This window comes from Geodermatophilus amargosae, assembly GCF_900116515.1.
In the GTDB taxonomy this organism is placed as follows: domain Bacteria; phylum Actinomycetota; class Actinomycetes; order Mycobacteriales; family Geodermatophilaceae; genus Geodermatophilus; species Geodermatophilus amargosae.
Genome location: NZ_FPBA01000001.1, coordinates 453393 through 509779, shown reverse-complemented (window position 1 = coordinate 509779; position 56387 = coordinate 453393). Strand labels below are relative to the sequence as shown.

Sequence of the window (56387 nt, the reverse complement as noted above, 5' to 3'; positions counted from 1 at the left end):
TCCACGCCGCCGGCCGGCTCGAGCAGCGGGAAGTACAGCGGGAAGACGCCCCACAAGCCGTACGCGGACAGCCCCGCCGCCGTCCCCAGCCGCCGCTCGTCCACGGCGGGCACCGTACGCCGGGGGCTCAGGCCTGGATGTAGTCCACCAGGTGCGCGCGCTCCTCCTCGAGCTCGTCGAGGCGGGCCTTGACGACGTCGCCGATCGAGACGATCCCGAGCAGCCGGCCGTCCTCGACGACGGGGACGTGCCGGACGCGGTGGTCGGTCATCGTGCGGGCGAGGTCGTGCACCGAGGCACCGGGCACGCAGGTGCGCACGTCGACGGTCATCAGCGCCGACACCGGCCCGTCGAGGACGCCCGGCCCGGACGCGTGCAGGGCGCGGACGACGTCGCGCTCGGACACGATGCCGTCGACCGCATCGCCGCCCGCGGAGACGACCAGTGCGCCGACGCCGCGCTCGGCGAGCACGGCCAGGGCGTCACGGACCGATCGGTCGGGCGCGATGGTGGCCACGTCGGGGCCCTTGTGGCGGAGCAGCTGGGCGATCTGCACGGACGCCCTCCCTCTCTCGGCGGCTGGAGTCTCCACCCGCCGGCGCTCCCGGACAACCGGCTCCGTCCCCGTCTTCCGGGACCGGCGCCGGACTGGACACGGGGGCCTACCGTCGAGGTGTGCGCACCCAGCACGCCGCACCCGCGACGTCCCGCCCCACGCCCCTGCAGTGGCTCCGCTACGCCTTCGGCGGCGGGCTGCCCCGGGCCCTCGCGCCGTGGGTGCTGTCGGACACCACGCGGGCCGGCTGGGTGCGCCGGCACGTCGTGCGGTCGCTGGTGCAGCTCTCCCCGCTGGTCGTGATCTGCCTGGTCGCCGTCCCCGTGGGGATGGGCTACCGGCTGACCGCGGCGTTCGGGGGCCTGATGGTGGGGCTCATGTACTCGCTGGCGTTCATGGTGGAGACCACCGAGCACCGGGTCGCCAAGGCCGGTTACCCCGCGGGCACCGCGGCGCGGGTGCGCGAGGAGCGCGCCGAGCGCACGCGGGAGGCCCGCGCCGAGCACCGCCACCCCTACCGCGTGGGCGGTTCCGGCAGCTTCGACTAGAGCGGGGGTCACCGCACCAGCCGCACGAGGACGGGGACGGCGGCGTCCCGGAACGCCGGCTCCACCCGCCCCTCCTGCCCGAGCAGCTCGAGCAGACCGGCGGCCCGGTTCCCCAGGTCGTAGACCGGCAGCGCCGGCATGCCGCGCAGCGCCTCGAGGACGTCGTCGGCGGCGGGGCCCACGGCCTCCGGGTCCGCCTCGGCCCGCTCCAGGAGGCCGGCCAGGTCCTCCAGGGGCGCCGGGTCGGCCAGCTCGCGCAGCGTGGGGAGCACCGCCTGCGCCGCGGCGTCGGTCAGCCGGCCCTGCGCCGCGGCGGCGGTCACGGTCTCCAGGAGGGCCGCGGCCTCGGCGGCCGTCCGGTCACCGGGCACCTGGTGGTCGAGCCCCCACAGCCCGTCGAAGAGCGCCGCTCCGTCCGGACCCGCGGCGAGCGGGTCCAGGTCGAGCGCGGCCACCAGGTCGACGAGCCGGTCGGGCCGGACGACGTCGCCGAGGACCTGCCCGACCTGCCGCGCGACCGCGGGAGCCAGGTCGCCGGCCCGGGACGCCTCGTCGACGGCCGCGGCCGTGGCCAGGGCGGCCGAGCGCTGCCCGGGTCCGTCCAGCGACTCGATGCGCCGGAGGTCCTCGACCAGACCACCGGCTCCCGGTCCCACGGCGGCGGGGTCACGCGCCACCAGCTCGGCGAGGGCGGGGATCGTGGCGCTGAGCTGCTCCGCCGGGGTCCCCTCAGGAGGCGGTGGCAGGGTCGCGCCGACGGTGGCCGGTGCGCTCGAGCCCGGCGGCTCCGCGACGCCGCTGCCGGACGGGTCGGCACCGCCCCGGACCGTCACGAGGACCACGGCGAGCAGGACGGCCGCCGCCAGGCCGGCGAGGACCAGCGCGCGCCGGCGGTACCGCACGGGGGCGCGGTGGCTGGTGTGCAGCGGGACACGGGCGGCGCCGTGGCGGGCGGGCGCCGCCGGAGGGACCGGCGGGGGTGGGGCGACGACGGGGTCGGGAGCCACCACGGGCAGCACGGCGGTGCGGGTGACGAGGTCCGGGACGACGGCGTGCAGCGGCTGACCGGCCGGCGCGGTCCCGGCGGCCCGCGACGTGGCGACCGCGCCCAGCGCCTGCTCCAGCTCCCGCGCCCCGATGCGCCGCGCGGGGTCCGGCTCGAGCATCCGGGCGAGCACCGGCTGCAGGTCGCCGGCGCGGGCGGAGGGGACGTGCCCGCCCCGCACGACGGCGGCCAGCGTCCCCCGGGCGTCGTCGCCCTGGTAGGGCGGTCGGCCCTCCACCGCGGTGGAGAGCGTCGCGCCCAGCGACCAGGTGTCCGCGGCGGGGCCGGGCGCCTCGCCGCGGGCGACCTCCGGGGCGCAGTAGCCCGGCGAGGCGACCACGAGTCCCGCGCCGGTCAGGACGGCGTCCCCGGCCCGGTGAACGACCCCGAAGCCGGTGAGCAGCGTGCGGCCCGGCGAGCCGTCCGACGGCGTGCTGAGCAGCACGCTGCCGGGCGTGACGTCCCGGTGCAGGAGACCCCGCTCGTGGGCCGCCTCGAGGACGCCGAGCACGGCGAGCCCGACCAGCGCGGCCCGCTGCGGCGACAGGGGTCCCTCGCGCGCCAGCACCTCGGACAGCCGCGCGCCCGGGACGTCGGGCTGGACGACGGAGGTGACCGCCCCGTCGTCCACCACGTCGAGGACGGCCAGGCAGCCGGGGTGGTCGAGCTCCGCCACGGCTCGGACCTCCTGCAGGCAGCGTTGACGGCCGGCGGCGCGCGCGGCCTCGGGCCAGTCGTCCGGGAGGCGGACCTCCCGCAGGGTCACCCTCCGCCCGAGGACGACGTCCTCCGCGCGCCGGACGACGCCCGTCCCACCGGCGCTCACCTGTTCACCCGGCTGGTAGCGCCCGGCGATGAGCTGCCCGTCGTCCGCTGCTGGGACCATCCGGCACCGGTACCCGGTCCGACCAGCGGGTACGCGGCCGACGCGGGCGCCGCTGCGTCACCGCGCGCTGACAGCGAGCACCCGCGCGGGTGTGGAGCCGACGGGGGGACTCGAACCCCCAACCGCCCGATTACAAGTCGGGTGCGCTACCAGTTGCGCCACGCCGGCGGGACGGCACCACGATAGGGGTCGACTGGGGGGCCCTCCCTGCCGATGCTGACGGCGTGGCACCGATCGACGACCCGGCCGGGCTCCTGCCGCTCGATCGGACCCAGCTGGACGCACTGCGCGAGCACCTCGACGCCGTGATCGCGGCAGGGGGCTGCGACCGGACCCACCGCGCCACCGACGCGTGGGCCGCCGGGCACGGCATCGCCCTCGACCGCCTGCACGAGTGCCTCGAGGAGTTCGGCGGTTTCTGCGACTGCGAGGTCGTGATGAACGTCGACCCCGGCGCCGTCTTCGAGGAGGCGACACCCGAGGCGACCCGGGTGGCGGCCCAAGAGGCGGCTCAGGTGGCGGCTCAGGCGGCGTCGGGCCCCGCGGCCGCCGGCCCCTCGGCCAGGTAGCCGGCCGGGTCGCTGCCCGGCAGCGGCCCCTCGGCCAGCCAGCGGGCGAAGCCGGCCGGGTCGCGGCGCTCGAGCTCGTCCAGGGTGTCCTGGCGGCGCCGGACGATCGACTGCCGTGCCGCCGGGTCCAGCCGGCCGGCGAGGGCCGCCGTCGTGCCCAGCCACTCGCGGCCCAGCGCCGCGGTGGTCAGGGTCGACACCGGGGGCAGGAACGTCACCGTGTTGCCGGGCTCGCCCGGGCGGACGCCGGCCACCGGCCGCTGCGGCCCCGGCGCGGTGAGCCGGCCGCCGGCCGGGAGGTCGTCGGGTCCCACCGGCCGCGCCGGGGAGCCGGCGCGCAGCAGCCACAGACCCAGCGCGCCGACGGCGAGGACCGCACCGGCCAGCGCGGTCAGCGCGGCCCCGCCCAGCACCGCGGTGCCCGACAGGAACAGCAGTACGCCGACGGTGGCCGCGCCGGTGCGCCAGGCCGCCTCCAGCGGCGTGCGGCGCGCCTGCCCACCGGCCTCGGCCAGGGACTCGCGGGCCACGCCGCCGGCCAGGCAGGCGGTGACCACCGCGGCGAGGCCCACGGCGAGCAGTCCGGGAGGTCGCAGGGCCAGGCCACCGATCCCGGCCACCGCGATCGCGGTCACGCCGGCGAGGCCGACGAGCAGGCGGGCGGGCAGACCGCGGGTGGACACGAGCAGCCTCCAGGAGAGCAGGCCGGGCAGGAGGGCCCGTCCGCTCCGGGGGAGCGACCGGGCTCCCCCTATACCCAGCCACCGTCCGATCGCACACGGTGGTCGGCGTGTCGCCGGCCGCCGCGCGGCGGACGGCAGGATCGGCGGCCGTGGGTGCCTCCGTCGTCGAGCTCGGCCCGCGGCTGGCCGTCGTCCTGGTGCTGCTCACGGGCCTGGCGGCGGCCGGCGGGCGGCTGTCCGGGCTGGGCCAGGAGCGGCCGGTGGTCGTCGCGGCGCTGCGGGCCACCGCGCAGCTGGCGGCGGTGTCGGCGGTGCTGCTGGCCGTCGTCCGCTCGCTGTGGCTGTCGGCGGCGTTCGTGCTGCTGATGGTCACCGTCGCGGCGGTCACGGCGGCCGGGCGGGTGAGCGGCCTGCCGCTGCGGGCGCCCGGCGCGCCCCGCCGGGTCGCCGCGGCGGCCCTCGCGGTCGCCGGCGGCGCGCTGCCCGTGGTGCTGCTGGTCCTGGCCAGCGGGACGGTGCCGCTGCGCGGGGAGGCGGTCGTCCCGGTCGCCGGCATCCTCGTCGGCGGCGCGATGACGGCGACGTCGCTGGCCGGGCGGCGGCTGCGCGAGGAGCTGACCACCCGCCGCGGCGAGGTGGAGGGGGCGCTGGCACTGGGCCTGCTTCCCCGCGACGCCGTCCTCGAGGTCGCCCGGCCGTCGGCGGCCACCGCGCTCCTCCCGCCGCTGGACCAGACCCGCACGGTGGGCCTGGTGACCCTGCCCGGCGCCTACGTCGGCGTGCTGCTCGGCGGCGGGAGCCCGCTGGCCGCCGGCGCCGCCCAGCTGCTGGTCCTGCTCGGCCTGCTCGCCGTCGAGGTCGCGGCGATCTGGCTGGTCACCGAGTTGGTCGCCCGCGGGCAGGTGCTGTGCGGGCTCCCCCGCTGACGCCTCCAGACGACTCACAGGCGCTCCCCAGGGCCCGGCCAGTCGCCGCGCCGAAGGTGGTCCCCAGAGCGGCGGACGACCGCCCAGGAGGAGGACCAGGACAGTGAACGGACACCCGTACCCGGACCCGGCGCGGCAGCCGAGCGCTGCGACCCCGGGCTGGACCCCGCCGCCCGGCGACTCCTGGTACCCGCCGGCCGGAACCGCGACGGCGATCCTGCCGCCGATGGCGCCTCCCCCGGTGCCGGCGCCGGAGAGGCGGCGCGCCGGGCGGCTGCGGATCGGCGTCGCCGGGCTGTTGGCCGGTGCCCTCGTCGGCGGCGGCACGGGAGCCGGCGTCGTCGCCCTCACCGACGGCGGCGGCACCAGCGGCGGCACGACCCCCTCGGCGCAGTCGGTGGTCATCCGGGACCCCGAGAACGCGACCGCGGTGACCGCCGCCGCCGCGAAGGCCGCGCCGAGCGTCGTCACCGTGTACGTCACCAGCGGCTCGGGCTCGGGCAGCGGTTCGGGCGTGGTGCTCTCCGACGACGGCTACGTGCTCACGAACGACCACGTCGTCACGCTGGACAGCAGCACCGACGGCGCGACCGTCCAGGTGCGCACCTCCGACGGCACGCTCTACGACGCCACCGTCGTCGGCACCGACCCGACGTCGGACCTGGCCGTCATCCGGCTCCAGGGCGCCAGTGGGCTGACCCCGGCCACCTTCGCCGACTCCGACGACGTGCAGGTCGGCGACCTCGCCGTGGCGATCGGCGCGCCGCTGGGCCTGTCCGACACCGTCACCGACGGGATCATCAGCGCGACCGACCGGGCGGTGGCCACCGGCTCGACCCAGGACGACGCCACGGTGATCGACGCCCTGCAGACGGACGCGGCCATCAACCCCGGCAACTCCGGCGGTGCGCTGGTCGACGCGGCCGGCGAGGTCGTCGGCATCAACACCGCGATCGCCTCCGTGGCCTCCGGGGCGCCCGGCTCGTCGTCGCAGAGCGGCAACATCGGCGTCGGGTTCGCCATCCCGAGCAACACCGCGAAGCGGATCGCCGACGAGATCGTGCAGACCGGGTCGGCCACCCACGCCGTCCTCGGGGTGAACGCCCAGACCGCCGGCGCCGACGGCTCCAGCGAGGTCGGCACGGGCGCGCAGGTCGTCCAGGTGCAGCCGGGCGGCGCGGCCGAGGACGCCGGGCTGCAGGCCGGCGACGTGGTGACCGCGGTCGGCGACCGGGCGGTCACGAGCTCCACCGAGCTCACCGCCGCGATCCGCGGCTCCGCCCCCGGCGACACGGTCCGGCTCACCGTCGAGCGCGGCGGGCAGACGACCACGGTCGAGGTCACCCTCGGCAGCAGTGCGGGCTGATCCCCTCCGGCCCGGGACGGCACCCTCCCCCGCCTCTAGGCTGGGGAGGGTGTCGTCGTCCGTGAGTGCCCCACTGGCCTCCTCGCTCGACGACCCGGAGCGCGCCGCGGGCCTGCGGCGGATGAAGCGGCTGGCCACCAGCCTCTTCCTGGTCGCCGCGGCCGTCTTCCTCGTCTGCGTGCTGCTCGGCGAGGAGACCGGCCCCTGGGTCGGCTACGTGCGGGCCACCGCCGAGGCCTCCATGGTCGGCGCGCTGGCCGACTGGTTCGCCGTCACCGCGCTGTTCCGGCACCCGATGCGGATACCCATCCCGCACACGGCGATCATCCCGCGCAAGAAGGACCAGATCGGCGCCAGCCTCGGCGCGTTCGTCGAGGAGAACTTCCTGACCCGGGCCGTGGTCGAGGACAAGCTGGCCACCATGGACGTCCCCCGCCGGCTGGGCGACTTCCTGGCCGCGCCCGGCCGCGCCGAGCGGCTGGCCGCCGACGCCTCCGCCGCGCTGGCCGGCCTCACCGACCTGCTGCGCGACGACGACGTGCAGGAGGCGGTGTCGGGCCTGGTCGACCGCAAGCTGCACGAGACGCCGGCCGCACCGGTCCTCGCCCGGGTGCTGGAGCTGGTGGTCGACGGCGACCGGCACCAGGAGGTGCTCTCGGCGGCGCTGCGCTACCTCGCCCGCTTCCTCGAGGAGAACCGGATCGTCTTCCGCGCCCAGCTCGGGGACGCCTCGCCGTCCTGGGTGCCCGACTGGGTCGACGACCGGGTGTTCGACCGCATCTTCGCCGCGCTGCAGGGCTTCCTCGAGGAGGTCGGCGCCGAGCGGGACCACGAGCTGCGCCGGGTCTACGACGCCCGGCTGCGCGAGTACGTGCACCAGCTGCGGACCGACCCCGACACCGCGGCGCGGGTCGAGGCGTTCAAGAAGGAGCTGCTCGAGCACCCGGCGGTGCGCACCTGGTCCTCGTCGCTGTGGACCAACGCGAAGACCGCGTTCCTCACCGCCGCCGCCGACCCCGACTCCCGCCTGCGGGCGCGGATGGCCGGGCTGGTCCACGACGGCGCCCGGCTGCTGCAGACCGACCCCCGGGTGCGCGAGCGGGTGCAGCGGCAGTCGGTGCGGGTGGCCGGCTACCTGGTCGAGCGCTTCGCCGGCGACGTCGCCGAGGTCGTCGGCGCCACCGTGGCGCGCTGGGACACCGAGGAGACCAGCCGGCGCATCGAGCTGCAGGTCGGCCGCGACCTGCAGTTCATCCGCATCAACGGCACCGTCGTCGGCGGCCTGGCCGGGCTGGTCATCTACACCGTCGCCCAGCTGCTCGGCTGAGTCGCAGCTCCTCCTCCCGCCGAGATCGGCGGTCTCGTACGCGAACCGGCCCGGAGCCGTACGAGATCGCCGATCTCGTCCGGCCGGGGGATCAGCCGCGCGCCTGGGCCGTGGCGTAGAGGGCGATGCTCGCGGCGACGCTGACGTTGAGGGACTCGGTGTCGCGGGCGATCGGGATGCGCACGACGACGTCGCAGCGCTCGCGCACCAGCCGCGAGAGCCCCGCGCCCTCCGCGCCGACGACGAGGGCCACCGGGTCGGCCAGGCCGTCGTAGTCGGCCAGGTCCATGTCGCCGTCGCCGGCCAGGCCCACCGTCTGCAGCCCGGCGTCCTGGTAGGAGGCGAGCGCGCGGGCGAGGTTGACCGCGCGGGCCACCGGCAGCCGGGCGGCCGCGCCGGCGCTGGTGCGCCAGGCCGAGGCGGTCATGCCGACCGAGCGACGCTGCGGCACGACGACGCCGTGCGCGGCGAACGCGGCTGCCGAGCGCACCACCGCGCCGAGGTTGCGCGGGTCGGTGACGCCGTCCATGGCCACCACCAGCGGCGGGCGGCCGGAATCGCGGGCGACGTCGAGCAGGTCGTCGGGGTGGGCGTACTCGTAGGGCGGGACCTGCAGGCCGATGCCCTGGTGCAGCGCCCCGCCGGACATGCGGTCGAACTCGGCCCTGCCGACCTCCAGCAGCGGCAGCCCCCGGTCGCCGGCGAGCTGGACGGCCTCGGCGATCCGCTCGTCGGTGGTCGCGCGGCTGTCCCCGGTGACGACGTACAGCGCGGTCGCCGGGATGCGCGCACGCAGCGCCTCGACGACGGGGTTGCGGCCGAGGAGCAGCTCCGGCGTCTCCTCGGCGCGCTGGCGGCTGCGGTCGCGGTCGGTCCGGCGGCGGGCGTCGGCCTGCGCCTTGCGCTGCGCCGGGTGGCCCTTGCGCATCTCCGCCGGCGGCGTGGCCCCCCGGCCGGCCAGGGACCGGCGGTTCTTGCCGCCCGTCCCGGCGGTGGCGGTCTTCTTGCCGGCACCGCTCGTGCGGCCGCGGCGCTGGCTGTTGCCGGCCATCAGCGGGTCAGCTCCCATCGGGGTCCCTGCGGGGTGTCCTCGACCTGTACGCCGAGGGCGGTGAGCTGGTCGCGCAGCGCGTCGGCCGCCGCGTAGTCCTTGCGGGCGCGGGCGGCCTGCCGCTGCTCGAGCGCGAGCCGCACGAGGCCGTCGGTCACCCCGGCGAGCCGGTCGTCGGTGCTGCCGCCGGCCGCCCAGTGCGGGTCGAGCGGGTCCAGTCCGAGCACGCCGAGCATGCCGCGCACCGCGCCGAGGGCCTCGGTCAGCGCGGCGTCGTCGCCGTCGGCCAGGGCGGTGTTCCCGGCCCGGACCGCGTCGTGCACGACCGCGACGGCGGCCGGCGTGCCCAGGTCGTCGTCCATCGCCTCGCGGAAGGCCGCCGGCAGGCTGGTCGGGGTGTCCCGGCCGGCCCGCTCGGCGGCGCGCTGCACGAACGACTCGATCCGCCGGTAGGCGGCACCGGCCTCGGCCAGCGCGGCGTCGGTGAACTCGACGGTCGACCGGTAGTGCGGCGCCACGAGGTAGTAGCGGAGCTCGACCGGCCGCACCCGCCGGACCACCTCGTCGACCAGCGCGGTGTTGCCCAGCGACTTGCTCATCTTCTCGCCGCCGAGGGTCACCCAGCCGTTGTGCATCCAGTACCGGGCGAACGGGTCGCCGGCGGCCCGCGACTGGGCCTGCTCGTTCTCGTGGTGCGGGAAGCGCAGGTCCAGCCCGCCGCCGTGGATGTCGAACGTCGGCCCGAGGTACCGCCCGGCCATCGCCGAGCACTCCAGGTGCCAGCCGGGCCGGCCGCGCCCCCAGGGCGTGGGCCAGCTGGCGGTGTCCGGCTCGCCGGGCTTGACCGCCTTCCACAGGGCGAAGTCGCGGGGGTCGCGCTTGCGGTCGTCGGTGTCGGTGTCGGCGGCGGGCTCGAGGTCCTCCACCTTCTGGCGGGTCAGCGCGCCGTACTCCGGGAAGGAGCGGACGTCGAAGTAGACGTCGCCGTCCACCGCGTAGGCGTGCCCGCGCTCGACGAGCCGCTCCACGAGCGCCACCATGTCCGGGACGTGCCCGGTGGCGCGCGGCTCGTAGGTGGGCGGCAGGACGCCGAGGACGTCGTAGGCGCGGGTGCAGGCCAGCTCGTTGGTGTACGCCCACGCCCACCACGGCACGCCGTGCTCGTCGGCCTTGGCGAGGATCTTGTCGTCGATGTCGGTGACGTTGCGGACGTAGGTGACCTCGAGGCCGCCCTCGGTCAGCCACCGGCGCAGCACGTCGAAGGCGACGGCGGCGCGCACGTGCCCGACGTGCGGGGGGCCCTGCACGGTGAGCCCGCACACGTACACGGAGGCCTGCCCGGGACGCAGGGGCGTGAAGTCCCGGACCGCGCGCGCGGCCGTGTCGTGGAGGCGGAGGGTCACTGCGCGGAGTCTACGGAGCGCACCGTCAGCCCGGCGCGGAGTCCACGGACCCCTCCCGGACGACCAGGGCCGTCGCCAACGCCGCCCGACCCTCGCCGCGGCCGACCAGCCCCAGGCCGTCGGTGGTGGTGGCCGTGACGCTGACCGGGGCGCCCAGGGCGGCCGACAGCGCCGCCTCCGCCTCGGCCCGCCGCGGGCCGAGCTTCGGGGTGGGCGCCACGAGCTGCACGGCCGCGTTGCCGACCCGCCACCCGGCGGCGGCCAGGGTCTCCCGGACGTGCTCCAGGACGGCGATCCCACGGGCACCGGCCCAGCGCGGGTCGTCGGTACCGAGCAGCCCGCCGATGTCCCCGAGACCGGCGGCCGACAGCACCGCGTCGGTGAGCGCGTGGGCGACGACGTCGCCGTCGGAGTGCCCGGCGCACCCGTCGGCGCCGGGCCAGGACAGGCCGGCCAGCCAGCAGTCCCGGCCGGTCTCGACCGGGTGCACGTCGACGCCGAGGCCGACGCGGGGCAGGTCGGTCACGACGACCCGAGGGGCACGGCGGCCAGCACCTCGGCGATGCGCAGGTCGTGCGCGACGGTCACCTTCGCGGCGCGCTCGTCGCCGGCCACGGTGGCCACCGGGATGCCGTCGGCGCGCACGACGGCGGCGTCGTCGGTGAGCTCGGCGGCGTCGTCGAGGGCGGCGTAGGCGGCCACCAGGACGGCGCGGTGGAAGCCCTGCGGCGTCTGCACGCGGCGCAGCGGCCCGCGGGGTACGGCCTCGGTGACGGTGCCGGCCGCGTCGACGACGACGGTGGTGTCGACGACCGGCAGCACCGGGACGACGGCGGGGGCACCGGCCGCCAGCGCGGCCAGGACACGCGCCACGACGTCGGGCGGCGTCAGCGGGCGGGCGGCGTCGTGCACGAGGACGGCGTCGGCGGCGGTGCCGGCCGCGGCCAGGCCGGCGCGGACCGAGGCGGTGCGGGTGGCGCCGCCGTCGACGAGCCGGACGCCGCCGGGCAGGACCGCGGCGAAGGCCTCCCGCTCGGCGGCCGGAACGACGACGACGACCTCGCCGACCCCGCCGGCGAGCAGGGTGTCGACCGCCCAGGCGACCAGCGGGCGGCCGGCGAGCTCGACCAGCGCCTTCGGCCGATCGGCCCCCAGACGCGAACCACTCCCGGCCGCTGCGACGATGCCGACAGCGGACACGGGAGTGGTCCGGTGGTACGAGGGTGCGGAGCTCAGCTGGCGAGGACCTCGTCGAGCAGGACCTCGGCCTTGTCCTCGTTGGTGCCCTCGGCGAGCGCGAGCTCGCTCACCAGGATCTGGCGGGCCTTCGACAGCATCCGCTTCTCGCCGGCGGACAGGCCGCGGTCCTTGTCGCGGCGCCACAGGTCGCGGACGACCTCGGCCACCTTGTTCACGTCACCCGAGGCCAGCTTCTCGAGGTTGGCCTTGTAGCGGCGCGACCAGTTGGTCGGCTCCTCGGTGTGCGGGGCCCGCAGGACCTCGAACACGCGGTTGAGCCCGTCCTGCCCGACGACGTCGCGGACCCCGACGATCTCTGCGTTGTCGGCCGGCACGCGCACGGTCAGGTCGCCCTGGGCGACCTTCAGCACGAGGTAGGCCCTCTCTTCACCCTTGATGACCCGCGTCTCGATCGCCTCGATCAGAGCGGCACCGTGGTGCGGGTAGACGACGGTCTCGCCGACAGTGAAGCCCATGTGTGTTAGACCCCTTTCGCTGCCCCAAGGTTAGCACGGCAGACTGACGGCCGGAACGGCAGGCCGATGGATATCCGCAGGTCAGAGGCCTGATGAACTCTCGGGGAGGGGTTGACAGGGCGTGGTCGGTGTGCGTGCGCGGGCCTCCCGGAGGCCGTCGGTCCGGGCGCTCGTCCTGGCCACGCACGCGCCGCCGGCGGTCGCGGTCACCCTCGTCGCCACCCTGCTGGCGGTGACCGCGCAGGTGTCGCCGGGGCGCGTGGTCCTCGTGGGGCTGGCCGTCCTCGCAGGTCAGGCGTCCATCGGGTGGAGCAACGACTGGCTCGACGCCGACCGCGACCGCGCCGTCGCGCGGGCCGACAAGCCGGTCGTGCAGGGCGCCGTCGACCCCGCGGTGCTGCGCTCGGCGGCCCTCGCCTCGGCCGCGGCAGCCGTCGTCCTGTCGCTGCTGCTCGGGTGGGTGCCCGGTCTGCTGCTGCTGGTCCTGGTGGCCAGCGGGTGGGCCTACAACGCGGGGCTCAAGCGCACGGCGGCCTCGGGGCTGCCCTACGTCACCGGGTTCGGCGCGCTGCCGGCCGGGGTGGTGGCCGCGGCGCCCGGTGTGCCGGCCGCGCCGTGGTGGCTGCCGGCCGCCGGCGCGGCGCTGGGAGCCGCGGCACACCTGGCCAACGTCGCCCCCGACATCGCCGACGACCTCGCCACCGGGGTGCGCGGGCTGCCGCACCGGCTGGGCCCGCGCGTCTCGGCGGCCGTGGGGGCGGTGCTGCTCGGGACGGCGTCGCTGGTGCTCGTGCTCGGCCCGGCCGGCCAGCCCGCGTGGTGGGGCTGGGCCGGGCTGGTGCTGGCGGTGCCCGCGGTGGCGATCGCCGCCCTGGCGGGGACGGCCCGCTTCCGCCGGCTGGCGTTCCCGGCGGTGATGCTGCTGACCGTCCTCGACGTGGTGCTGCTGCTGGCCGGCGGGGCCGCGCTCACCTGAGCGCAGCCCCGCCGCGGGTCACTTCCGGCCGTTGCCGTTGCCGTTGCCGCCGCCGTTGCCCTGGCCGCCGTTCCCGTTCCCGTGGCCGTTGCCCTGACCGCCGTTGCCGCCGGTGCTGCTCGTGGCGGCCGGCGCGGGGGCCGGCTCCTCGACGACGGGCTCCTCGACGACCGGCGCCGGCGTCGCGGGCTCCTCGACCACCGGCTCCTCGGCCGGGGGCTCCTCGACCACCGGAGGCGTGACGCCCTGGCGGGTCACCTGACGGGCCTCGTTGCGCGCGTGCGCCATGGCACTGACCTGCTGACCGATCCCGGAGCCGGTCGTCTCGGCCGCCCGCTTGAGGGCGTGCACGAGGTGACCGAAGGGCTGCCCCTCGTCGAGGCCGGCGAGCGGGTCCTCCTCGCTGCCGTCCCCGTCCCCGTCCTCGTCCTCGGTCCCGGTGGCCTCGTCGCCGGTGTCCGTGCCGTCGTCGCCGGTGCCGGTGCCGTTGCCGGTGCCTGTGCCGGTCTCGGTGCCGGTCCCGGTGTCCGTGCCGGTGTCGGTCTCGGTGTCCGTGTCGATGTTGGTCTCGGTGTCGGTCCCGGTGCCGGTGCCGGTCTCGGTGCCGGTGCCGGTGTCGGTGCCGTCGACGGCGACGCTGTCGCTGCTCTCGGCGATCGAGGGGGTGTCGTCGGGCAGGACGACGGCGGTGGCGCCGGCCGTCAGCGCGACGGCGACGGCGCCGGTCGCGGCGGCGGCCTTGGCGGCGATGCCGGCGGCGGCGAGCTTGGCGGTCAGGGTGCTGAGGAGCATGCGGGGTCTCTTCCGTGAGGCCCGGGCGGGGTGCCCGGTCGTCCGCGTGGACGGTTCCGACTGGTCGGTGAGCGGACCGGTCGCCAGGAGCTCGGCCAGGGCCGCGTTCGGCCGTCCCGGCGCGGAGGCGGAGGACCGGACCGCGTCGGCGAACGCGGCCAGGTACTGCTCACCCCCGGGCACGGGGCGGCCGGCGAGGCAGGCCTCGAGGGCCTCCTCGGCGGACCGGGCATCGGCTGGCGTGGTCATCTCGCCCCCGTCATCGCCGGGCGGGCCCGCAGGGGTGCGCGGCCCGTCGTCGTCTCCCCCGTCGGGGTGGTCCCCGCGGGCTCCAGTTGCTCGCGCAACCGGTGCAGCCCGCGCCGCTGCAGCGCCTTGATCGAGCCCACCGAGCGGCTCATCACGCCCGCCACCTGCTCCACGGTGAGGTCGGCCAGCACACGCAGCAGCAGGACCGAGCGCTGGTCCTCCGGCAGCCCGGCACACAGCCGGTGCACCGCCTCGGCGCCCAGCCGGGTCAGGACGTCGTCCTCCACGTCGCCGCCGGCGACCTCGGGGAGCATCTCCCCGCCGCCGTCGGCCAGCTGGGGCCGCCGGCTGCGCCGCCGCAGGTCGTCGACCAGCCGCCGGTGGGCGATGGTGAACACCCACGACCGCAGCCCCGCCTCGTCGCCGGTGAACCCGGGCAGCCCGCGGAAGACCGCGAGGAACGTCTCGCTGGCCAGGTCGTCGGGGTCCGGGGCGCCGTGCAGGCGCAGGTACCCGGTGATCACCGGGGACAGGTCCCGGTAGAGCACCTCGAAGGCCCACGCGGCACCCGCCCGGGCCGCCGCGAGGACGTCGTCGAACGCCGGTCCCACCGCCATCCGCACCTCCCGTGCCGTCCCCCGTGCGGGAGAGGCATCGGCAGGTGGAGGGCCGGACTGGACCGGCGCCACCCGTCAGGGTGCCGACGTGCCCCGGGCGGCCTCCTGCTCGACGACCAGCGGCAGGTCCTTCAGCCGGTCCAGGCCCTGCAGCGGACGGCGCATGCGCTGGTTGCCGGCCAGCCGCTCGCGGTTGCGCTCGAGGAAGGCCCAGTAGCCGGCGGTGTACGGGCAGGCGTCGTCGCCGAGCCGCCGCTTCGGGTCGTAGGGGCACCCGCCGCAGTAGTCGCTCATCCGGTCGATGTAGGCGCCACCGGCGGCGTAGGGCTTGGTCGCCAGCGCCCCGCCGTCGGCGTGCTGGCTCATCCCGACGACGTTGGCGACCATCACCCAGTCGTAGCCGTCGACGAACGTGCGGTGGAACCAGTCGGTCATCGCCAGCGGGTCGATGCCGCGCTGCAGCGCGTAGTTGCCGAGCACCATCAGCCGCGGGATGTGGTGCACCCAGCCGTCACGGCGCAGGTCGTCCAGGACGTCGGACAGGCACGCGGCGTCGACGGCGGACCCGTCGAGCTCGGCCATCCACCCCGGCACCGGCTCGGTGGCGCGGAGGAAGTTGGCGTGCCGGAAGTCCCGGCCCAGGTGCCAGTACATGTGCCAGATGTAGTCGCGCCAGCCCATGACCTGCCGGACGAAGCCCTCGACGCTGTTGAGCGGCAGCGGCTCCCCGTCCGCGGCGGCCGCGCGGGCGGTGTCCTCGGCGGCGTGCACGACCTCCAGCGGGTCGAGCAGGCCGAGGTTGATCGCCGGCGACAGCAGCGAGTGCGCCAGCCAGCGCTCGCCGGCGAGCATCGCGTCCTCGTGCGGGCCGAAGGCGCCCAGCCGCGAGCGCAGGAAGTCGTGCAGCCGGGTGATCGCCTCCTCGCGGGTGACCGGGAACAGCCGGCGGCCGTCGTCGCCGACGAAGGAGACCTCGCCGTCGGCCTCCCAGCGGTCGAGGTCGGCGCGCACCTGCTCGTCGATCTCGTCCTCGGTCGGCCACCAGGGCTCCGGCGCCGGGGACCGGCCGTCCGCCGGCGCGGGCTCGCGGTTCTCGTGGTCGAGGTTCCACGTGCCGCCCAGCGGCTCCGCGCCGTCCATGAGGACGCCGAGGCGCCGGCGGGCGTCGCGGTAGAAGTCCTCCATCAGCAGCCGGCGCCGCCCGCGTCCCTCCGCCCAGCGCGCGAACTCGCCCTGGCTGCTGACGAACCCGCGCGCGGCGAGCACCTGCAGCCCGGGACGGCGCAGCACGTAGTCGCGGCTGCTCCAGGTGGTGGGCGCGCACACGCTCACCGGCTCGTCGTAGCGGTCCAGCGCCTCGGCGTAGGTGGTGACCTGGTGCAGGTGCGCCTGGTCGCCGAGCTCCGCGGCGCGGTGGCGCAGCGCGGAGAGCACCAGGTGCGCCTTCTGCCGGTGGAACCGCCGCCGCGCGAACACCGCCTTGGACTCGATGAGCAGGACGGGCTGGTCCGGCGCGTCGAGGAAGTGCGGGCCCAGCTGGTCGGCGAAGGTCCAGCGGCGGGTGGCCGGGGACCGCTCGGGGAAGTCGGCCAGGGCAGGGTCGCGCTCCGCGGCGCCGCCACCGGGTCCGGGGCGCACCATCGGCCTCACCTCCCGGCGGACATCGTGGGGGGACCGTTAGGCTCGGCGCGACTCGGGCCATCGAAGACACGGTGGCCGGCACGTGCTCGCTGGAGGTCGACCGCTGTGAACCGCGCGCTGCGCGCCGCCGTGACTGGTGCCCTCGTCCTCAGCCCGGTCGCGCTCGGCGCGTGCAGTGGCGGACAGGTCACCCAGACCGGCACCCAGGACCGCGACAAGGTCGGCCCCCAGGCGCAGGTGGAGGACATCCTGCTGCGCCAGGTGCTGCTCGCCTACCCCGAGGGCGGCCGGTACGAGGAAGGTGACGACGCCGAGCTGATCATCTCGATCATCAACGCCTCGAACGCCGACGACACCCTCACCGGCATCGAGGGCGAGGGCTTCGACGGCGTGCTGGTCGCGGCGACCGGCCCCACCCCCTCGCCGTCGTCACCGGCGGGCGACCAGCCCACGGCCACCCCGACGCCGGGCACCACCGGCGCCACCCCGGGGTCCTCCCCCTCCGCGCCCGCCGCGCCGAGCGCGACCCCCTCGGCGAGCAGCACGCTCTCGCTCGACCTCCCCGCCGACACCGCGCTCTACATCGGGCGCGAGGACGGCGCCACGATCACGCTGCAGGACCTCGGCGAGGAGCTGACGCCCGGCCAGACGCTGACCGTCACGTTCTCCTTCGAGCAGGCCGGCGAGATCACCACGCAGGTGCTGGTGGCCGGCCCGGAGGAGGCCATCGAGCGCCCGGAGCCCTTCAACTTCGAGGAGGGCACCGAGCAGGAGAACCCGGAGAGCGAGGAGGACACCGAGGCGGAGTGACGCCTCGTCAGCCTCCTGCACCTCCCCGTCCGCGCCTCCCCCGGGAGTGTCGGTGGCCGCACCTACCGTGGCGGCGTGCCCCCCTCCGGAGTGAAGTCCGCCCGTCCCGCCCACCGCTGCACCGAGTGCGGCTACGCGTCGGCGAAGTGGATGGGCAAGTGCCCGGAGTGCCAGGCCTGGGGCACCCTGCAGGAGGTCAGCGCCCCGGCGCCGGCCCTGCGCGCGGTCGCCGCGGGCCCGGTCACCGCGCCGGCCCGCCCGATCGCCCAGGTCGAGCTCGCCGGCGCCCGTGCGGTCCCCACCGGGATCGCCGAGTTCGACCGCGTCCTCGGCGGCGGCCTGGTCCCCGGCGCCGTCGTGCTGGTGGCCGGCGAGCCCGGGGTGGGCAAGTCCACGCTGCTGCTCGAGGTCGCCCACCGGGTCGCGGCGGCCAACGGACCCACGCTCGTGGTCTCCGGCGAGGAGTCCGCCGCGCAGGTCCGGCTGCGCGCCGAGCGGATCGACGCGCTGCACCCCCGGCTGTACCTGGCCGCCGAGACCGAGCTGTCGGCCGTCCTCGCCCACGTCGAGCAGGTCGCCCCCTCGCTGCTGGTCCTCGACAGCGTGCAGACCGTCCGCTCCCCCGCCGTCGACGGCACCGACGGCGGCGCCAGCCAGGTCCGCGCGGTCGCCACGGCGCTGGCCGCCGTCGCCAAGTCCCGCGGGATGACCACGATCCTGGTCGGGCACGTCACCAAGGACGGCGCCATCGCCGGCCCCCGGGCCCTGGAGCACCTGGTCGACGTCGTGGTGTCCTTCGACGGCGAGCGGCACTCCACGCTGCGCCTGGTGCGGGCCACCAAGAACCGCTTCGGCCCGGCCGACGAGATCGGCTGCTTCGAGATCGGTGACGGCGGCGTGGTCGGGGTCCCGGACCCGTCGCACCTGTTCGTGTCCCGCCGCACCGCCTCGGTGCCCGGCAGTTGCGTCACCGTGACCATGGAGGGCAGCCGGCCGCTGCTCGCCGAGGTGCAGGCGCTGGTGGCCACGAGCGCCGGCGGCGGTTCCCCGCGCCGGGCGGTCAGCGGGCTGGACTCGCAGCGGGTCGCGATGGTGAACGCCGTCGTCGAGCGACGGGGTGGTGTCCGCCTGGCCGACGCCGACGTCTTCGCCGCCTCGGTCGGCGGCGTGAAGATCGCCGAGCCCGCGGCCGACCTCGCGCTGGCGCTGGCCATCGCCTCGGCGTCCAAGGACACCCCGCTGCCCGAGGGCATGATCGCGCTCGGCGAGGTCGGGCTGTCCGGCGAGATCCGCCGGGTCGGCGGCACCGGCCGGCGGCTCGCCGAGGCGGCCCGCCAGGGCTACCGGCTCGCGTTGGTGCCACCCGACGCCGGCCAGGCGCCGCAGGGCATGCGGCTCATGGAGGTCCCCGACCTGGGCGCCGCGCTCGCCGGGCTCTTCCCCGGGTGAGCGCGGTCCCCGCGTCTGCCACCCCCCGCTCGCGACCGGCGGGCCCGCGTGCCACGTAGACTCAGCCGCCGTACCACGACGACGTCAGGAGCGCCCGTGCCCCCCGCTGTGGACTCCGAGGTCGCCCTGCGCGAACTCCTCGGCCGCATCGCCCCGGGGACCGCGCTGCGCGACGGCCTGGAGCGCATCCTGGCCGGCCGCACCGGCGCGCTGATCGTGCTCGGCTACGACCGGGTCGTGGAGTCCATCTGCACCGGCGGCTTCGCCCTCGACGTCGCACTGTCGGCGACGCGGCTGCGCGAGCTGGCCAAGATGGACGGCGCGGTCATCCTGTCCTCCGACGGGCTGCGCATCGTGCGGGCCGGCGTGCACCTGATGCCCGACCCGACCGTGCCCACCGAGGAGTCGGGCACCCGGCACCGGACCGCCGAGCGGGTGGCCGTGCAGAGCGGCTTCCCGGTCATCTCGGTCAGCCAGTCGATGCACATCATCAGCGTCTACGTCGCCGGACGGCGCTACACCCTCGAGCACCCGACGACGATCCTCGCCCGCGCCAACCAGGCCCTGGCGGCGCTGGAGCGCTACAAGCTGCGCCTCGACGAGGTCGCCAGCACCCTGTCGGCGCTGGAGATCGAGGACCTCGTCACCGTCCGCGACGCGATGAGCGTCAGCCAGCGGCTGGAGATGGTGCGTCGCATCGCCGACGAGATCGAGGGCTTCGTCGTCGAGCTGGGCACCGACGGCCGGCTGCTGGCGCTGCAGCTCGACGAGATGCTCGCCGGCGTCGAGGAGGACCGTGCGCTGCTGGTGCGCGACTACCTGCCCGCCGCGGGCACCCGCCGGCCACGCACCATCGAGGACGTGCTCACCGACCTGCGCACGCTGTCGGCCACCGAGCTGCTCGACCTGTCCGCCGTCTCCCGGTGCTACGGCCTGCCCACGTCGGCCGACGCGCTGGACTCCCCCGTCAGCCCGCGCGGCTACCGGCTGCTGGCCCGGGTGCCGCGCCTGCCGGCCGCGATCATCGACCGCCTGGTCGACCACTTCGGCGGCCTGCAGAAGCTGCTGGCGGCCACCATCGAGGACCTGCTCGCCGTCGAGGGCGTGGGTGAGGCCCGGGCCCGGGGCATCCGCGAGGGCCTGTCCCGGCTGGCCGAGACCTCGATCCTCGACCGCTACAGCTGAAGCAAGGACCCCGTCCTCCTCGTCCCCCACGAGCTCGGGACGGGGCCGGTCAGGTCACCTGGAGCACGGCGTCGGGGCTGGTCTTCGCATCCAGCCGGGCGCGCACCACGTACTGACCCGGCGCCACCGCCACCCGCGGCGCGGTGCAGCTCGGCTCGCTGGTCAGGCCGCTCCACGTCAGCGGGAACACCACCTGCTCGCCGGGCGCCAGCGTGCGCGTGTCGGCGCTCGTCTCGGGCTGGCAGTCGTTGCTCCCCCACACCCGCGTGCCCGCCGCGTCGAGCAGCACCATCTCCTGCAGCTGGGCGTCCAGCACCCGCGTGCACGGCACCGCCGCGGTGTTCGTGACGACCAGCTCGAGCGTCGGCGAGGACCCCGCGGCGACGGTGCCGGGCGTGCGGACCTCCAGCGCGACGACGTCGTCGGAACAGGGCGCACCGGCCTCCTGGACCGGGGCGGCCGGGGGCACGGGCTCGGCCGGTGCCGCGGTGGGCGGCGGCGTGGGGGTCTGGACGCCGGCCAGCGACGGGACCACCCGGTCCAGCGCGGGCGGCTCCGCGGCGGACGACGACGACGCGGCCTCGGAGGTCCCGGCGGCCGACGCGGTCCCCTCCGAGCCGGTCAGCAGCGCCACCCCGAGCCAGCTGCCGCCCCCGAGGACGGCCACCAGCAGCACGAGCACGAGCAGCCGCCGTCTCCAGTAGACGGCGGCCGGCAGGGGCCCGACCGGGTGCAGCACGAAGGCGACCGTAGTCGGCACCGCCAGGCCGTCCCGAGGGGGCACGCCGTGGTCCGGGCCGGGCACACTGGTCCCCCGTGAGCAGCACGGCCGGACTGGGGGACGCCCTCGTCGACTGGTACGACACCGCCGCCCGCAACCTGCCCTGGCGCCGGCCAGGCGTGGACCCGTGGGCGGTGCTCGTCAGCGAGGTGATGCTGCAGCAGACCCCGGTGGCCCGGGTCGAGCCGGTGTGGGCCGCCTGGATGGCCCGCTGGCCGACGCCGGCCGACCTGGCCGCGGCCTCACCGGCGGAGGTCATCCGCATGTGGGGGAAGCTCGGCTATCCGCGCCGGGCCCTGCGGCTGCGCGAGACCGCCGTCGCGCTCACCGAGCGGCACGGCGGCGCCGTCCCGGCCGACGTGGCGGCCCTGGAGGCGCTGCCGGGCATCGGCACCTACACCGCCCGGGCGGTCGCCTGCTTCGGCCACGGGACGCCCCAGCCGGTGGTGGACACCAACGTGCGGCGGGTGGTGGCCCGGCTGGTGCACGGCCGCGCCGAGGCCGGGACCGCGCGCCCCTCCGACCTCACCGACGTCGCGGCGCTGGCGCCGGCCGGCCGGGAGCGGGCGTGCCGGTTCTCGGTGGCGGCGATGGAGCTCGGCGCCCTGGTCTGCGTGGCCCGCACGCCGCGCTGCGCCGTCTGCCCGGTGCGGGACCGCTGCGCCTGGCGGCTGGCCGGGTCACCGGCGCACGACGGTCCGGCCCGCCGGGTGCAGCGCTTCACCGGGACCGACCGCCAGGTGCGGGGGCGGCTGCTGGACGTCCTGCGGGCCGCTGAGGGGCCGGTGGCGGCGTCCTCGCTCGACGAGGCCTGGGACGACGCCGCGCAGCGCTCGCGGTGCCTGGACTCGCTGCTGGCCGACGGGCTGGTCGAGCAGACCCCCGACGGCCGCTTCGCACTCCCCGCTTGAACGCCCTCCGCCTGGACGCTCCCCGCCGGACGCCTTCCGCCCGGACGCGACAGGGGCCGCCTCCCTCGCGGGAGACGGCCCCTGTCGGGTCCTGCTAGGGGATCACTCGCCCTTGGTGAGCGAGGTGCGCCCGTCGCCGTCCTCGTCGTCGCCGACGGCCAGGGCCACCGGCGGCGTGTCGGGCAGGTCGATCGGCTTGGGCTCGCCGCGGAAGGTGAACTTCGCGGTGGGGCCCTCGCCCTCGACGTCGACCACGATGATCTGACCGGCGGTCAGCTCGCCGTAGAGGATCTTCTCCGACAGCGCGTCCTCGATCTCGCGCTGGATGGTCCGGCGCAGCGGCCGGGCGCCCAGCACCGGGTCGAACCCGCGGTGGGCCAGGAGCTTCTTGGCCTCCGTCGTGATCTCCAGCGACATGTCCTTGTTCGCCAACTGGCCCTCGACGCGGGCCACCATGAGGTCGACGATCTCGATGATCTCGTCCTCGGTCAGCTGGTGGAACACGACGATGTCGTCGATGCGGTTGAGGAACTCCGGCCGGAAGTGCTGCTTGAGCTCCTCGTTGACCTTGAGCTTCATCCGCTCGTAGTTCGACTGGGTGTCGTTGCCGACCTGGAAGCCCAGACCCACGGCCTTGGAGATGTCCCGCGTACCGAGGTTGGTCGTGAGGATCAGGATCGTGTTCTTGAAGTCCACGATCCGGCCCTGACCGTCGGTGAGCCGGCCGTCCTCCAGCACCTGCAGGAGCGTGTTGAACACGTCCGCGTGCGCCTTCTCGATCTCGTCGAAGAGGACCACCGAGAACGGCTTGCGCCGCACCTTCTCGGTCAGCTGGCCACCCTCGTCGTAGCCGACGTAGCCGGGAGGGGCACCGACGAGCCGCGACACGGTGAACCGGTCGTGGAACTCGCCCATGTCGATCTGGATGAGGGCGTCGTCCTCTCCGAACAGGAACTGCGCGAGCGCCTTGGCCAGCTCGGTCTTACCGACACCCGAGGGGCCGGCGAAGATGAACGAGCCACCGGGGCGACGCGGGTCCTTGAGGCCCGCGCGGGTGCGCCGGATCGCCTGGCTGACGCTCTTGATGGCCTCTTCCTGGCCGATGATCCGCTTGTGGAGCTCGTCCTCCATGCGGAGCAGACGGGTCGTCTCCTCCTCGGTGAGCTTGAAGACGGGGATGCCGGTCCAGTTGGCCAGCACCTCGGCGATCTGCTCGTCGTCGACCTCGGCGACGACGTCCATGTCGCCGGCCTTCCACGCCTTCTCCCGCTCGGCCTTCTCGGCCAGGAGGGTCTTCTCCTTGTCGCGCAGCGACGCGGCCTTCTCGAAGTCCTGGGCGTCGATCGCCGACTCCTTCTCGCGGCGGATGCCGGCGATCCGCTCGTCGAACTCGCGCAGGTCCGGGGGCGCGGTCATCCGCTTGATCCGCATCCGGGCACCGGCCTCGTCGATCAGGTCGATCGCCTTGTCCGGCAGGAAGCGGTCGGAGATGTAGCGGTCGGCCAGCGTCGCGGCGGCGACGAGGGCGCCGTCGGTGATGCTGATCCGGTGGTGGGCCTCGTAGCGGTCACGCAGGCCCTTGAGGATCTCGATCGTGTGGGTGAGCGTCGGCTCGCCCACCTGGATCGGCTGGAAGCGCCGCTCGAGGGCAGCGTCCTTCTCCAGGTGCTTGCGGTACTCGTCGAGCGTGGTCGCACCGATGGTCTGCAGCTCACCGCGGGCCAGCATCGGCTTGAGGATGCTGGCGGCGTCGATCGCGCCCTCGGCGGCACCGGCACCGACGAGGGTGTGGATCTCGTCGATGAACAGGATGATGTCGCCGCGGGTGCGGATCTCCTTGAGCACCTTCTTGAGGCGCTCCTCGAAGTCACCGCGGTAGCGCGACCCGGCGACGAGGGCGCCGAGGTCGAGGGTGTAGAGCTGCTTGTCCTTCAGCGTCTCGGGGACCTCGCCCTTGACGATCGCCTGGGCCAGGCCCTCGACGACGGCGGTCTTGCCGACGCCGGGCTCGCCGATGAGGACGGGGTTGTTCTTGGTCCGCCGCGAGAGGACCTGCATGACCCGCTCGATCTCCTTGGCCCGCCCGATGACCGGGTCGAGCTTGGAGTCGCGCGCGGCCTGGGTCAGGTTGCGGCCGAACTGGTCGAGTACGAGCGAGGTCGACGGCGTGCCCTCCGAGGGCCCGCCGGCCGCGGCCGGCTCCTTGCCCTGGTAGCCGGAGAGCAGCTGGATGACCTGCTGGCGGACACGGTTGAGGTCGGCCCCGAGCTTCACGAGGACCTGGGCGGCGACGCCCTCGCCCTCGCGGATCAGGCCGAGCAGGATGTGCTCGGTGCCGATGTAGTTGTGGCCGAGCTGCAGCGCCTCGCGCAGCGACAGCTCGAGCACCTTCTTCGCCCGCGGCGTGAAGGGGATGTGCCCGGACGGGGCCTGCTGGCCCTGACCGATGATCTCCTCGACCTGCTGGCGGACACCCTCGAGCGAGATGCCGAGGGACTCGAGGGCCTTGGCAGCGACGCCCTCACCCTCGTGGATCAGGCCCAGGAGGATGTGCTCGGTGCCGATGTAGTTGTGGTTGAGCATCCTGGCCTCTTCCTGCGCCAGGACGACCACCCGTCGGGCTCGGTCGGTGAACCGTTCGAACATCTGCTGCTTCTCCTCTGACCGGCTGGTCCGGCACTGCCCTCCCCGTTCGTGGGGAGGAGCACCCGACGTCCGTCGGCGCGCTGGGGCACCGGTCATTCCACTGTAGTCACGGACCACGCCGTCCCGTCGGCTGCGACCGGCGGGGCGGTGGGTGGCTGTCCCGTCCAACCGATGGTGGACGAGTGGTGTTCCGATCCGGTTACGCCGACAGCGGACGCCGACGGCCCGGCACCCACCGGGTGCCGGGCCGTCGGCGACGTCCTGGAACGGCCCCGCTGCAGGGTCCCGCCGCGAGCGTGCGAGCGATGGGGGGCAGCGGGCTCCTGCTCCTAGTGGGCGGCCTCGTAGGCGTCGACGACGCTGGCCGGGATGCGCCCGCGGTCGCTGACGTTGTGGCCGTTCTTGCGGGCCCAGTCGCGGATCGCGCCGGCCTGCTCGCGGTCCATCCGCCCGCCGCCGCCGGTGGCACGGGACTTGCCGGCACCGGAGGCCCGGCCTCCGCCGCGGCCGACCTTGCGGGCGGCCTGCACGTAACGGGAGAAGGCGTCGCGCAGTTCCTTCGCGTTCTTGTCGGACAGGTCGATCTCGTAGCTGGTCCCGTCGAGCGAGAAACTCACCGTCTCGTCGGCGGGGAGGTCCTCGTCGAGGTCGTCACTCAGGATCACCTGGACCTTGCGCGCCATTCTTTCCTCACTCCTCCTCGGCCCCCGTGGCCGGATGAACAATGCCGCCTATGTGGACGACGCGCCCATTCCACCACACAATCGGCGCACCAGGTCAAATCAGTGGCGGCGGGTCGCCCTTTCCGGGGAATCGGCGACATCGGCACGGGGTGTTTCAGGAAATGGGGCGCACTAAAGGGAACAGGATCGTCTCTCTGATGCCGAGACCGGTCAGCGTCATCATCAGCCGGTCGATGCCCATGCCGACGCCGCCGCTGGGCGGCATCCCGTACTCGAGCGCCTCGAGGAAGTCCTCGTCGAGGACCATCGCCTCGGGGTCGCCGGCCGCGGCCAGCAGCGCCTGCTGGGTGAACCGCTCGCGCTGCACCACCGGGTCGACCAGTTCGGAGTACCCGGTGCCGCGCTCCAGGCCCCCGATGTAGAGGTCCCACTTCTCCGCCAGGCCCGGCGTGGACCGGTGCGCGCGGGTCAGCGGCGAGGTGTCGACGGGGTAGTCGACGACGAACGTCGGCGCCTGCAGGGTGTCCTGCACCAGCGCCTCGAACAGCTCCTCGACGACCTTGCCGGGCAGCCACGCCGGGTCGACGCCGACGTCGTGGCGCCCGGCCAGCTCCCGCAGCCGCTCGACCGGCGTCCCGGGGGTGACCTCCTCGCCGACGGCGTCGGAGACCAGCGTGTACAGCGGCACCTGCGGCCACTCCCCCGACAGGTCGACCTCGGTGCCGTCGTGGTGGCGGGCGACGTGGTCGCCGAACAGCGCCGCGCAGCACTCCTGGATCAGTTCCCGGGTGGTGCGCGCCACACCCTGGTAGTCCGACCAGGCCTCGTAGAACTCGAGCATCGCGAACTCCGGCGAGTGCGAGCTGTCGGCGCCCTCGTTGCGGAAGTTGCGGTTGATCTCGAAGACCTTCTCCAGCCCGCCGACGATGCACCGCTTGAGGAACAGCTCGGGCGCGATGCGCAGGTACAGGTCGAGGTCGAAGGCGTTCACGTGCGTGCGGAACGGCCGGGCCGCGGCGCCGCCGTGCACGGTCTGCAGCATCGGCGTCTCGACCTCGAGGAAGCCGCGGCCGGTGAGCCCGGCGCGCAGCGCCGCCGTCACCTGGGCCCGCTGGCGCACCGTGCGGCGCGCCTCGTCGCGGACGATGAGGTCGACGTAGCGCCGGCGGACCCGCAGCTCCTCGCTCATCGGCTTGTGCGCCACCGGCAGCGGCCGCAGCGCCTTGGCCGCCATCTGCCAGGAGTCGGCGAACACCGACAGCTCGCCGCGGCGGGAGGTGCCCACCTCGCCCGTGACGAGGACGTGGTCGCCGAGGTCGACGTCGGCCTTCCACGCGGCCAGGGCCTCCTCGCCCACCCGGTCGCGGGAGAGCATGACCTGCAGCTCGGCGTCGCCTTCGCGCAGCGTGGCGAAGCAGAGCTTCCCGGTGTTGCGGCTGAAGATCACCCGGCCGGTGACGCCGACCTTCCCGCCGGTCATGGTGTCCGGCGGCAGGTCGGGGTGGGCGGCGCGGACGTCGGCCAGCGCGGTGGTGCGCTCCAGCGTGACCGGATAGGGGTCGACGCCGGTCTCGCGCAGGCGGTCGAGCTTGGCACGGCGGACCCGGAGCTGTTCGGGGAGCTCGTCGTCCGGGGGGCCCGGGGGTTCGTCGGTCACGGCGCCCGAGCCTACGGCCGTGGGCCGCACCACCCCCGACGCGCTACCGGCGGCCGGCGGCCTGCTGCCGCTCGAAGGCCAGCCGCAGGCCGTGCACCGTCAGGTCCGGCTCGCGCTCGCCGATGGTCCGGCAGCTGCCGGCGACCAGGGGCGCCAGTCCCCCGGTGGCGACGACGACCGGCGGGTCGCCGAACTGCGCCACGAGCTCGCCGGCGATCCGGCCGACCAGCCCGTCGACCAGGCCGGCGAAGCCGAGCACCACCCCCGACTGCAGCGCGGCGACGGTGTTCTTGCCGATGGCCTGCGACGGCACGGTGAGCTCCACCGAGCGCAGCTGCGCCGCGCGGGTGGCCAGGGCCTCCAGGCTGACCTCGACGCCGGGGGCCAGCGCCCCGCCGAGGAACTGGCCGTCCGGGCCGACGGCGTCGACGTTGGTGGAGGTGCCGAAGTCGACGACGACGACCGGGCGACCGCTGCCGTCGGGGGCGCGGCCGAACAACTCGTGGGCGGCCAGCGCGGTGACCACGCGGTCGGCGCCGACCTCGCGCGGGTTGTCCACGTGCAGCGGGACGCCGGTGCGCACGCCGGGGCCGATGAGCACGACCGGCACCTCGAGGGAGTCCAGCAGCCGGCGCAGCGCCGGGAGCAGCGCCGGCACGGTGGAGCAGGCGGCGACGCCGGTGACCTCGGTGTCGCGCAGCAGCCCCCGCCAGAGCATCCGCAGCTCGTCGGAGGTGGCCCGCGGGTGCGTCGTCACCCGCCAGCTCCCGACGCGGCGGGCGCCGTCGAAGGTGGCCAGCACCGTCTGGCTGTTGCCGACGTCGACGGTGAGCAGCACCGGCCTCAGCCCCGCAGGTCGAGCGCGAGGTCGAGGATGGGCGAGGAGTGCGTGAGCGCGCCGACGGAGAGGAAGTCCACGCCGGTGGAGGCGACCGCGCGGGCGACGGCGAGGGTCAGCCCGCCGGTGGCCTCCAGCTCCGCGCGGCCGCCGACCAGCGCCACCACCTCGCGCAGCTGCGCGGGCGCCATGTTGTCCAGCAGCAGGAAGTCCGCGCCGGCCTCGACCGCCTCCAGCGCCTGCGCGGGGGTGTCGGCCTCCACCTGGACCGGCACCCGCGGCGCCCGCTCGCGCACGGCGGCGACGGCGGCGGCCACCGAGCCCGCGGCGGCGACGTGGTTGTCCTTCACCATCGCGACGTCGTAGAGGCCCATCCGCTTGTTCGACCCGCCGCCGCAGCGCACGGCGTACTTCTCCAGCGGCCGCAGGCCCGGGGTGGTCTTGCGGGTGTCCAGGACGGCGGCGCCGGTGCCCTCGACGGCGTCGACCCAGGCGCGGGTGGCGGTGGCGATGCCGCTGGCCCGGCTGGCGATGTTCAGCGCGCTGCGCTCGGCGGCCAGCAGCGCCCGCACCGGCCCGCGCACGGTGAGCAGCACGTCGCCGCGGCGCACCCGGTCGCCGTCGGCCGCGCCCGCGGTGAGCGTGGCGCCGGGGGCCAGCCGGGTGAACACGCGGGCGGCCACGGGCAGGCCGGCGACGACGCCGTCGGCGCGGGCGACGAGGTCGGCGGTGCCGTACTGCGCCGGTGGCACGGTGGCGGCGCTGGTGACGTCGAGCGCGACGGCGAGGTCCGGAGCGCTGGGCAGCACCGCGCCGCCGGCGAGGTCCTCGGCCAGCGTGCGCTCGACCAGGTCCTCGACCCAGGCCTCCGACAGCCCGGTGCCCTCCAGCGACCGCGGGTCCCGGTCCACCGCGTTCCCGCTCACCACGGCGGCACCGCCGGCGTGCCCACCGGGCGCCGGGTCAGGCACAGCGCGCCGTCGGCGTCGAGCCGGACGTCGAGGTGCACCCGCCAGTCGGCCTCGGTGTCGGGGTGGTCCTCGCGCCAGTGGCAGCCGCGGGTCTCCCGGCGGGCGGTGGCGGCGGCGGCGAGGGCACTGGCGACGGTGAGCAGGTCGGTGGCCTCCCAGCTCGGCACGCCCGGCGCGGCGCCGGGACCGTCGGCCAGCCCGGCGGCGAGCCCGCCCAGCTGCGCGGTGGCCTCGGCCAGGCCCGCGCCCGACCGCAGCGCGGCCACCCGGCCGGACATGGTCTCGGTGACCGCGCGCCGCCCGGCCGGGTCGAGCAGCCCGGACGTCCCGGCGACGGCCGCGCGGGCCGGCATCGCCGGGGGCAGGGAGCGGGCCAGCTCGTCGCCGATGCGCGCGGCGAACACCAGGCCCTCGAGCAGCGAGTTCGACGCCAGCCGGTTGGCGCCGTGCACGCCGGTGCACGCCACCTCGCCGCAGGCGTACAGGCCGGGGACGGTGGTCCGCCCGGCGAGGTCGGTGACCAGACCGCCGGAGGCGTAGTGCGCGGCGGGCGTGACCGGCACCAGGTCGGTGACCGGGTCGACCCCGGCCGCCCGGCAGCGGGCCACGATGGTCGGGAAGCGCTGCGCGAGGCCGGGCACGGAGCGGGCGTCGAGCCAGACGTGGTCCACGCCGTCGCGCAGCTGCACGCGGGTGATCGCCTTGGCGACGACGTCGCGCGGCGCGAGCTCGGCCAGCGGGTGGACGCCGACCATGAACCGCTCCCCTGCGCCGTCGCGGAGCACCGCGCCCTCGCCGCGCAGCGCCTCGCTGACCAGCGGCTGCTGCCCGCGGGCGTCCGGGCCGAGGTAGAGCGACGTCGGGTGGAACTGGACGAACTCCAGGTCGGTGGCGACCGCGCCGGCGCGCAGGCCGAGGGCCACGCCGTCGCCGGTGGACACCGACGGGTTCGTCGTCGCGGCGTAGACCTGCCCCATCCCGCCGGTGGCCAGGACGACGGCGCGGGCGCGGACCGCGCCGACGCCGTCCTCGGTGCCCTCGCCCAGGACGTGCAGGGTGACGCCCGCCGCGCGGCCGGCGTCGTCGGCGAGCAGGTCGAGCACCATGGCGTGCTCGACGAGCGTGATGCCGGGGGCGCTGCGGACGGCGGCGTGCAGCGCGCGCTGCACCTCCGAGCCGGTGGCGTCACCGCCGGCGTGCACGATCCGGTCGGCCGAGTGCCCGCCCTCGCGGGTGAGCAGCAGCCGGCCCGACGGGTCGCGGTCGAAGGCCGCGCCCCAGTCGATGAGCTGGTGCAGCCGCGACGGCCCCTCGGTCACCAGCGCGGAGACGGCGTCGGGCTCGCACAGCCCGACGCCGGCGACCTCGGTGTCGCGGGCGTGCGCCTCCGGGGTGTCGGCGGGGTCGAGCACGGCGGCGATGCCGCCCTGCGCCCAGCGGGTCGAACCGTCGTCGACCCGGACCTTGGTGACGACGGCGACCGACAGGCCCGCCGCCCGCGCGTGCAGCGCGACGCACAGGCCCGCGACGCCGGAGCCGACGACGCAGACGTCGGCCGACAGCTCCCACCCGGGCGCCGGGGCGGCCAGCCGGGTGGGCAGGCCGACGACGGGCGCCAGCGTCGTCACCGGACGGGGACGCCGAGGTCGCTGCGCCGGTGGTCCGCTGCGCCGGGCACCGGCGCGGAGGGGTCCCCGCCGAGCTCGACGACGCGGTTGGCGCCGTCGACGTGCACGACCTTCGGGATGTGGGACTTGGCCTCGGTCTCGTCCATCAGGCCGTAGCTGATCAGGATGACCAGGTCGCCGGGGTGCACCAGGTGCGCGGCCGCGCCGTTGATGCCGATGACGCCGCTGCCCCGCTCGCCGGGGATGACGTAGGTCTCCAGCCGGGCGCCGTTGGTGATGTCGACGATGGCCACCTGCTCGCCGGGGATGAGGTCGGCGGCGTCGAGCAGGTCCTCGTCGACCGTCACCGAGCCCACGTAGTGCAGGTCGGCCTGCGTCACGGTCGCCCGGTGGATCTTGGACTTGAGCATCGTGCGCATCATCGGGGCTCTCCCAGGGTGACGGGGACGTTGTCGAGGAGTCGGGTGCTGCCGGCTCGGGCGGCCAGCAGGAGCCGGGCCGGGCCGGCCGCCGGCGCCGGGCCCAGGTCGGGGTCGGTGAGCTCGAGGTAGTCGGGCACCAGCTCGGGCGCGCCGGCCAGCACCTCGCGGGCGGCGGCGAGGACGGCGTCGGCGCCGTGCGGGCCGGCGTCGGCGCCGGCACGCAGCGCCCTGTTCAACGTCACGGCGCGGGTCCGCTCTTCCGGCGCCAGGTAGCGGTTGCGGCTGGACAGGGCCATGCCGTCGTCCTCGCGGACGGTGGGCACGCCGACGACCTCCACCGGCAGGGCCAGCTCGCGGACCATCGCCCGGACGAGCGTGAGCTGCTGGTAGTCCTTCTCGCCGAAGAGGGCGAGGTCGGGCCGGGCCAGGCCGAACAGCTTGGCGACGACGGTCAGCACGCCGGCGAAGTGGCCCGGGCGCACCGCTCCCTCGAGGACGTTGCCGAGCGGGCCGGGGTCGACGGTGACGCCGAGCGCGCCGGGCTGGTAGACCTCGTCGACCGGCGGGTGGAAGACGACGTCGGCGCCCTCCTCGGTGAGCGCGGCGAGGTCGGCGTCCCAGGTGCGCGGATAGCGGTCGAGGTCCTCGCCGGCGCCGAACTGGGTCGGGTTGACGAAGACCGACACGACGACGCTGCCGGCGCGCTCGCGGGCGGCGCGGACCAGCGCGCGGTGCCCCTCGTGCAGGGCGCCCATGGTGGGGACCAGCGCGACCGGGCCGGGCAGCCCGGCGACCAGGTCCCGCAGCGCGGCGGCCGTCTCCGCGACCGCCGGGGTGGCGGGGCGGGTGGACGACAGGGCGCCGGTGCTCGTGGTCACCGGGAGCCCGCCGGGTCGGCGGCCTCGTAGAGCAGGTCGAGCAGTGGTGCGCCCTCGTGCCGCTTGAGCCGCCCGGCGGCAAGCGCACGCTCGGTGGTCCGCTGCGCCATGGCGACGTAGGCGGCCACCGACTCCGGCGCCCGGTCGGTGAGCGTCTCGAGGTGGTCGGCCACCGTGCCGACGTCGCCGCGGCTCACCGGGCCGGTCAGCCCGCGGTCGCCGCGGCGCAGGCCGTTGTCCAGCGCGGCGGTGAGCAGCGGGGTGAGCACCCGGGCCGGGGCGTCGACGCCGGCCTCGCGCAGCAGGTCGGCGGCCTCGGCGACGAGGGTGACCAGGTGGTTGGCGCCGGTGACGAGCGCGGCGTGGTAGAGCCGCCGGTCGGCCTCGGCGACGAAGAACGGCTCGCCGCCCATCTCCAGGACCAGGGTCTCGGCGACGGGGCGGTGCTCGGGGCGGCTGGTGACGCCGAACGGTGCGCCGGTGAGCCGGTCGGCGTCCTCGGGGGCGCCGGTGAAGGTCATGGCCGGGTGCAGGGCCAGCGGGAGGACGCCGGCCTGCTCCGCGGGAGCGAGCGCGGCCAGGCCGTGCGCGCCGGAGGTGTGGAAGGCGAGCTGGCCGGCCCGCCAGGAGCCGGTCTCCGCGAGACCCGTGACCAGGCCGGGCAGCGTGTCGTCGGGGACGGCCAGCACCACGAGGTCGGAGGCGGCGACCACCTCGTCGGCGGGCAGGAGCGGGGTGCCGGGCAGCAGCCGGGCGGCGCGCTCGGCGGAGGCCGTGGAGACGCCGGAGGCGGCGACCACGTCGTGGCCGGCGGCGGCGAGGGCGGCGCCGAGGACGGCGCCGACGCGGCCGGCGCCGACGACTCCGATCCGGAGGCGGGCGGGGGCGCTGGCGACGGGCGGGAGCCCGGCAGCGCGGGGGGTCCTGCGGGCAGCAGGCATCGGGACGCTCCTCGTTCCAGTCCCTGACGGGTACCGGACTCGGTGGGTCGGGCCGTCGGCGCTGGCGGCCCAGGTGGTGCTCGGTCGTGCCGGGTGGTGCCGTGCTGCTGGGTGGTGCCGTGCTGCTGGGTGGTGCCGTGCCGCTGTGGTGCCGTGCCGCTGTGGTGTCGTGCTGCTCGGTGGTGCGGGGTTCCGGCGGGCCGTCCGCTGCGACCGGGTGTGTCACGCGGGCGACGTGCCGATGGCGAGTGTGTGACCGTCTGCGGTCCCGTGCAACGCAGCGGCACTGTGGGCTGCCTCACGTGCCCACCCGGAGGGGGTCGGTGACGGCTGCGCGGCCCGCCCTACCGTGTGCGACGGCACCGGCGCCGAGGCCGGCCGACACCGACAGGAGCGCGACGTGGGCACGTTCGAGGGACGCACCGCACTGGTCACCGGCGGCAGCCGCGGCATCGGGCTGGCCATCGCCCGCAGCCTGGTCGACCGGGGGGCGCGCGTGGTGCTCACCGCCCGCAAGCCGGAGGCGCTCGAGGAGGCCGTGACCGCGCTGGGCGGACCCGAGGTCGCCGTCGGCGTGCCGGGCAACGCCGGGGACGCCGCGCACCGGGCCGAGGCGGTGCGCACCGCGATCGAGCGCTTCGGGCGGCTCGACCACCTCGTGGGCAACGTCGGGATCAACCCGGTCTACGGCCCGATGGTCGACCTCGAGCTCGACGCCTTCCGCAAGATCCTCGACACCAACGTCGTCGGCACGCTCGGGCTGGTGCAGGAGGCCTGGCGGGCGTGGATGGCCGAGCACGGCGGCTCGGTGCTCGTCGTCGCGTCGGTGGCCGGGGTCAAGGCCTCGCCGAACATCGCCGGCTACGGCGTGAGCAAAGCCGCGCTGATCAACCTGGTCACCCAGCTGGCCGTCGAGCTCGGCCCGAAGGTGACGGTCAACGCCGTCGCGCCGGCCGTCGTCAAGACCCGCTTCGCCGGCGCGCTCTACGAGGGCCGCGAGCAGGAGGCCGCCCGCGCCTACCCCGCCGGGCGACTCGGCGAGCCCGAGGACGTCGGCGAGGCCGCGGCCTACCTGCTCGGCGCCGGCTGGGTCACCGGCCAGACCCTGGTGCTCGACGGCGGCGCGCTCTCCCGCGGCCCCGCCTGAGCCCTACTCGCGGTAGCGCCGCCGGCGCCCGCCGGGGGTGACCCCGCTCTCGGCGAGGATCGCCGCCAGCCGCGCGGCACCGGCCTCGTACTCGGCCGGCGGGACGGGCGTCGCGTACCCGCCGTGTGCCGCGGCGGCGGCGTGCACGGAGGGCCGCTCGACGGTCAGCTGCTCGGCCGGTGCCGGCGGGTCGGTGCGCCGGCGCCGCGGGGCGCCCGCGTCCACGGGGACCGGCGGTGGGGTCAGCACGCGGGCGACCGGCTCGGGCTCCGGGGTCACGACCGGGACGGCGACGGTCGCCGGAGCCACCGTCGCAGACGCCACCGCTGCCGGGGCCTCGGGGGTCCGGGGCCAGCCGCCGAGCTCGCGGGTGACGTCGGCGTGCCATGCCGCCGCCGTCGCCGGCTCCAGCGGCTCGCGGCCGCTGCGCACGGACTGGGTCCGCATGACCACGCGCTCGACGTGCATCTCGCCCGCGTGGTGCAGCTCGCCGGCGTGCCGCTCGGTCAGCTCGGCGCGCAGCCGGCCGACGTCGGCGCGCAGGCCGGCCATCTCGGCGACGTCGGCGCGCAGGCCGGCCAGCTCGGCGAGGTCGGCCCGCAGCGCACCGATCGCGGCCACCTCGGTGCGCAGCGCGTCGAGGCCGGTCAGGTCCCCGCGCAGCCCGGCCAGCTCGCTGCGCAGGCCGTCGAGCTCGCGGCGCATCGCGGCCTCCGCCTCGCCTCGGACCTGCAGCTCCAGCTCCAGCTCGGCCTGCCGGTGCACCGCCGTCTCGCGCTCGAGCTCGGCCTCGTGGGCGCGGCGCAGCTCCGCCTCGACCGCCGCGACGTCGGGCCCCTCGGGCACGACGGGCTCGGGACGCCGTCCGGCGGCGAAGGCGGCACCCAGGCAGGCCCACGCCACGGCGACCACGGCCACGCGCAGCACCTGTGGGTCGTCGGACAGGAAGACGACGGCGGTGGCCGCGACGGCAGCACCACACCCGACCAGCAGCCCGGCGACACGCATCCGTCCCCCCGTCCGCATGGTCGTCAGCGTAACGGTGAGCGAGCCCCCGACTCCGGCACGGAATCGCCGTGTGCCGGAGTCGGAGGCTCGATCGGTCGTGCTGCAGGTGGGGTCAGCCCTGGGCGAGGGCGCCGTCGGAGCTGAAGACCAGGCCCATCGAGACCTCGCCCTGCGTGATGGCGGCCTTGGTGGCCGGGCCGCCGGCGTCGAACTCACGGAACTCGGCGAACGTCAGGCCGTAGGTCTCCTCCAGGCCCGGCTGGCAGAACGGCCGGGTCGGGCACTCGGCCGGCCCGCCCAGGACCAGCGACCCGTCGCCGCACGCGTCGGCGAGCTCCGAGAGCGTGGTCACGCCGAGCTGGTCGGCGAACTCCTGCGTCACGGCGAAGGCGTTCTGGTCGGCGGCCTCCGACGGCGCGCCGAAGGTCAGCCCGACCTGATCGGCCAGCGGCTGCAGCGCGTCGCGGGTGGCCTGCGCGTCCCCGCTGGCGATCGGCGTCGGGTTGGCGCCGTTGACCTGCGCGTTGAGCGCCTCGGTCACGGTGGCCAGGTACTCCGGGAAGACCTGCAGGTCGGTGCCGGAGATGAGGGCCGGCAGGTAGAGGTCGCGGTTGCCGACCTCGCGCACGGTGGCGTCGAAGCCCGCCGCCTGCAGGACCCCGGCGTAGATGTTGCCCAGGATCGTCGACTCGGTGAAGTTGCCCGCGCCGACGACGATCGGGCCGCTGCCCTGCTCCAGGCCGTCGGTGACGCCGCTCTCCTCGACCCACGCGGCCGCGACGTCCTCGGCGCTCTGCCGCTCCAGGTCGACGGCGGCGTTCATGTCGATGAGCTGGTCGGTGGTCAGCGCGGCCGAGACCGCGTCGAGGGCCGGGACCAGCGCCGGGTTGGCCGCGGCGGTGGCCGCCGTGATGGCCGGCACGATGTTGTCGGCGTTCTGCAGCTCCTGGTCGTCCTCGAGGACGACGAGCTGGTCGCCGGGCACGGGGGCGCAGGCGTCGCCGCTGGCGGCCGAGCCGCTGGTGCCGGTGGAGCCGCCGGTGCCCGAGGAGCCGGACTCGCCGCAGGCGGCGGTCAGCAGGAGGCCGGTGAGCAGGAGAGGAGCGAGGGCGCGCTGCGTGCGCATGGTGGTCCGCCTTCTGTGTCCCGTGCGGCGTGCGGCCGCGACGCGTGTCTGGCGGGGATCACCCGCGCGGCACATGCAACCCCCGGGGCCGCGACCCGGGCAATCGCCGCACGGATGTGTTGCGCGGTCGTTACACGGTCGCGCTCAGGCGGGGACCCAGCTCACAGCGGGACGCCGCTGGCCGTGGGTTCCGGAACGGCTGCGGCCTTCGGCGTCGTCCTGACCTGCAGGAACGGCAGCCGCCGCGGGCCCGGGGTCACCGCCCAGGACAGCGTCGCGAGCACCAGTTCGGTGAGCAGCGCCAGGCCCGCCACGAGGATGGCGCCGGCGATCATCACGCCGTAGTCCTGCTGGCCGAAACCGAGGTTGATCAGCCGGCCCAGTCCTCCCCCGCCGACCAGCGCGGCCAGGCCCGCCGTCGCCACCACCTGCACCGCCGCGGTGCGGATGCCGGTGGTCACCAGCGGGAGGGCCAGCGGCAGCTCCACGCGGCCGAGGACCTGGGCGCGGCTCATGCCCATCCCGCGCGCCGCCTCGCGGACCTCGGCGTCGACCCCGCGGAAGCCGACGAAGGTGTTGGTCAGGATCGGCGGGATCGCGAACACCGCCAGCGCGATCGTCGTCGCGCGGTTGCCGAAGCCGATCGGGCTGACGGCGAACAGGGTGAGCAGCGCCAGCGTCGGGACGGCCCGGCTCACGTTGGACAGGACGACGACCAGGCCTGCGCCGCGGCGGGCCGTGCCGAGGGCGACGCCGATCGGCAGCGCCACGACCATCGCCGCCAGGACCGCGACGGCGGAGATGCCGATGTGCTCCAGCGCCAGGTCGGCGATGCCGTTGGGCCGGCTCCAGTTGAACGGGTCGTTGAGGTAGGTGATCGCCCGCGAGAAGTCGTTCACGACCGCACCGCCCGCGCCCAGGGCGTCAGCGCCCGCTCCGCGCCGGCCAGCAGGACGTCGGCCAGCAGCGCGAGCAGCACGCAGCCGACCGCGCCGGTGACGATCTCGGCGCGGTAGAAGTTCGCGGCGAACCCGCCGGTGATCAGCTGTCCCAGCCCGCCGTGGCCGACCAGGACGCCGACCGTCGTCAGCGCCACCGTGGACACCGTGGCGATCCTCAGCCCGGCCATGAACGCCGGCAGCGCGAGCGGCAGGTCCACCCGCCAGAACGTCTGGGCGGCCGAGAGCCCCATCCCCCGCGCCGCCTCGCGGACGTCGGCGGGGACGCCCTGCAGGCCGGCGAGGAAGTTCCGCACGAGGATCACCAGCGAGTAGGCGACCAGGCCGATGAGCACGGTGTTCGACGACAGCCCCGTGAACGGCACGAGCAGCGCGAACAGCGCCAGCGACGGGATCGTGTAGACGATCGTGGACAGGCCCAGGACCGGCGCCGACAGGTAGCGGCTGCGCCGCGCGAGCAGCGCCAACGGCAGTGCGATGACCGCGCCGATGACCACCGCGAGCACGGTCAGGCGCACGTGCTCGCCGGTGTAGGTCAGGATGGAGTCCCAGTTGTCGGTCACGTAGGACGGGTCGAACCACGGGTTCGGGGCCTCGTCCACCGCGAGCAGCCCCACCGCGGGGTCGCTCACCGCGTCCAGGGAAGGGCGCGCACCCAGGGAGGTCACCCGGTGGACGCTACTGCCGCGAGCGCTCCGGACGGCGGCACGGGTGCTGCCCAGGAGATCCGGCTCGAGGGGGTCAGCAAGACCTACGCCGACGGGACGGTCGGCGTCGAGCGGCTGGACCTGACCTTCGCCGCCGGCGAGTTGTCGGTCCTCGTCGGCCCCTCGGGCTGCGGCAAGACCACGACGATGAAGATGATCAACCGGGTCATCGAGCCGACGACGGGGCGGATCCTGCTCGACGGTGAGGACGTCACCCGCGTCGACCCCGACCGGCTGCGCCGCCGCATCGGCTACGTCATCCAGAACGTCGGCCTGTTCCCCCACCTGACCGTCCGGGACAACGTGGCCACGGTGCCGCGGCTGCTGGGCTGGGACAAGCGGCGCACCCGCGCCCGCGTGGACGAGCTGCTGTCCACCGTGGGCCTCGACCCCGCCGTCCACGGCACGCGCTACCCGGCCCAGCTCTCCGGCGGCCAGCGGCAGCGGGCCGGAGTGGCCCGGGCACTGGCCGCCGACCCCGCCGTCCTGCTGATGGACGAGCCGTTCTCCGCCGTCGACCCGGTGGTCCGCGAGCGGCTGCAGGCGGAGTTCCTGCGGCTGCAGGAGGCGGTGCGCAAGACCATCGTCTTCGTCACCCACGACATCGAGGAGGCCGTGCGGCTCGGTGACCGGATCGCGGTGATGAGCACCGGCGGCCGGGTCGAGCAGTTCGCGCCGCCCGCCGAGCTGCTCGGCCGGCCGGCCGGCCCCTTCGTGGCCGACTTCGTCGGTGCCGACCGCGGTCTCAAGCGCCTGGCGGTCACCGGCATCGGCGCCGACGACCTCGAGCGCCCCCCGGTGGTGCACGTGGCCGACGGCCTGGCCGACGCCCGGGCCTCCCTGCAGGTCACCGGCGCCCGGTGGGCGGTCGTCCTCGACGACGACGACCGGCTGCACGGCTGGCTGTCGGCCGACCGGGCCGCGGGCGCGGGCACGGTGGGCTCGGCGGCGCGGCGGATGGAGGCCTGGGTGCCGGCCGGCGCGACGCTCAAGACCGCGTTCTCCACGATGCTGCAGCACGAGGCCGGCTGGGTGGCGGTCCTCGACGGCGACGTCTTCCTCGGGGTGCTGACGCCGGAGTCGCTGCACGCCGCGCTGCGCCGCTCGGTCGACGGCACGGTCCCCGAGACCGCCGGCGCCGCCGTCCCGGTGAGGGGTTAGGCCCGGACGCCGTCCCCGGGTCGCCCGTCGTCGCGTTCCTCCGGGGGCACGCGGCACACCGACTCGAGCCACAGCGCGGCCGCGGTCAGCGCCGCGGCACACAGCACGCCGACGACGGCGGTCACCGTGTCGCTGCCGGCCACCTGCAGCCGGGACACGGCCGGCCCGACGTGCAGCAGCACCCCGGCCCAGATGCCGACGAAGGCCGCGCCCACGAAGGCGCTGGCCTGGGCGAGCACCGCCAGCCGGGCCACCAGCATCGGCTCCACCGGGCGCACCAGCGGCGTGCCCGCGTCGGCGGTCCGCGCCGTCTCCCCGCCGCGGGCCGAGCGCCGGGCGGCCCGCTCGGCGGTCAGGCGGGCGCGCAGCGTGCGGGCGCCGAGCGCCTCGGCGACGGCCAGCACCGCGAGCGGCAGCGGCAGCCACCAGCGCAGCGGCGGCAGGCTGCCGTAGGTGGCGCGGACGAGCAGCCAGGCGGCCAGCGCCAGCCCGGCGGCGACGACGACCAGGTCGCGGCGGTTCACCGGCCTCAATGCAGGTGCTCCCACTTCACGACCGCGGCGACGTCGTCGGCCGGCAGTGCGGCGACCAGGTCGGCGACCCGCCCGTGCCCGGGCAGCACGGCGGTGGGGTCCAGCGACAGCCACGGGACCAGCACGAACGCCCGCTCGTGCGCGCGCGGGTGCGGCAGCGTGAGGGCCGGGTCGTCGGAGACCACCGGCGTCCCGTCGTCGGCGGTCACGGTGACCACGTCGACGTCGAGGGTGCGCGCGCCCCACCGCACCTCGCGGGTGCGGCCGGCGGCCTGCTCGAGCTCCTGTGCGCGGGCCAGCCAGCCGGCGGCGTCGCGGTCGCCGCGGACGAACACCACCGCGTTCAGGTACGGCGGCTGCTCGACCGGTCCCCACGGCGGCGTCTCGTACAGCGTCGAGCGGGCGACGAGACCGTCGGCCTTGAGCGCCTCCACCGCCGTGCGCAGCGCGCGGGCGCGGTCGCCGAGGTTGGCGCCCAGGGACAGCACCGCGCGGGTCACGCGCGCTCTCGCCGGATGGTGACGGTGACGTCGTCGAAGGGCACGCCGAGGTCGGCCTGCGGCTTGTGCACGGTGATCTCGGCGGCCTGGACCAGCGGATCGGCGAGGCAGACGTCGGCCAGGCGCTGACACAGCGTCTCGAGCAGGTCGACCGGGTCGCCGGCGAGGACGGCGTGCAGCCGCTGGGCCAGCTCGGCGTAGTTGACCGTCCTGGTCAGGTCGTCCCCGGCCGCGGCGGGCGCGGTGTCGAGCTCCAGAACGGCGTCGACGGAGAAGGTCTGCCCGTTCTCCCGCTCGAAGCCGTAGACGCCGTGGTGGGCGTGCGCGGTCAGGCCGCGGACGGCGATCCGGTCGGGGGTGGGGCGGTCAGTCACGGCGGGCCTCCTCGCGGGCGCGGTGCACGGCGGCCACCGTGCGGACCGCGTCGGCCGAGCCCGCGGCGTCGTGCACCCGCACGCCCCAGGCGCCGGCCTCCGCGGCCAGGACGGTCGTGGCCAGGCTGGCGGCGTCCCGCTCCGGCGCCGGGCGCAGCGCACCGTCGGGACCGGCGAGCAGGCGGCCGAGGAAGGACTTGCGGGAGGCGCCGACCAGGACCGGCAGGCCGAGGGACACCACGTGGGGCAGCGCGGCCAGCAGCGCCCAGTTGTGCGCCGCCTGCTTGGCGAAGCCGAGGCCGGGGTCGAGGACCAGCTGGGCGGCGTCCACGCCGGCCGACAGCGCGGCGTCGACCCGGGCGGACAGCTCCGCGCAGACCTCCGCGACGACGTCGCCGTAGACGGCCTCGGCGTACATCTCCCGGCTGTGGCCGCGCCAGTGCATGAGCACCCACGGGACGCCGGCGTCGGCGACCAGCGTGGCCATCCCGTCGTCGGCCAGGCCGCCGCTGATGTCGTTGACCAGCACCGCGCCGGCCTCCAGCGCCGCCTCGGCGACCTCGGTGCGGGTCGTGTCGACGCTGACCCGGACGCCGGCGGCGGTCAGCTCGCGGACGACGGGGACGACGCGGCGGCGCTCCTCGGCGGCGTCGACGCGGTCGGCACCGGGGCGGGTGGACTCGCCGCCGACGTCGACGTAGTCGGCGCCCGCCGCGGCCATCGCCAGCCCGTGCGCGACCGCGGAGGCCGTGTCGGCGAAGCAGCCGCCGTCGGAGAAGGAGTCAGGCGTGACGTTGAGGACGCCCATGACCACGCACCGGCCCGGGTGCAGCAGCTCGGCGCGGTGCCCGCTCACCGGCCCAGGACGAGGCTCATCGCCTCGGCGCGGGTGGCGGCGTTGTCGCGGAAGATGCCGCGGACCGCCGAGGTGACCGTCGTCGACCCGGGCTTGCGGATGCCGCGCATGCCCATGCACAGGTGCTCGGCCTCCACGACGACGATCACGCCGCGGGGCTTGAGGTTCTCGTCGAGGGCGTCGGCGATCTGCCGGGTCATGCGCTCCTGCACCTGCGGCCGGCGCGCGTAGACGTCGACCAGGCGGGCGAGCTTGGACAGCCCGGTGACCCGGCCGTCCTCGGCGGGGATGTAGCCGACGTGCGCGGCGCCGTGGAAGGGCACCAGGTGGTGCTCGCAGGTCGAGTACATCGGGATGTCCTTGACCAGGACCAGCTCGTCGTGGTCCTCGTCGAAGACGGTCGCGAGCACCTCGGCCGGGTCCTGCCAGAGGCCGGCGAAGGTCTCGGCGTAGGCCCGGGCGACCCGGGTGGGCGTGTCGCGCAGCCCGGGCCGGTCCGGGTCCTCCCCCACCGCGAGCAGCAGTTCCCGGACCGCGGCCGCGGCCCGCGCGGTGTCGACGTGCGAGGGATCCGCGCGGACCTCGTCCTCGGGGACCAGGCTCATCTCTGGGCAGGGGCGCCGACGTCACCGACCGGGTTGTTGCCGCCCTTGACCAGGCCGTTGCCGTTGCCGACGCCGTGCTGCCCGACGGCGGTCGCGCCGTGCCCGTTGCCGTTGGACTGCGCGGCGAGCTCGGTGGGCGTGAGCACCGGCGGCTGGTCCGACGGCGTCCGCTTGCCGAAGCCGTTGTAGGGCGCCAGGGCCGGCCGCTTGGTGACCGGCGCGCAGATGCGGGCCATGTCCTCGCGGGAGAGGGTCTCGCGCTCCATCAGCTCGAGCACGAGCTGGTCGAGCACCGCCCGGTACTCCACCAGGATCTCCCAGGCCTCGTCGTGCGCGGCCTCGATGAGCGCGCGGACCTCGGCGTCGATGTCGGCGGCGACGGCCTCGGAGTAGTCCGGCCGCGAGCCCATGTCCCGGCCGAGGAACGGCTCGGAGTCGGTGCTGCCGTACTTGACCGCACCCAGCTTGGCGCTCATGCCGTACTGAGTGACCATCGCGCGGGCCATCGACGTGGCCTTCTCGATGTCGTTGCCGGCACCCGTCGTCGGCTCGTGGAAGACCAGCTCCTCGGCCGCGCGCCCGCCGAGGGCGTAGGCCAGGGTGTCGATCATCTCCGAGCGGGTCTGGGTGTACTTGTCCTCGGTCGGCAGGACGAGCGTGTGCCCGAGCGAGCGGCCGCGCGGCAGGATCGTCACCTTGTGCACGGGGTCGAGGTTGGGCAGCGCGTGCGCCACCAGGGCGTGGCCGCCCTCGTGGTAGGCGGTGACCTTCTTCTCCTTCTCGCTCATCGCCCGCGTCTTGCGCTCGGGACCGGCGATGACGCGGTCGATCGCCTCCTCGAGCGTGGCGTCGTCGATGACCGAGCCGCCGTGGCGGGCGGTGAGCAGCGCGCCCTCGTTGAGGACGTTCGCCAGGTCCGCGCCGGTGAAGCCGGGGGTGCGGCGGGCGACGGTCTCGAGGTCGACGTCGGGAGCGAGCGGCTTGCCCTTGGCGTGCACCTGGAGGATCTGCTTGCGGCCCAGCAGGTCGGGCCGGTCGACGGCGATCTGCCGGTCGAAGCGGCCCGGGCGCAGCAGCGCGGGGTCGAGGATGTCCGGCCGGTTGGTGGCGGCGATCATGATGACGCCGCCCTTGACGTCGAAGCCGTCCATCTCGACGAGCATCTGGTTGAGCGTCTGCTCGCGCTCGTCGTGGCCGCCGCCCATGCCGGCGCCGCGGTGCCGGCCGACGGCGTCGATCTCGTCGACGAAGATGATCGCCGGGGCGTTGGTCTTGGCCTGCTCGAAAAGGTCGCGGACCCGGCTGGCACCGACGCCGACGAACATCTCGACGAAGTCCGAGCCGGAGATGGAGAAGAACGGCACGCCGGCCTCACCGGCCACCGCGCGGGCGAGCAGGGTCTTGCCGGTCCCGGGCGGGCCGAACAGCAGCACGCCCTTGGGGATCTTCGCGCCCACGGCCTGGAACTTGACCGGGTTGGCCAGGAAGTCCTTGATCTCCTGCAGTTCCTCGATGGCCTCGTCCGCGCCGGCGACGTCGGCGAACGTCGTCTTCGGCGTGTCCTTGGTGATCTGCTTGGCCTTGGACTTGCCGAAGGCCATGACGCCGCGGCCGCCGCCCTGCATGGAGTTGAACAGCCAGAACAGCAGCAGCAGGAGGATCAGGAAGGGCAGGAAGCTGATCAGGATGCTGACGAGGACGTTGTCCTGCGTGACGTTCGTCGTGAAGTCGACGCCCTCACCGGTGGTCTGCCCGTCGCCGTCGATGCCCGAGACCAGCGAGAAGACGTCGTCGGAGGCCCCGATCGGGTACGACGCGGTGATCTGCTCGTTGCCGTCGACGGCATCGCGCAGGTCGAGGTCGAGGGTCTGTTCCTTGTCGTTGATCGTGACCGTCTCGACGTTGCCGGCCTGGATCTGCTGCAGGGCGACCGACGTCTTGACCTGCTCGTAGCTGGAGCCGCCACCGAGGAAGGAGGACAGACCGAGGGCCACCAGGACGACGAGGACGACCCAGAACCACACGGAGCGGAAGATCTTCTTGCGTTCCATACACCGATGCCGGGCGGCCGGAGGGCTCCGGCCTGGCCCGTCGACCCTCCTGATCGTCCGGGTGACGCTCCGCGCGACCCGGGAGGGCACCCTGGCGCTCGGTCCAGCGTCGTTGCGGTCGACGGTACACCGGGGAAGCTGGCGATCCCCTGTGATCGCGCTGCCCGGGGACCGGCCGCTCCCCCGTCCGGAGGACCCGCCTACGTCGAGTAGACCTGGGGCTTGAGCGTCCCGATGTAGGGCAGGTCGCGGTAGCGCTCGGCGTAGTCCAGGCCGTAGCCGACGACGAACTCGTTGGGGATGTCGAAGCCGACGTAGCGCACCGGGACCTCGACCTTGATCGCGTCGGGCTTGCGCAGCAGGGCGCAGACCTCCAGCGAGGCCGGGCGGCGGCTGCCGAGGTTCTTGAGCAGCCAGGACAGCGTCAGGCCCGAGTCGATGATGTCCTCGAGCACCAGCACGTCCATGCCGGAGATGTCGCGGTCGAGGTCCTTGAGGATGCGCACGACCCCCGAGGAGCTGGTCGAGCTGCCGTAGGAGGAGACGGCCATGAACTCCATCTGGGTGGGCAGCCGCAGCGCCCGGGCGAAGTCGCTCATGAACAGCACCGCGCCCTTGAGGACGCCGACGAGCAGGACCTCGCGGCCCTCGTAGTCCCGCGCGATCCGGTCGGCGAGCTCGGTGATCTTGCCCTGGATCTGCTGCTCGGACAGGAGCACGTGGTCGATGTCGGGGCCGTAGCCGTGGTCGGGCCCCAGTCCAGCAGGGGTCGACGCGGTCTCGCTCACGGATGCTGCTCCTCCGGATCGGGGGCGACTCCGGCCCTCCCGCCCGAGGAGCCGGCGGGCCGCAGCACCAGCCTGCCAGACGCCCGGAGCGCCTCCGCACCGCCCGGCAGGGCGACCGGTCCCTGCCCGTGCCACCCGGTCACCAGCGCGTCGACGGCGCCCAGGTGCACCGCCTGGAGGTCGCCCACCCCCGCACCGCGCAGCCACCCGCGCAGCACCCGGCGGCGCAGCGCGGCCGGCAGGTCCGCGACGCCCGCCGCCGGCAACCCGTCCGCAGCCGGCAGCCCGGCCGGGCCGGCCAGCCGGGCGAGGTGTTCCCCGGCCAGGGCGTCGAGGGCGTCGAGGTCCTCGCGCAGCAGGTCCGCCGTCCGGGCGAGGGCGGGGGCGACACCGCCGCCGAGGACGTCCTCCAGCAGCGGCAGGACCTCGGCGCGCAGCCGGGCGCGGCGGTAGGCCGGGTCGGTGTTCCACGGGTCGTCCCACACCGGCAGGCCCTGGGCGGCGCAGGCGGCGCGGGTGGTCTCGCGCCGGACGCCGAGCAGCGGCCGCCAGAACGGCGGGCGCTCGGCCACCATCCCGGCCACCGACCGCGGGCCGGACCCGCGGCCGAGGCCCAGCAGCACGGTCTCGGCCTGGTCGTCGAGGGTGTGGCCGAGGGCGACCCGCGCCCCGGCCCCGCCGGCGCACCGGGTCAGTGCGTCGTACCGGGCGGTGCGGGCCGCGGCCTCGGGGCCACCCGCGGTGCCGACGGCGACGGGGACGACGAGCACCGGGTCCAGGCCGAGGCCGCGCAGAAGGCCGACGGTGTCCCGTGCCCGCTGCGAGGAGCCGGGCTGCAGGCCGTGGTCCACGGTCACCGCCCCGGCCGGCACCCCGGCGCGCGGGGCCTCGAACGCGACGGCGGCGGCCAGCGCGAGGGAGTCCGCTCCCCCGCTGACCGCCACCAGCACCGGCTGCGACGACGCCCGCAGGCCCGGCCGGACGGCGCTGCGGACGGCCGCGACCGCCGGCGGCGGGCCGCTCACCGCAGCCGGGGCGTCAGGCGGTGACGGCCGGGCGGCCGTGCACCCGCTCGACCCAGCGGGCCGGCTCGGTGAGCTCCTCGACCAGCGGCAGGTTCTCCGGGCCCGCCCACACCCGGTTGAACCCCTCCATGCCGACCAGGTCGACGACGCCACCCACGAAGGTCCGCCCGTCGGCGTACTGCTTCATCTTCTGCTCCAGGCCGAGCAGCCGGCGCAGCACGCGGTCGAGCGGGCCGCGGCCCTTGCGCCGCTGGGCGAAGCGCTTGCGCAGGGTGCGCACCGAGGGCACGACGTCGGGGCCCACGCCGTCCATCACGAACTCGGCGTGCCCCTCGACCAGGCTCATCACGGCGGTGACCCGGTCGAGGACGGCGCGCTGCTCGGGGTCGCGGACCAGGGCCATGAGGCCAGCCGAGGCGCCGTCGTCGTCGGTGCCGCGGACGGCGTCGGCGAGGCCGCGCATCAGGTCGGACATGCGGTCGCGCAGCGCGTCGGGGCTGAGGTCGGTGGCCTCGACGAACTCGGAGATCTGCGCCTCGAGGTGGTCGCGCAGCCACGGGAAGGCGGTGAACTGCAGCTGGTGGGTGACCTCGTGCAGGCAGACCCACATGCGGAAGTCGGTCGGGTCGACGCCCAGGCGCCGCTCGGCGTCGACGATGTTCGGCGCCACCAGGAGCAGCCGGCCGCCGGTGCCGAACACCTCGTACTGGCCGAGCACCCGGGAGGAGAGGAACGCGAGCAGGCCGCCGGCCTGCACGCCGGTGGCGCGCGAGCCGATGGCGGTGGCCAGCGGCCCGGGCGGGTTCTCCGACCGCTCGAGGAGCGCACCGGCCAGCGGGTCGAGCAGCGCGGCCATGCCGGTGGTGTTGGCGTCGATCCAGCCGGGCCGGTCGACGACGGCGACCTCCGGGACCGGCCCGCCCTCGACCGGGTGCAGCCCGGTCAGCCCCTCGACGTGGGCGACGGCGGCCGCGGCGGCCGCGTGCAGCTCGGAGACGACCGCGGTGGCCTCCTCGCGGGTGGTCGCCGGACCTGCCCCGGCCAGCTTGCGGGCGGTCCGCCCGGCGAGCTGCCAGTCGACGAGTGCGCTGCTGCTCATCACCTCACGGTACGCGGGCGACCTCTGCGCCACCCCCGGTCAGCGGCATCCGCAGCCGGCCAGCGCGGCGGCCACGGCGTCGAGCGCGGCCTCCTCCGGCCCGCCCCCGCCGGTGGTCCCGTTGGCCACCAGCGCGTAGGCCAGCAGCCGGCCGTCGGCGGTCACCACGGTGCCGGCCAGGGCGTGCACGCCGAGCAGGGTGCCGGTCTTGCCGCGGACGGCGCCGGGTGCGGTGGCGGGGTCGGCGTCGCCGCGGTCGGCCAGGGTGCCGTCGTAGCCGGCCACCGCCAGGCCCGAGACGACGGCCGAGGCACCGGCGAGGGAGCCGTCGGCGGCGCCCGCGAGGACGTCGGCCAGGACGGCGGGGGTCACGAGGTCCAGCCGGGACAGCCCGCTGCCGTCGTGCAGGTCGACCTCGGAGGTGTCGACGCCGGCGTCGGCGAGCGCCCCGGTGACCGCCTGCGCTCCCCCGTCGAAGGTCGCCGGGAGGCCGCGGGCCAGGGCCACGTGGCGGGCCAGGGAGTCGGCCAGCAGGTTGTCCGACTGCGACAGCGCCTGCTCGACCAGGCGCGCGATCGGCGCCGAGGAGACGCTGCCCAGCGTCGTGGCGCCGTCGGGGGCCTCGCCCAGCTCGACGGTCGCGCCGGGGACGCCGAGCGCGGCGGCCAGCGCCCGTCCGGCGTCGGTGCCCGGTGCGCCGCTGCGGGCGTTCTCCCCGGGGGTCACCCGCGCGCCGTCCACCGCGGCGGCGGTGACCGGGGCGGCGTAGCTCGACGGCGCGTCCTCGGGTCCCCAGCCGTCCGCGGTGAGCGGCCCCTCGAACAGCGTGGTGTCGACGACGACCCGGCCGACCGTGGTCCCCGGCGGTAGCGCGGCCTGCACCTGGGCGGCGAGGTCGGCCACGGTCGCCGCGCCCGGGTAGGTGAGCGAGGGGCTCGTCGTCGAGAGGGTGGGGTCCCCGCCGCCGACCAGCACGACCTCGTCCGGCGTGGCCCCGGCGACGACCGTCGTCTCCAGCGTGTCGTCGGGGTCGAGGGCGGTGAGCGCGGCGACGGAGGTCAGCAGCTTGGCCGTCGAGGCCGGCGTCACGGGCTCGTCGGCGCCCTGGTCGAACAGGGTGTCCCCGGCGGCGACGTCGACCACCTCGGCGCTCACGCCCCCGGCGAGCGCGGGCGTCGCCAGCAGCGGGGCGAGCGCGGCCGCGACGGCACCGGGGTCGGGTGCGGGGGCGTCGGAGGACAGCGCGGCGAGCACGGGTGCCGGCTCGCCGACGCCGGGGAGCTCCGCGGTGGGCCCGGCCGCCGCGCCGCCCGTGGCGTCGTCGTCGCGGCCGAGGAACAGCACCGCGCCGACGACCAGCGCGGCAACCACGAGGAGGGCCACGAGGCTCAGCAGGAGGCGCCGGCGCAGCCGCCCGTAGCTCGGCGTGACGGTCGTCGACCCACTCGGCTCGATGGTGCCCACCCCCCGGAAGAGACCCCCGGGGCGGACCTGCGCCGGTGGGCCTGATACCGGTGGGCCACACTACGTGCCGTGCAGTTCGACGTGACGGTAGAGATCCCCAAGGGCCAGCGGAACAAGTACGAGCTGGACCACGCCACCGGGCGCATCCGGCTCGACCGGATGCTGTTCACCTCGACCCGGTACCCGGCCGACTACGGGTACATCGAGAACACCCTGGGTCAGGACGGTGACCCGCTCGACGCCCTCGTGCTCCTCGAGGAGCCGACCTTCCCCGGGTGCCTGATCACCTGCCGGGCCATCGGCATGTTCCGGATGACCGACGAGGCGGGTGGCGACGACAAGGTCCTCACCGTCCCGGCCACCGACCCCCGCATGGCCCACCTCCAGGACATCACCGACGTCTCGGAGTTCGACCGGCTGGAGATCCAGCACTTCTTCGAGACCTACAAGGACCTGGAGCCGGGCAAGTCGGTCGAGGGTGCCAACTGGGTCGGCCGCGCCGAGGCGCAGGCCGAGATCGAGGCCTCCATCAAGCGGGCCCAGGAGGCCGGCGGCCACTGACGGCCCCCTCCCCCCGACCCTCCTGAGCGCACGACGGACGACGGACGGCGGTGCACCCCACCCGGGGTCGCACCGCCGTCGTCGTCTCAGGACCGGACGTCGTGCAGGACGACTCAGCGACCCCTGTCGTGCAGGACGACGGTCAGGAACCCCTGTCGTGCAGGACGACGGTCAGGAACCCCAGCTCGCCGCGGTAGCCCTCCAGCCACTGGCGGCGGTGCGTGCGGGCGGCCTCCAGGGCGGCCTCCCGTTCGGCTCCGGCCGCCTCGGTGAGCGCCCACTCCGTCAGCGCGCCGGTCCAGCACCACTCGTACTCGTCCCACTCGGCGAGCGTGGACAGGTGCGCGTAGCCGGGCTCGAAGCCGCAGCCCTGCACCTCGGCCAGCAGCCCGGGCAGGTCGGGCAGCTCGCCGGGCTCGGCGCCGAGGCCGGCCAGCGCCGCCTCACCGGGGCCGGACTCCCAGAAGCCGTCGCCGAAGAGCACCCGGCCGCCGGGGCGCAGGGAGCGGCGGACGGCGTCGAGGGTCCCGGCCGGACCGCCGAAGACGTGCGTGGCGCCGATGCACACGACGGCGTCGAAGGGGCCGCCCTGCCAGGTCGCGGCGTCGTCCTGCACGAACTCCACGCGGCCCGTCACGCCGCGCATGGCGGCCCGGTCCCGCGCGGCGTCCAGCGCGGGCGCCGAGGTGTCCACGCCGACGCCCACCAGCTCGGGCCGCGCGGCCAGCAGCGGGAGCAGCCACGCGCCCGAGCCGCAGCCGAGGTCGAGCACCCGCCCCCGCGCGAGCGGGGCGAGCCGCTCCAGGAGCCGCGCGAGGGCGTCGTCGGAGACCGGGGCGGCGACCGGGTGCCAGCGGTGCGCGACCGCGCTGACCAGGGCCCGGTCCAGGGTGCTGTCCACCCGCGCAGTCTGGCGCAGCGGCTCAGGTGCGGGCGTCAGATGAGGCCGCGTGACCGCAGGTCGCGCAGTTCGGCGAAGACCCGCCGCCGGATGGCGTCCTCGCGCTTCTCCCCGAGCCCGACGAAGCGGAGGGACAACTCGCTGTGGTGGTCCTCCCGCGCGTGCCGACGGATGACCTCGGCCTTGACCGCGAGGCGGTCGCCGTGGAGGTCCACGACGACGGGGAGGACGGCACCGACCTCGATCTCCGGCTTCGCCACGCCTGGCCTGCCGGTCAGCAGGCAGCGGGTGCCGCCCTCGCTGAGGTCGACGGTGGTCCCGACCAGCACCCGGTCCCCCAGGGCCACCTCGATCGACACCGACATCGGGGCGCGGACGGCGCTGCGCCGCTGGCCGCGCGACGCGGGCCCGACGACCTTCAGCCGCCACGTCGGCGAGTCGCCGGCGACCACCTCGACCAGCTGCGCGGGTAGGGACCGCAGCTCCTCGGGCCCCCGCCAGATCAGCTCGACGTGCTCGCCGGTGTCCAGCCGCACGCGGCGCTTCTGGGCGTCCTCGCCGACGCTGACCACCAGCTCCGAGCCCGACACCTCCTCGACGAAGCTGATCAGCACGTCGGAACGGCTGCTCGCCTTGATGTCGAGCACCGCCCTCTCCTCGGGGTGGTCCACTCCAGGCGTCGCCATCATCGCCCTCCCTGTCCGCGTGTCCGGGTACACCGGGATGGACATCGGCACGGACCTGCGGGAAGTGGAGTCGGAAGACGCGGAAGGCGGTGACGCCGCCGCCCTCAGGCTCCGACGTAGGCCGCCAGGTGCTCGCCGGTGAGGGTCGAGCGGGCGGCGACGAGGTCGGCGGGTGTGCCCTCGAAGACGACCCGGCCGCCGTCGTGCCCCGCACCGGGACCGAGGTCGATGATCCAGTCCGCGTGCGCCATGACCGCCTGGTGGTGCTCGATGACGATCATCGACCTGCCGGAGTCCACCAGCCGATCGAGCAGGCCGAGCAGGTTCTCGACGTCGGCGAGGTGCAGGCCGGTGGTCGGTTCGTCGAGGACGTAGACCTCGCCGCTCTCGCCCATCTGCGTGGCGAGCTTGAGCCGCTGCCGCTCCCCGCCGGACAGCGTGGTGAGCGGCTGGCCGAGGCTCAGGTAGCCCAGCCCGACGTCGGCGAGGCGGGACAGGATCTTGTGGGCGGCCGGGATGCGCGCCTCGCCGTCGCCGAAGAACTCCTGGGCCTGCGTCACCGACATGGCGAGCACCTCGCTGATGTCCTTGCCGTTGTCGCCGCCGCCGAGCCGGTACTCCAGCACCGCCGCCTGGAAGCGCTTGCCCTCGCACTCCTCGCAGGGCGACTCGACGGTCGCCATGACCCCCAGGTCGGTGAAGATGACGCCGGCGCCGTTGCAGGTGGGGCAGGCACCCTCGGAGTTGGAGCTGAACAGCGCCGGCTTCACGCCGTTGGCCTTCGCGAACGCCTTGCGGATCGGCTCGAGCAGGCCGGTGTAGGTGGCCGGGTTGCTGCGACGCGAGCCCCGGATCGCGCCCTGGTCGATCAGGACCACGCCGTCCCGGCCGGCGACCGAGCCGTTGACCAGCGAGCTCTTGCCGGAGCCGGCGACGCCGGTGAGCACGCAGAGCACTCCCAGCGGGATGTCGACGTCGACGTCCCGGAGGTTGTGCGTCGACGCGCCGCGGACCTCCAGCGCACCGGACGACGGACGCACCGAGTCCTTGACGCCCGCCCGGTCGTCGAGGTGCCGGCCGGTGGTGGTGCCGCTGGCGCGCAGCCCCTCCACGGTGCCCTCGAACACCACCTCCCCACCGCCCGTGCCGGCGCCGGGGCCGAGGTCGACGACGTGGTCGGCGATCGCGATCATCTCCGGCTTGTGCTCCACCACGAGCACGGTGTTGCCCTTGTCCCGCAGCTGGAGCAGCAGGCCGTTCATCCGCTGGATGTCGTGGGGGTGCAGCCCGATCGAGGGCTCGTCGAAGACGTAGGTGACGTCGGTGAGCGACGAGCCGAGGTGGCGGATCATCTTGGTGCGCTGCGCCTCGCCACCCGACAGGGTCCCCGCCGGCCGGTCGAGGGAGAGGTAGCCCAGCCCGATCTCCGCGAAGGAGTCGAGGAGGTGCCGCAGGCCGGCGAGGAGCGGGGCGACGGACGGCTCGTCGAGCGCGCGGACCCAGGCGGCCAGGTCGCTGATCTGCATCGTGCAGAGGTCGGCGATGTTCTTGCCCTGGATCCTCGACGACCTGGCCTCCGGGCTGAGCCGGGTGCCGTCGCACGCGGGGCAGGGCTGGAAGGTGATCGCGCGCTCCACGAAGGCGCGGATGTGGGGCTGCATCGCGTCGACGTCCTTGGAGAGCATCGACTTCTGGATCTTGGGGATGAGGCCCTCGTAGGTGAGGTTGATGCCCTCGACCTTGATCTTGGTCGGCTCCTTGTAGAGGAGGTCGTGCATCTCCCTCTTCGTGTACTCCGCGATCGGCTTGTCCATGTCGAAGCCGGCGCCGCTGAAGATCCGGCCGTACCAGCCGTCCATGCTGTAGCCGGGGACCGTCAGTGCGCCCTCGCCCAGCGACTTGGTCTCGTCGTACAGCGCCGTGAGGTCGAAGTCGGAGACCGAGCCCATGCCCTCGCAGCGCGGGCACATGCCGCCCATGTAGACCACGTCGCGGACCACGGCCTTCTCCACCCGGCCGCCGGCCTTCTCGGTGCTCATCACCCCGCTCGCCTTCCGCGTGGGGACGTTGAACGAGAACGCCGTGGGGGGACCGATGTGCGGCGTGCCCAGCCGGCTGAACAGGATCCGGAGCATCGCGTTGGCGTCCGTGGCGGTGCCGACGGTGGAGCGCGGGTTGGCGCCCATCCGCTCCTGGTCGACGATGATCGCCGTCGTCAGGCCCTCGAGCAGGTCGACCTCGGGCCGCGCCAGCGTGGGCATGAAGCCCTGCACGAAGGCGCTGTAGGTCTCGTTGATCAGCCGCTGCGACTCCGCGGCGATGGTGCCAAACACCAGCGAGCTCTTGCCCGAGCCGGACACGCCGGTGAAGACGGTCAGCCGGCGCTTCGGGATCTCGACGCTGACGTCCTTGAGGTTGTTCTCGCGCGCTCCGTGCACGCGGATCAGGTCATGGCTGTCGGCGACGTGCTCCGCGGACGTCAGCGGGTCGGTGCTGGTGACGGTGCTCATCGTCTCTCCGTCCGTCAGGCAGGACCGCAGTCGTCACGCAGTCGCGTCAACGGTTGGCTGTCTACCTGATCGGTGTGTCGAGCGGGAGTGGCGGGACACCACCGAGCCCGGACGCGGAGATGCCGGACCGGCGGTACGGCGCGGCCGTCTCCGAGCGGTGCGGGACCACGGCGCAGGCGCCGAGCAGCAGCAGCCAGCCCGCGAGCGGCAGCAGGCGCAGGAGCGTGTCGGGCAGCCCGGTCAGGTCTTCCACGTGCCAGGCGTCGTTGGTCGCGAACAGGTAGACCCCCGCCCAGGCCGGCCAGGTGCGCACCAGGCTGTCGCGCCGGACCGCGGTCACCAGGAGCGGCAGCAGGTAGATGCTGTAGTTGGCCCACGAGAAGGACGACGCCAGCAGCGTGCCCAGCATCAGCAGCGGCACGACCTCCAACGGGGCCTGCGGGTGGGACCGCCGGCGCCACGCCACCCAGCAGGCCAGACCGAACGCTGCCACCCGCAGCGCCAGGTCGAGCGCCGGCGGCAGGCCGAGCTGGACGGCGGCACCGTGGAGGGAGCGGTTGAACGGGGTCAGCTCGGGACGGTTGCCCCCGGCCAGCAGCGGCAGGACGTCGCTGAAGAACACGGCGCGGTCCGGCACGGTCAGCACCCCGACCGCGGTGAGCACCACTCCGCTGGTGGCGGCCGCGAGCAGGGCCCGTCCCCGCCCCAGGACGACGAGGGCGACCACGACCGGGGCCAGGGTGGGCTTGACCGCGCACACGGCGCCGAGCAGGGCACCGGCTGCGACGTCTCGGCGGGCCAGGAGCAGTGCGATGACGCCTGCCTCGGCGAGCAGGAGGACGGTGTCGACGTTGCCCTGGTCCAGCAGCCCGACCAGCGGCCGGCTGTGGGCGAGGACCAGCAGCACCCCGGGCAGGACGGGCGACGTCACACGGATCCCGACCAGGCGCAGCAGCAGCACCGTCGCAGCGACCACGGCGACCAGGCCGACGAGCACGACGACGACCACCGCGCCACGGAACGGCAGCAGGCCCAGCGGCGCGAGGAGCCAGCCGGCCAGCGGGGGGTAGATGAACTCCAGGCGGGCGTCGTACAGGGGCCCGCCGGCGGCCAGGCTGGCGCCGCTGCGCCACAGGATCGCCAGGTCCGAGGCGGTCCCCGTGGACGAACGCACCGCCACGTGCAGCAGGGAGCCCACGGCCAGCGGCCACAGCACGACACGGACTGCATGCGTCCATGCCACGCGTGTCAGGCGTCCGGCCGGGGGGAGGTCCCCGAGGGGGGCGCGGCAGCCGACGCCGGCGTCCGCCGGCACCGACGTGCCGGCACTCGCGGCCCGGGTCGTCCGCTGCATCGCCGCCTCCCCGCAGCCGGAACGGCAGGCTCCGCACAGCGCGAGGCCAGGCTCGGGAGTGCCCAGGAGCGCCTGCGTGAACCGCCCGCGTCCACCGAGATCCCCGTATGGGCCACGGGAGTCCGACGCGACGGGGCCGGCCGCGGCTGCTAGCGGCGATCCGTGGCGACGGGGAAGACCCACCGGCGCCCGGGCCACTCGGAGACGCACCAGAGCTCCTCCCCTGGGCAGGTCCAGGCCAGGTCCTCCGGCCCGCTCGGCAACACCCCCCGGTTGCGGTGCCACGTGCCCGGGGCGCCGACGTACAGGTCCCCGGCGGACCCCCTGCCGTTGCTCGCCGTGACGAACCACGTGGACTCGTGCACGGCCACCCCCTGCATGCGGCGCGGTTGGTCCTCGTGGACCTCGAGCGGAGCCCACCGGCCGTGGCCGTCGACGGCCGGGAGGCCCGTCCGAGGGTCGACGGGATAGCGCGCGAGCCGGGGCGGCCGATCGTCCTTGCGCCGGTACTCCCCGACGACGAGCGTCGGCCGGCCCTCCACCTCCCCGGTGGACAGGAACGAGTACCGCAGTCGACGCCGTCCCGCGCGCAGCGGGACGCGGAACGCCATGAGCTGGGGGAGCACGTAGTCGCACCCCCAGACATCGGAGCCGTCCACGGCGGACCGCCGCAGCGCGCCGATCCTGGCGGGGGACGCGTCGCCCGCTGCCCCGGTGGGCCGGCGAGGGACCGCCATGACGTCCCCGAGGCGGAAGACCCGCATCCCGAAGAGGGTGTCGGCGACCAGGAGGAGGTCACCGTGGACGGCGATGCCCCCGGCGTGCACGGGGACGGTGCCCATGGCCAGGACCCCGAGACGCCGGTGTGGCACGACCAGCAGGACGTGCCGGTAACGGGGACCCTCCGGGTGCGAGCGGTCGACGACCGAGATCCGCGAGCCCGGCGTGCGGAACAGCCGGCCGCGCTTGGCGTACCAGCTCACGAACAGCACGCCGCCGGACCGGGTGCTCGCCACACCCTGCGGCCACCACGTGGGGTCGTTGCGGTCCAGGTCGTCCCAGGTGAAGCCCTCACCCGCGGCCTCGCCCGGGACCGGGCACCGTTCGGCGGCGCGGTCGAGGTCGCCGAGGACGCCGTCGAGTCCGACTCTCCGCAGTCGCGCGCTCAGCCGGCCGACGAGGTGGGCCCGGGGCCGTGTCGCCGTCAGTGCGAACGGCGGTGCAGCGCGCATGCGGTGCATTCTCGACCGGCCCCTGCCGGTCGGCGGACCGGACAGGGCGACGTGCACTCGGCAGGGGCCCCTCATGTGGACTGCCGGCCTCGCCGGTCGCCGCCGGAGGGGTGATCGCCGCGGACGTCCACGGCGGGGGGTGACCTCCACGGGCGGCTGACCTGGATCTACGACCGGTACCATCGGGCGGTGGCTTGGGATCCCGCGCACACGGCGCCGCGACCCGCGGGGTCCCGTTCCCCGACCGGCCGCCGTGGTGCCCGGGAGTCCGCTCCGGAGGTCGTCCGGCGCGGGTCCGCCAGGACGCGGGTGACCGGCCTCCCGCGGCATGCGCCAGGAGCCGCCCTCCAGCGGCTGCCGGTGTGAGCCCGCGGACCGTGGCACTGGGAGAACGCGGACGGGCCCTCGGGCGGGAGGCGTCGGGGTTCATGGCGGCCGGCGCGTTCGGCGTGGTCGTCGACATCGGGGGGTACAACGCCCTGGTGCACCTGGGCGGGGACGGCCTGCTGGACGACCAGCCGCTGGTCGCCAAGACGATCTCTCTCGTCGCGGGCACCACCGTCGCCTACGTCGGGAACCGGTTCTGGACGTATCGGGACCGGCCGCGTGGCCGGCTCGCGCGGGAGTACTCGCTGTACATGGCGCTCAGCGCCGTCGCTCTCGTGATCTCGCTCGTCTGTCTCGCGGTCTCGCGCTACGTCCTCGACCTCAGGAGCCCGGTCGCCGACAACGTGGCGGCCAACGTGGTCGGCCTCGCACTCGGCAGCCTCTTCCGCTTCCTGACCTACCGGCGGTACGTGTTCCCGGACCAGCCCGCGACCTGATCGGCGTCGGTGTGGGAGGCCGGACCGCCCCCTGCGTCAGGACGGGGACGGAGCCGCCTGCGTGCGGCGTCGGAAGCGGCGTCGCCGCTCGCGTGCCCCGGCCACGCCGGTCTCGTGCGGCACGCGCACGGATTGCCGCCGGCCCCGGAACTGACCCGTGCCCCATGCGGCGAGCAGGACCGAGAGTGCGCCGATCGCCAGCCCGGCGACGTCATCGAGGAGGTAGTGCCAGCCGAAGTAGATCGTCGCGATGGCGGTCAGCCCGAAGAAGCCCCAGAGCGCCGCGCGTACCGCGACCGACGCGACCACGAACTGCGCGATGAGCGCGGCGGTGAAGATGATCGACACGTGCAGCGACGCGAAGGCGGCGATGCTGTTGAGGCGCTCGGTCCCCTGTGGGTCGCCGAGGACGATCCAGCGGGACACCAGCAGGCTGTCCTGGAGCCGGGACACGCCGGTCTCGGGGAGGTCCCAGAACAGCCCCGGCTGCGCGTAGACCGGGCCTCTCGACGGGAGGACGTAGTAGCTGGCGGTACCGAGCGCCCAGTTGAGGCACAGCGCCGTGACGTACCAGCAGGCGTGCCCGGACCGGCCCCGCAGGACGAGGGCGAGCCCCAGGGAGGCCGGCACGAACACCAGGAACGCCAGGTAGACCCACGACAGGACGTGCGCGGCGACACCGGTGCCGAGCAGGTCGTGCAGCACCTCGGCGGGCGCGACGCCTCCCGTGAGCGCCCGGTCGGTCCCCGCCAGCTCGTCGTCGACC

At 75.3% G+C, this 56387-nt stretch carries 56 protein-coding genes and 1 tRNA gene (2 of these 57 cut by a window edge); 14 read left to right on the top strand and 43 right to left on the bottom strand.

The genetic code is table 11. The annotated features are described in order from the left end of the window. Positions 1–104: the 5' end (the start) of an EamA family transporter RarD gene (gene rarD / locus BM414_RS02455; RefSeq protein ID WP_093577911.1), read on the bottom strand. The gene continues 814 nt to the left of window position 1, outside the view; 104 of the gene's 918 nt are visible here — the first part of the coding sequence; its start codon is at positions 102–104; its stop codon lies off the left edge, out of view. A gap of 23 nt (positions 105–127) precedes the next feature. Then, positions 128–556: a CBS domain-containing protein gene (locus BM414_RS02450; protein WP_093577803.1), complete on the bottom strand. Its 429-nt coding sequence runs from the start codon at positions 554–556 to the stop codon at positions 128–130. A gap of 119 nt (positions 557–675) precedes the next feature. Here BM414_RS02450 and BM414_RS02445 point away from each other — a divergent pair, with 119 nt between their 5' ends. Beyond that, complete coding sequence (locus tag BM414_RS02445) at positions 676–1104, top strand: DUF5313 family protein (RefSeq protein ID WP_175551383.1); 429 nt, start codon at positions 676–678, stop codon at positions 1102–1104. An 8-nt stretch (positions 1105–1112) separates the two neighbouring features. On the opposite strand, the gene BM414_RS02440 is transcribed toward BM414_RS02445, so the two are convergent. Both BM414_RS02440 and BM414_RS02435 read right to left on the bottom strand, forming a co-directional pair. After that, positions 1113–3035 carry a serine/threonine-protein kinase gene (locus BM414_RS02440; RefSeq protein ID WP_093577802.1) on the bottom strand — a complete coding sequence of 641 codons (1923 nt, stop codon included), beginning with the start codon at positions 3033–3035 and terminating at the stop codon, positions 1113–1115. Between the two features lie 92 nt (positions 3036–3127). Then, a tRNA-Thr gene (locus tag BM414_RS02435) sits at positions 3128–3203 on the bottom strand. A 56-nt stretch (positions 3204–3259) separates the two neighbouring features. Between BM414_RS02435 and BM414_RS02430 the strand changes: the two genes are divergently transcribed. Continuing rightward, positions 3260–3604: a DUF2695 domain-containing protein gene (locus BM414_RS02430; protein WP_175551382.1), complete on the top strand. Its 345-nt coding sequence runs from the start codon at positions 3260–3262 to the stop codon at positions 3602–3604. Here BM414_RS02430 and BM414_RS02425 read toward each other — a convergent pair. Then, the gene (locus BM414_RS02425; protein ID WP_093577800.1) at positions 3559–4287 is read right to left on the bottom strand and encodes a hypothetical protein; all 729 of its coding nucleotides are present in this window, start codon (positions 4285–4287) and stop codon (positions 3559–3561) included. The genes BM414_RS02430 and BM414_RS02425 overlap by 46 nt on opposite strands. Positions 4288–4436: 149 nt before the next feature. Here BM414_RS02425 and BM414_RS02420 point away from each other — a divergent pair, with 149 nt between their 5' ends. The 3 genes from BM414_RS02420 to BM414_RS02410 all read left to right on the top strand — a co-directional run bounded on the left by BM414_RS02420 (position 4437) and on the right by BM414_RS02410 (position 7906). Further along, complete coding sequence (locus tag BM414_RS02420) at positions 4437–5213, top strand: ABC transporter permease (RefSeq protein ID WP_093577799.1); 777 nt, start codon at positions 4437–4439, stop codon at positions 5211–5213. 103 nt (positions 5214–5316) lie between these two features. Next, entirely contained in the window at positions 5317–6579 is a 1263-nt protein-coding gene (locus tag BM414_RS02415) for a S1C family serine protease (RefSeq protein WP_245784414.1), read from the top strand. 61 nt (positions 6580–6640) lie between these two features. Beyond that, positions 6641–7906, top strand: coding sequence for a DUF445 domain-containing protein (locus BM414_RS02410; protein WP_245784413.1), 1266 nt, complete (start codon positions 6641–6643; stop codon positions 7904–7906). 91 nt (positions 7907–7997) lie between these two features. On the opposite strand, the gene rlmB is transcribed toward BM414_RS02410, so the two are convergent. From rlmB to BM414_RS02385, 5 genes are read right to left on the bottom strand one after another with little or no spacing between them, the layout of a single operon-like run. Beyond that, positions 7998–8975 carry a 23S rRNA (guanosine(2251)-2'-O)-methyltransferase RlmB gene (rlmB, locus tag BM414_RS02405; RefSeq protein WP_245784412.1) on the bottom strand — a complete coding sequence of 326 codons (978 nt, stop codon included), beginning with the start codon at positions 8973–8975 and terminating at the stop codon, positions 7998–8000. Then, positions 8957–10360: a cysteine--tRNA ligase gene (gene cysS / locus BM414_RS02400; RefSeq protein ID WP_093577798.1), complete on the bottom strand. Its 1404-nt coding sequence runs from the start codon at positions 10358–10360 to the stop codon at positions 8957–8959. The genes rlmB and cysS overlap by 19 nt, the downstream gene beginning before the upstream one ends. Before the next feature lie 25 nt (positions 10361–10385). Then, positions 10386–10886 (bottom strand): 2-C-methyl-D-erythritol 2,4-cyclodiphosphate synthase, encoded by a 501-nt coding sequence (gene ispF, locus BM414_RS02395; RefSeq protein ID WP_093577797.1) that lies wholly within the window; start codon positions 10884–10886, stop codon positions 10386–10388. After that, complete coding sequence (ispD, locus tag BM414_RS02390) at positions 10883–11560, bottom strand: 2-C-methyl-D-erythritol 4-phosphate cytidylyltransferase (protein WP_093577796.1); 678 nt, start codon at positions 11558–11560, stop codon at positions 10883–10885. Before ispD ends, ispF begins: the two co-directional genes overlap by 4 nt. A gap of 32 nt (positions 11561–11592) precedes the next feature. Beyond that, positions 11593–12075: a CarD family transcriptional regulator gene (locus tag BM414_RS02385; RefSeq protein WP_012946870.1), complete on the bottom strand. Its 483-nt coding sequence runs from the start codon at positions 12073–12075 to the stop codon at positions 11593–11595. A gap of 121 nt (positions 12076–12196) precedes the next feature. Here BM414_RS02385 and BM414_RS02380 point away from each other — a divergent pair, with 121 nt between their 5' ends. Continuing rightward, complete coding sequence (locus BM414_RS02380; RefSeq protein ID WP_245784411.1) at positions 12197–13051, top strand: UbiA family prenyltransferase; 855 nt, start codon at positions 12197–12199, stop codon at positions 13049–13051. A gap of 18 nt (positions 13052–13069) precedes the next feature. Here the strand turns inward: BM414_RS02380 and BM414_RS29020 are convergent, their stop codons facing one another. The 3 genes from BM414_RS29020 to BM414_RS02365 form a co-directional block, all read right to left on the bottom strand. Then, positions 13070–14092, bottom strand: coding sequence for a hypothetical protein (locus tag BM414_RS29020; protein ID WP_175551381.1), 1023 nt, complete (start codon positions 14090–14092; stop codon positions 13070–13072). Then, positions 14089–14709 (bottom strand): RNA polymerase sigma factor, encoded by a 621-nt coding sequence (locus tag BM414_RS02370; RefSeq protein ID WP_093577795.1) that lies wholly within the window; start codon positions 14707–14709, stop codon positions 14089–14091. The genes BM414_RS29020 and BM414_RS02370 overlap by 4 nt, the downstream gene beginning before the upstream one ends. A gap of 75 nt (positions 14710–14784) precedes the next feature. Beyond that, positions 14785–16350 carry a cryptochrome/photolyase family protein gene (locus BM414_RS02365; protein WP_093577794.1) on the bottom strand — a complete coding sequence of 522 codons (1566 nt, stop codon included), beginning with the start codon at positions 16348–16350 and terminating at the stop codon, positions 14785–14787. A gap of 105 nt (positions 16351–16455) precedes the next feature. On the opposite strand from BM414_RS02365, the gene BM414_RS02360 reads away from it, so the two are divergent. The 3 genes from BM414_RS02360 to disA all read left to right on the top strand — a co-directional run bounded on the left by BM414_RS02360 (position 16456) and on the right by disA (position 19794). Beyond that, a complete protein-coding gene (locus tag BM414_RS02360; RefSeq protein WP_093577793.1) occupies positions 16456–17160 on the top strand; it encodes a copper chaperone PCu(A)C domain-containing protein in 705 nt (234 codons plus the stop codon). A gap of 75 nt (positions 17161–17235) precedes the next feature. After that, entirely contained in the window at positions 17236–18609 is a 1374-nt protein-coding gene (gene radA, locus BM414_RS02355; protein ID WP_093577792.1) for a DNA repair protein RadA, read from the top strand. 96 nt (positions 18610–18705) lie between these two features. After that, positions 18706–19794 carry a DNA integrity scanning diadenylate cyclase DisA gene (disA, locus tag BM414_RS02350; RefSeq protein ID WP_093577791.1) on the top strand — a complete coding sequence of 363 codons (1089 nt, stop codon included), beginning with the start codon at positions 18706–18708 and terminating at the stop codon, positions 19792–19794. A 49-nt stretch (positions 19795–19843) separates the two neighbouring features. Here disA and BM414_RS02345 read toward each other — a convergent pair whose 3' ends face one another. After that, entirely contained in the window at positions 19844–20533 is a 690-nt protein-coding gene (locus tag BM414_RS02345) for a MucR family transcriptional regulator (RefSeq protein WP_093577905.1), read from the bottom strand. A gap of 77 nt (positions 20534–20610) precedes the next feature. On the opposite strand from BM414_RS02345, the gene BM414_RS02340 reads away from it, so the two are divergent. After that, the gene (locus BM414_RS02340; protein ID WP_093577790.1) at positions 20611–21486 is read left to right on the top strand and encodes an HhH-GPD family protein; all 876 of its coding nucleotides are present in this window, start codon (positions 20611–20613) and stop codon (positions 21484–21486) included. A gap of 102 nt (positions 21487–21588) precedes the next feature. On the opposite strand, the gene BM414_RS02335 is transcribed toward BM414_RS02340, so the two are convergent. The 9 genes from BM414_RS02335 to BM414_RS02295 all read right to left on the bottom strand — a co-directional run bounded on the left by BM414_RS02335 (position 21589) and on the right by BM414_RS02295 (position 32150). Further along, a complete protein-coding gene (locus BM414_RS02335) occupies positions 21589–24132 on the bottom strand; it encodes an ATP-dependent Clp protease ATP-binding subunit (RefSeq protein WP_093577789.1) in 2544 nt (847 codons plus the stop codon). Between the two features lie 329 nt (positions 24133–24461). Further along, on the bottom strand, positions 24462–24815 hold the full coding sequence (locus BM414_RS02330) for a histone-like nucleoid-structuring protein Lsr2 (RefSeq protein ID WP_093577788.1): 354 nt from the start codon (positions 24813–24815) through the stop codon (positions 24462–24464). Positions 24816–24969: 154 nt separating this feature from the next. Continuing rightward, entirely contained in the window at positions 24970–26472 is a 1503-nt protein-coding gene (gene lysS / locus BM414_RS02325) for a lysine--tRNA ligase (protein ID WP_093577787.1), read from the bottom strand. A gap of 43 nt (positions 26473–26515) precedes the next feature. Next, the gene (locus tag BM414_RS02320; RefSeq protein WP_093577786.1) at positions 26516–27310 is read right to left on the bottom strand and encodes a type III pantothenate kinase; all 795 of its coding nucleotides are present in this window, start codon (positions 27308–27310) and stop codon (positions 26516–26518) included. Positions 27311–27315: 5 nt separating this feature from the next. After that, positions 27316–28236: a carboxylating nicotinate-nucleotide diphosphorylase gene (gene nadC, locus BM414_RS02315; RefSeq protein WP_093577904.1), complete on the bottom strand. Its 921-nt coding sequence runs from the start codon at positions 28234–28236 to the stop codon at positions 27316–27318. Further along, complete coding sequence (locus BM414_RS02310) at positions 28233–29909, bottom strand: L-aspartate oxidase (protein WP_093577785.1); 1677 nt, start codon at positions 29907–29909, stop codon at positions 28233–28235. The genes nadC and BM414_RS02310 overlap by 4 nt, the downstream gene beginning before the upstream one ends. Continuing rightward, entirely contained in the window at positions 29906–30331 is a 426-nt protein-coding gene (gene panD / locus BM414_RS02305) for an aspartate 1-decarboxylase (RefSeq protein WP_093577784.1), read from the bottom strand. Before panD ends, BM414_RS02310 begins: the two co-directional genes overlap by 4 nt. Then, positions 30328–31209, bottom strand: a complete 882-nt coding sequence (panC, locus tag BM414_RS02300) for a pantoate--beta-alanine ligase (protein ID WP_245784410.1) — start codon at positions 31207–31209, stop codon at positions 30328–30330. Before panC ends, panD begins: the two co-directional genes overlap by 4 nt. Beyond that, positions 31206–32150 (bottom strand): Rossmann-like and DUF2520 domain-containing protein, encoded by a 945-nt coding sequence (locus BM414_RS02295; protein WP_093577783.1) that lies wholly within the window; start codon positions 32148–32150, stop codon positions 31206–31208. Before BM414_RS02295 ends, panC begins: the two co-directional genes overlap by 4 nt. A 400-nt stretch (positions 32151–32550) precedes the next feature. Here BM414_RS02295 and BM414_RS02290 point away from each other — a divergent pair, with 400 nt between their 5' ends. Then, entirely contained in the window at positions 32551–33297 is a 747-nt protein-coding gene (locus BM414_RS02290) for an SDR family oxidoreductase (protein WP_093577902.1), read from the top strand. A 3-nt stretch (positions 33298–33300) separates the two neighbouring features. Here BM414_RS02290 and BM414_RS02285 read toward each other — a convergent pair whose 3' ends face one another. The 4 genes from BM414_RS02285 to BM414_RS02270 form a co-directional block, all read right to left on the bottom strand. Beyond that, positions 33301–34323, bottom strand: coding sequence for a DUF6779 domain-containing protein (locus tag BM414_RS02285; protein WP_139245695.1), 1023 nt, complete (start codon positions 34321–34323; stop codon positions 33301–33303). Positions 34324–34417: 94 nt separating this feature from the next. Beyond that, positions 34418–35431 carry a glycine betaine ABC transporter substrate-binding protein gene (locus BM414_RS02280; protein ID WP_093577781.1) on the bottom strand — a complete coding sequence of 338 codons (1014 nt, stop codon included), beginning with the start codon at positions 35429–35431 and terminating at the stop codon, positions 34418–34420. Between the two features lie 161 nt (positions 35432–35592). Next, positions 35593–36330: an ABC transporter permease gene (locus BM414_RS02275; protein ID WP_093577780.1), complete on the bottom strand. Its 738-nt coding sequence runs from the start codon at positions 36328–36330 to the stop codon at positions 35593–35595. Beyond that, positions 36327–37058 carry an ABC transporter permease gene (locus BM414_RS02270; RefSeq protein ID WP_175551380.1) on the bottom strand — a complete coding sequence of 244 codons (732 nt, stop codon included), beginning with the start codon at positions 37056–37058 and terminating at the stop codon, positions 36327–36329. The genes BM414_RS02275 and BM414_RS02270 overlap by 4 nt, the downstream gene beginning before the upstream one ends. 3 nt (positions 37059–37061) lie before the next feature. Between BM414_RS02270 and BM414_RS02265 the strand changes: the two genes are divergently transcribed. Further along, positions 37062–38258, top strand: a complete 1197-nt coding sequence (locus BM414_RS02265; RefSeq protein WP_217644481.1) for an ABC transporter ATP-binding protein — start codon at positions 37062–37064, stop codon at positions 38256–38258. Here the strand turns inward: BM414_RS02265 and BM414_RS02260 are convergent. The 10 genes from BM414_RS02260 to dacB form a co-directional block, all read right to left on the bottom strand. Further along, a complete protein-coding gene (locus BM414_RS02260; RefSeq protein WP_245784409.1) occupies positions 38255–38782 on the bottom strand; it encodes a DUF3180 domain-containing protein in 528 nt (175 codons plus the stop codon). The two genes, BM414_RS02265 and BM414_RS02260, sit on opposite strands and share 4 nt — an antisense overlap. 5 nt (positions 38783–38787) lie before the next feature. Then, on the bottom strand, positions 38788–39291 hold the full coding sequence (folK, locus tag BM414_RS02255) for a 2-amino-4-hydroxy-6-hydroxymethyldihydropteridine diphosphokinase (protein WP_093577778.1): 504 nt from the start codon (positions 39289–39291) through the stop codon (positions 38788–38790). Then, positions 39288–39665, bottom strand: a complete 378-nt coding sequence (gene folB, locus BM414_RS02250) for a dihydroneopterin aldolase (RefSeq protein ID WP_093577777.1) — start codon at positions 39663–39665, stop codon at positions 39288–39290. Before folB ends, folK begins: the two co-directional genes overlap by 4 nt. Beyond that, positions 39658–40521, bottom strand: coding sequence for a dihydropteroate synthase (folP, locus tag BM414_RS02245; protein ID WP_245784408.1), 864 nt, complete (start codon positions 40519–40521; stop codon positions 39658–39660). The genes folB and folP overlap by 8 nt, the downstream gene beginning before the upstream one ends. Beyond that, positions 40518–41126 carry a GTP cyclohydrolase I FolE gene (gene folE, locus BM414_RS02240; RefSeq protein ID WP_093577776.1) on the bottom strand — a complete coding sequence of 203 codons (609 nt, stop codon included), beginning with the start codon at positions 41124–41126 and terminating at the stop codon, positions 40518–40520. The genes folP and folE overlap by 4 nt, the downstream gene beginning before the upstream one ends. Further along, positions 41123–43177, bottom strand: a complete 2055-nt coding sequence (ftsH, locus tag BM414_RS02235; protein WP_093577775.1) for an ATP-dependent zinc metalloprotease FtsH — start codon at positions 43175–43177, stop codon at positions 41123–41125. The genes folE and ftsH overlap by 4 nt, the downstream gene beginning before the upstream one ends. A gap of 200 nt (positions 43178–43377) precedes the next feature. Continuing rightward, on the bottom strand, positions 43378–43965 hold the full coding sequence (gene hpt / locus BM414_RS02230) for a hypoxanthine phosphoribosyltransferase (protein WP_175551379.1): 588 nt from the start codon (positions 43963–43965) through the stop codon (positions 43378–43380). Further along, positions 43962–44990 (bottom strand): tRNA lysidine(34) synthetase TilS, encoded by a 1029-nt coding sequence (gene tilS, locus BM414_RS02225; protein ID WP_093577774.1) that lies wholly within the window; start codon positions 44988–44990, stop codon positions 43962–43964. Before tilS ends, hpt begins: the two co-directional genes overlap by 4 nt. Positions 44991–45003: 13 nt before the next feature. Further along, the gene (locus BM414_RS02220) at positions 45004–46089 is read right to left on the bottom strand and encodes a zinc-dependent metalloprotease (protein WP_093577773.1); all 1086 of its coding nucleotides are present in this window, start codon (positions 46087–46089) and stop codon (positions 45004–45006) included. 39 nt (positions 46090–46128) lie between these two features. Further along, complete coding sequence (gene dacB, locus BM414_RS02215; protein WP_093577772.1) at positions 46129–47553, bottom strand: D-alanyl-D-alanine carboxypeptidase/D-alanyl-D-alanine endopeptidase; 1425 nt, start codon at positions 47551–47553, stop codon at positions 46129–46131. Positions 47554–47622: 69 nt separating this feature from the next. On the opposite strand from dacB, the gene BM414_RS02210 reads away from it, so the two are divergent. Continuing rightward, a complete protein-coding gene (locus BM414_RS02210; RefSeq protein ID WP_093577771.1) occupies positions 47623–48114 on the top strand; it encodes an inorganic diphosphatase in 492 nt (163 codons plus the stop codon). A 142-nt stretch (positions 48115–48256) separates the two neighbouring features. Here BM414_RS02210 and BM414_RS02205 read toward each other — a convergent pair whose 3' ends face one another. The 5 genes from BM414_RS02205 to BM414_RS02185 all read right to left on the bottom strand — a co-directional run bounded on the left by BM414_RS02205 (position 48257) and on the right by BM414_RS02185 (position 54797). Further along, a complete protein-coding gene (locus BM414_RS02205; RefSeq protein WP_217644477.1) occupies positions 48257–49015 on the bottom strand; it encodes an SAM-dependent methyltransferase in 759 nt (252 codons plus the stop codon). Between the two features lie 35 nt (positions 49016–49050). Then, positions 49051–49746: a PilZ domain-containing protein gene (locus BM414_RS02200; RefSeq protein ID WP_093577770.1), complete on the bottom strand. Its 696-nt coding sequence runs from the start codon at positions 49744–49746 to the stop codon at positions 49051–49053. 59 nt (positions 49747–49805) lie between these two features. After that, a complete protein-coding gene (locus tag BM414_RS02195; protein ID WP_093577769.1) occupies positions 49806–52211 on the bottom strand; it encodes an ATP-binding cassette domain-containing protein in 2406 nt (801 codons plus the stop codon). Between the two features lie 61 nt (positions 52212–52272). After that, positions 52273–53427, bottom strand: a complete 1155-nt coding sequence (locus BM414_RS02190) for a glycosyltransferase family 87 protein (protein ID WP_175551377.1) — start codon at positions 53425–53427, stop codon at positions 52273–52275. A gap of 287 nt (positions 53428–53714) precedes the next feature. After that, positions 53715–54797: a hypothetical protein gene (locus BM414_RS02185; RefSeq protein ID WP_093577767.1), complete on the bottom strand. Its 1083-nt coding sequence runs from the start codon at positions 54795–54797 to the stop codon at positions 53715–53717. A gap of 377 nt (positions 54798–55174) precedes the next feature. On the opposite strand from BM414_RS02185, the gene BM414_RS02180 reads away from it, so the two are divergent. Then, positions 55175–55621 carry a GtrA family protein gene (locus BM414_RS02180; protein WP_139245694.1) on the top strand — a complete coding sequence of 149 codons (447 nt, stop codon included), beginning with the start codon at positions 55175–55177 and terminating at the stop codon, positions 55619–55621. A 36-nt stretch (positions 55622–55657) separates the two neighbouring features. Here the strand turns inward: BM414_RS02180 and BM414_RS02175 are convergent, their stop codons facing one another. Further along, a protein-coding gene (locus BM414_RS02175; protein WP_175551376.1) for a phosphatase PAP2 family protein crosses the window boundary here: on the bottom strand, positions 55658–56387 show its 3' portion. 335 nt of this gene lie beyond the right edge of the window; the window shows 730 of its 1065 coding nt (coding positions 336–1065); its start codon lies off the right edge, out of view — the gene reads right to left on this strand; it ends in the stop codon at positions 55658–55660.

Bases quoted from the DNA above. Each gene is read 5' to 3' on its own strand.
- BM414_RS02365 (WP_093577794.1), bottom strand. From the start codon at position 16,350: ATGGTGCGCCCCGGACCCGGTGGCGGCGCCGCGGAGCGCGACCCTGCC.
- BM414_RS02200 (WP_093577770.1), bottom strand. From the start codon at position 49,746: ATGTCCATCCCGGTGTACCCGGACACGCGGACAGGGAGGGCGATGATG.
- BM414_RS02370 (WP_093577795.1), bottom strand. From the start codon at position 14,709: ATGGCGGTGGGACCGGCGTTCGACGACGTCCTCGCGGCGGCCCGGGCG.
- panD (WP_093577784.1), bottom strand. From the start codon at position 30,331: ATGATGCGCACGATGCTCAAGTCCAAGATCCACCGGGCGACCGTGACG.
- ftsH (WP_093577775.1), bottom strand. From the start codon at position 43,177: ATGGAACGCAAGAAGATCTTCCGCTCCGTGTGGTTCTGGGTCGTCCTC.
- BM414_RS02385 (WP_012946870.1), bottom strand. From the start codon at position 12,075: ATGGGCTTCACTGTCGGCGAGACCGTCGTCTACCCGCACCACGGTGCC.
- folE (WP_093577776.1), bottom strand. From the start codon at position 41,126: ATGAGCCTGGTCCCCGAGGACGAGGTCCGCGCGGATCCCTCGCACGTC.
- BM414_RS02295 (WP_093577783.1), bottom strand. From the start codon at position 32,150: ATGCCTGCTGCCCGCAGGACCCCCCGCGCTGCCGGGCTCCCGCCCGTC.
- BM414_RS02195 (WP_093577769.1), bottom strand. From the start codon at position 52,211: ATGAGCACCGTCACCAGCACCGACCCGCTGACGTCCGCGGAGCACGTC.
- BM414_RS29020 (WP_175551381.1), bottom strand. From the start codon at position 14,092: ATGACCACGCCAGCCGATGCCCGGTCCGCCGAGGAGGCCCTCGAGGCC.
- BM414_RS02220 (WP_093577773.1), bottom strand. From the start codon at position 46,089: ATGAGCAGCAGCGCACTCGTCGACTGGCAGCTCGCCGGGCGGACCGCC.
- BM414_RS02335 (WP_093577789.1), bottom strand. From the start codon at position 24,132: ATGTTCGAACGGTTCACCGACCGAGCCCGACGGGTGGTCGTCCTGGCG.
- BM414_RS02280 (WP_093577781.1), bottom strand. From the start codon at position 35,431: ATGCGCACGCAGCGCGCCCTCGCTCCTCTCCTGCTCACCGGCCTCCTG.
- BM414_RS02440 (WP_093577802.1), bottom strand. From the start codon at position 3,035: ATGGTCCCAGCAGCGGACGACGGGCAGCTCATCGCCGGGCGCTACCAG.
- rlmB (WP_245784412.1), bottom strand. From the start codon at position 8,975: ATGGGAGCTGACCCGCTGATGGCCGGCAACAGCCAGCGCCGCGGCCGC.
- BM414_RS02285 (WP_139245695.1), bottom strand. From the start codon at position 34,323: ATGCGGACGGGGGGACGGATGCGTGTCGCCGGGCTGCTGGTCGGGTGT.
- BM414_RS02185 (WP_093577767.1), bottom strand. From the start codon at position 54,797: ATGCGCGCTGCACCGCCGTTCGCACTGACGGCGACACGGCCCCGGGCC.
- BM414_RS02330 (WP_093577788.1), bottom strand. From the start codon at position 24,815: ATGGCGCGCAAGGTCCAGGTGATCCTGAGTGACGACCTCGACGAGGAC.